Origin of the sequence: Kitasatospora sp. NPDC096147 (genome assembly GCF_044763225.1) — a bacterium.
Lineage (GTDB): Bacteria > Actinomycetota > Actinomycetes > Streptomycetales > Streptomycetaceae > Kitasatospora.
Genome location: NZ_JBIWFX010000005.1, coordinates 269,584 through 326,991, shown reverse-complemented (window position 1 = coordinate 326,991; position 57,408 = coordinate 269,584). Strand labels below are relative to the sequence as shown.

The following is a 57,408-nucleotide window of genomic DNA, read 5'->3' as shown; positions in this document are numbered from 1 at the left end:
GCGGGAGGATGGGCGCATGACCGACGATCTGCCGGGTTTCCTCGGCGCCCGCTTCGCCGAGGACCGAAGGGCCGCCACGGCGGCTGCGCCGCAGGCCGCCCAGGGCTGGTGGAGTCCCGACGCCGGGACGCCGGCCGAGCGCTACCTGGCACACTGGAAGCCGGCCCGGGTGCTGGCCGAACTCGCCGCCAAGCAGCACCTGTTGGACGTCTCCAACGCCCACTGCCCGTCCGCCTGCCGGATCGAGCACGCCTTCGCCGACGGGTGCACGCTGCGCTGGATGGGCCCGCTGCACGAGGCGGACGGCACCCGCTGGCTGCTCGACGACACCGGTGCCCGCTTCGCCCCGCCCCCGGCCACCACCGACTGGACCCTGCGGCTGCTCGCCCTGCCCTACGCCACCCACCCGGACTACCGCCCGGAGTGGGCCCCCGGCCGCTGACGGCCGTGGGCGGTCCGCCTCCGGCAGAGCCTGCGGGGCAGTGATAACGTCTTGGCAACTCCCGTGCCCGGCAAGCATGTTGTGCGCAAGTATCTCCGGAACCCGATCCTCCTGGAGAGAACATGCGCACCCTCCCCGTCGCACTTGTCGGCGCCGGCCTGCTGCTTGGCCTCACAGCCTGTGTCCTTCCCGCGTCCACCACCGCAAGGACCCCGAACACCGCCGCTCCCGTCCCGGCCGTGACGGGTGGTCAGCAGCCGGCCGCGTCCGGCCCCGCCGGGTCGTCCCCGGCTGCGGCGCCCGCGCCGGCGAAGGCCGGTGACGGCGACAAGCTGAAGGATGCGGAGATCACCGGCTGCAAGGTGGACAGCGTGCTGGGCTGGCCGTCGGCGGACGTGAAGGTCACCAACCACTCCAGCAAGGCCAGCAACTACATCGTCAACGTCGAGTTCGTCGACGAGTCCAACACCCGGGTCGCCGAGGGCATTGCGGCGACGAACAACCTTGCGCCGAACCAGGCCGCGCAGTTGAAGGCCCAGGGAGCGAGCGAGACGAAGGGCAAGAAGATCAGCTGCAGGGTGTCGGACGTGACTCGGTACGCCTCGCCCTGATCGGTTGGAGAACGGAACCGCTCGTGCCCTCCGGGAGGAGTGCACGAGCGGTTCCGGTGCCCGCAGGTGCGGGGGGCGGCGTCAGGGCCGGGGCTGCTGCTGCGTGATGCAGTGGATGCCGCCGCCGTTCGCGAAGATCTCGCGGGCGTCGACCAGTTCGACCGTCCGGCCGGGGTAGGCCTCGGCCAGCAGGTCGGCGGCGACCTGGTCGCGCGGGTCGTCGAAGGAGCAGAGGATGACGGCGCCGTTGGCGACGTAGTGGTTGATGTAGGAGTAGTCGACCGGCTCGCCGTCCTCGTCCAGCAGGACGGTGGGGGCGGGGAGTTCGATGACCTCCAGCGGGCGGCCCTGGGCGTCGGTGGCGGCGCGCAGGATGGCGACCAGCTCCTGGCAGACCTCGTGGTCGGGGTGGGCCGGGTCGGGCTGGACGTGGGCGACGACCACGCCCGGGCGGACGAAGGAGGCGACGATGTCGATGTGGCCCCGGGTGCCGAACTCGTCGTAGTCGCGGGTGAGCCCGCGCGGCAGCCAGATGGCCTTGGTGGTGCCGAGCTGGGCGTGCAGCTCGGCCTCGACCTGCTCCTTGGTCCAGTCGAAGTTGCGGCCCTCGCCGAGCTGGACGGTCTCGGTCACCAGCACGGTGCCCTCGCCGTCCACGTGGATGCCGCCGCCCTCGTTGATCAGGCGGGAGGCGAAGCGCTGCACCTCGGTGAGCTTGGTGATCTCCTCGGCGATGTGCTGGTCGTGCTCCCAGCGGGCCCAGGACTGCGCCCCCCAGCCGTTGAACACCCAGTCGGTGGCGGCCAGTTCGCCGGAGTCGTCGATCAGGAAGGTGGGACCGATGTCCCGCATCCAGGCGTCGTCCAGCGGGCGCTCGACCAGCTCGACCCCGGCCGCGACGTAGCGGCGGGCATCGTCCAGTTCGCCGGTGTTGACGATCATCGTGACCGGCTCGTAGCGGACGATGGTGTTGGCCACCCTGGCCCACGCCTCGCGGGCGGCGTGCAGGTGGTCGGGGGTGTCGAAGGTCGGGTTGTCGGTGGGGAAGGCCATCCAGGTGCGGTCGTGCGGGTGCCATTCGGCGGGCATCCGGAAGCCGAGCGAGGCGGGGGTGGCGGTCATCGGTGTGAAGTCCTCAGCGGGTGACGGGGGTTGGACGGGGCAAGGTGCGGTGGAGCGGTCAGAGGAAGTAGAGGCGGCTGAGCGGGACGGCCTCGGCCGGGGCCGGGGTCGGCGAGGTGTGGTCCGGCTGGGCGTGGTCGGGCGGGGTGTGGTCCAGCAGGGTGCCGTCCAGTGAGACGGCTCCGGTGGTGGGCGCGACCCGGACGGTGCCGGTGCGGGTATTGCGCACCAGGTCGGCCGGGCCGATGCCCCGGGTGCCGTGGACGGCGACCCGGCGGCGGCGGGTGCGCGGGGCGTCTCCGCCCTCCACCGCCGCCCGGGCCGTGAAGGCGACCGAGAGCTCGGCGGCGGCGATCGGGTCGCCCGTCACGCCGTGGGCGGGGAAGCCGGCCTTGAGCACCAGCTCCGGTACGGCACCGAAGTGGTCCGGGCGCCAGAGCACCAGGTCGGCGAGCTTGCCGACCTCGATCGAGCCGACCTCGTGGGCCAGGCCGTGGGCGATGGCCGGGTTGACGGTGAGCTTGGCGAGGTAGCGGAGCACCCGGAGGTTGTCGTCGCCGCTCTCCGTCGTACCGAATCCACCCTCCAGCGGCCCGAGTTGGCGCTTCATCAGGCCGGCCAGCGCGAAGGTGCGGCGCACTGTCTCGCCGGCCCGGCCGGTGCTCTGGGCGCCGGAGGCGGTGATCCCGATGACGCCCAGGTCGTGCAGCACGCCCTCGGCGCCGAGGACGCCCGCCCGGACCCGTTCACGCACCGTCGCGGCGCCACCGGTCGACTCGGCCCGGGCACCGTGGCCGGCGGCGACCGTTCCGAGGTGCTCGGCGAGGGAGTCCCGGCCGTGGGAGAGGGCGGAGGAGCCGATCACGTTGGGTGCCCCGGCCAGCTCCAGGGCGCCCGGCAGATGGCCGCTGCCGCAGCCCTCGCCGTGCGAGGCGAACACGGTCCGGCCGTCCAGGACCCGCAGGGTGTCCTCGGTCGCGAGGCACTCGTGCAGCCCGTCGGGGTGCAGTGCGACCTGGACGTCGTACTCCTCGGCCGCCCGCAGGGCGGTGTCCAGCACCCGGGGGTGCGTGCCGGTCCGCCCGTGCACGCTGAGGCCGCAGGCGCCGCCCTCGGTCAACGCCTCGGAAGACGCCTGAGCAGAGGACGAACTCCGGGCCAGGAAGCCGATGTTGACCGGCCAGGCATCGAAGGCGCCGTAGGCGTTCCGCAGGGCCCGGGGCGGGGTGGGGCCGGTGCCCCCGACCGGGCCGGGGTCCTGGCCGATGACGGTGGTGACGCCCGAGGCCAGTGCGGCCTCCAGGACCCGGGGCGCGAGCAGGTGGACGTGGGTGTCCACCGCTCCGGCGGTGGCGATCAGGCCCTCGCCGGGGACGATCGTGGTGCCGGTGCCGACCACCACCTCGACGCCGTCCAGCGTGTCCGGGTTGCCCGCCCGGCCGATGCTCGCGATCCGGCCGCCGGTCACGCCGATCGAGGCCTTCCGGACGCCCTGGACGGCGTCGATCACCAGCACGTTGGAGATGACCAGGTCGCAGGTGTCACGGACGGGGGCGGGCCGCAGGTGCTGGCCGTCGCGGGCGGTCCGGCCGGGGCCGGCCAGGAACTCGTCACCGGGGGCCTGGGCGTCGGACTCCACCCGGACGATCAGCCCGGTGTCGCCGAGCCTGATCCGGTCACCGGCCCGGGGGCCGTGCGCCGAGACGTAGTCGCGCGCTGTCATCACGCTCATCAGGCCTCCTCGGTACGGGAGTCGACGCCGCTCACGAGTCCGGCTCCGCACCGTCGAAGCCGGTCAGGTAGCCGGTGGCGCGGGCCTTGGCGAGTGCGGCCTCGCGGGCGCCGGGGGCGTCCAGCGGGCCGTCCACCAGACCGGCGAAGCCGATCGCCACCCGGGCCCCGCCGATCGGCACCAGGCCGACCTCCACGGTCGCACCGGGGTCGAAGCGGACCGAGGTGCCGGCCGGGACGGCCAGCCGGGTGCCGTAGGCGGCGGAGCGGTCGAAGGCCAGGCGCGGGTTGGCCTCGAAGAAGTGGAAGTGCGAGGTGACCGTGATCGGGACCGCCGCGGTGTTGTGCACCGGCAGCAGCAGGGTCTCCTCGACCGGGTCGTACCCCGCGCCGGTACCCGGCAGCACGGCGCCGGGGGCCTCGTCGCCGAGCGAGCCGCCGCCCCGGAACGGGTCGTCGACCACCGCGAGCCGGGTGCCGTCCTCGAAGACCGCCTCCACCCGCACCACCGTCACCAGGTCGGCCACCCCGGGCAGCAGGTCCTCGGCGGTCAGCACCGAGCGGCCGGCCTCGACCGCCTCGGCGAGCCGCCGGCCGTCCCGGGCCGCCTCGCAGACGGCGTCCGCGATCAGCGCGGTGGCCTCGGGCACGTTGAGCTTCACGCCCCGGGCCCGGCGGGCCCGGGCGAGTTCGGCGGCGGTGAAGAGCAGCAGCCGGTCGCGGTCGGTCGGTGTCAGTCGCACGGTGCCTCGCTCTCGGTCCGGGGCGGCGGGTCGATCAACTTAGAACGACGTTCAAACTCTGCGTCCGGCCATTGAACCCGGACGCCGCCGCCATGTCCAGCCTTGTCCGTTCCGGGGTGTTCTGCGCGCCGGGAGTCGCACCCGTGTATTCGGTAGCGACGAGATAGCAGGATCCTGATATACATACGGCAGCGACTACGAGAAGAGGAGCGCAACCGTGCGCGCAGTCCGTTACACCCGCACCGGCGGCCCCGAGGTGCTGGAGACCGTCGAGATCGACGCCCCCGAGCCCGGGCCGGGCGAGCTGGCGATCGCCGTCAGCCACGCCGGGGTGCACTTCGCCGACGTGATGTTCCGACGCGGGCAGTTCCCGATCGGGCTGCCCGCCGTGCCCGGCATCGAGGTGGCCGGCACGGTGGCCGCGCTCGGGGAGGGGGTGACGGGGTACCGGATCGGCGAGCCGGTGGCCGCCGTCGCCACCGCCTTCGGAGGCTGCGCCGAGCGCGTCGTGGTCCCGGCCGGCACCACCCTTCCGCTGGACGGCCTCGATCCCGAGCTGGCCGCCGCCACCGCCTGCAACGCGGCCACCGCCGTCGGCACCCTGCGCGCCGCAGCCCGGATCACCGGGGGCGACCGGGTCCTGGTGCTCGGCGCGGCCGGCGGCCTCGGCACCCTGCTCGGCCGGCTCGCCCGCCACTACGGCGCGGCCCTGGTGGTCGGCGCCGCCGCCACCCCCGAGCGCGCCGCCCGGGCGCGGCGGGACGGCGGCTTCGACGCCGCGCTGCCCTACGGCGAACTCGCCGGACAGCGGGACGCCCTGACGGAGGGTCACGGCTTCGACGTGGTGGTGGACTCGGTCGGCGGCGACCCGCGCGCGCAGGTGCGGGGGCTGCTCGCGCTGTTCGGCCGGCACGTGGTGATCGGCGACGCGGCCGACAGCGACCTGGCCCTGATGGCGGACGAGGTCTGGTTCGAGAGCTTCACGCTGGCCGGCTACAACCTCGGCGGGGTGCTCTCCCGCGCCCCGGAGGTCTTCCGCGAGCACCTGGCCGAGGGCCTGCGGCTGGTCGCGGAGGGCGTGCTCACCACCGAGGTCGAGCCGATCGGCTGGGACGGCGTCGTGGCGGCCCACGCCGCGCTGGAGAACCGGACCGCCCCCGCGAAGTACGTGCTGCGCACGGCGTAGCGGCGCCGCCGGCCGGTGGACGGGGCACACCCGCCCCCGCGGTCGGGGGACGACGGGACAGGCCGGGTGCCACTGGTCGATACTGGGGCCGTCCGTGCACCGCCGAGTGCGATCCGGACACCGCTCAGTGACGTCCGTGCACCGCCCGCGAATGGAGCCCCGGCTGATGAGTGCCGCCACCGACCCCGCCGTCCTGCTGGCCGGCCCGCAGGGGGCGCAGCTGCGTCTCGGCCTGGCGATCAAGCAGGCCGAGCAGGCCATGATGGCGGCCAAGGTCGAGGCGCTGCGCGGGCTCGACCTGACGGTGCCGCAGTACGCCGTGCTGCTCCAGCTCGCCGAGAAGGCGGACCGCTCCGGTGCGCAGCTGGCCCGGGGCGCGGCCGTCACCCCGCAGACCATGGCCGGGGTGCTGGCCAACCTGGAGGCCAAGGGCCTGATCGGGCGTCAGCAGTCCGAGGTGCACGGCAAGGTGATGCTGGCCCGGCTGACCACTGCCGGGGAGCGCCTGGTGGCGGAGGCCGACGGCCGGGCGGTCGGGGTGGAGGCCGCGCTCTGGTCGGCCTTCGAGCCGGAGGAGCGGGAGCAGCTGCGCACCCTGCTGCACCGCGCGGCGGCGGCCCTCCAGCGCTGAGCCCGCCCGCAGGTGCGGCGGCCGCCTTGCGGCGCTGAGCCCGTCCGCACGGCGCGCCGGAGCCGGTCCAAACCTCCCGACCGCCCCGGAGAGGATCACTTCGAGCCCCCTGAGCCCCGTTTCACCCCAGGTGACCATCCGCACACTGTTGCGTATCCCCACCAATGGGCATGAGGATGGTCGTCAGCAACGGGACGGTCCGCCGGTGGGGGACACGGCGCGGCACCGTCCGGGAGAAGGGCTGTGGGGGGCGTCAGGTGATGGAAGGCCAGGCCAGGTTCCCGCGTCAGCGGACGGCTTCGAGCGGTACGACATCCGGCGGTGACACGGTCCGGGCCCAGGGGTACGACCCCCGCACGCACGAGGAGCGGACCCGCCCGCCCCAGGAGCCGGGCTGCGCCCTGCACCGCAGGCTGCACGCCGCCCTCGGCCCGGCCGACCTGACCGGGGTCGGCGCCGTCCGGCGCCGGCTGCGGGCCGCGCTCGACCTCTGGGGTGTGCCCGAACTCGCGGACACCGCAGAGCTGTTGACCTCCGAGCTGGTGACGAACGCGCTGCTGCACACCGAGCGCGGCGCCGTGCTGGACGCGGTGCTCAGCCCCGAGCAGCGGCTGCGGATCGAGGTTCAGGACGGTGCCACCCGGCTGCCGGGCCGCCGGGTCGCGAGCGAGACGGCCACCTCGGGGCGCGGCCTCCAGTTGGTCGAGGCACTGGCCGACGACTGGGGGGTCCAGCTGCGCGGTGACGGCAAGGTGACCTGGTTCGAGCTCGCCGCCGCCTGAGCCGCGCCGGCCGCACCACCTGAGCCGCACCACCTGAGCCGCACCACCTGAGCCGCACCGCTTGGGCCGCACCGGCCGAGCCGCGTCGCCGAGGCTGCTGCGGAACGCCCGGGGTGCATATGCCGCGTCACCACCGGGTCACGAAATGCGCCCCGCTCATTGCCCGCGCCGCCGGTGTGTGCTCCTCTGGTGCTGGTCTTTCGGGTACGTTCCGCGCCGCAGTCCCGGTACGTCACCCGAAAGCCCGCTGGTGAGGCGGTACTAGTAATCTTTCGGCAGGATAGTGAGAATGTGTGCCCGGGAAGGCAGCGGGGAGAACCGATCCTCGACTGACCGCCCTCGACCCGAGCACCGCCCACCCACTCGGCACACGGCCGTCACGGATCCACCCGGCGGCACGGCAGCGGCAGGAGAAGCATGGCGACTGAGCCCGAGTCGACGGGGCCCGCGCGCCGCACCCCGCCCGCCCAGTCGTCCCGCGGCACCGCCGCCCACGGCCGGGCGGCGGTGAACGCGCTGCGCCCGCCCGCCACCGGTCCGGGCCCCGCCGCCGCCGGTCTGGCGGCCGGCCGGATCTCCCCGGTGGTCCCGCGCGGCCTGCCGACCAGGACGGGGGACTCCACCCCCGACTGGCTGGAGCCCGCGATGGCCGCCAACGGGATCGGCTCCTTCGACTGGGACATCCGCCGTGACGTGCTGGAGGGCGATCCGCGCGCCTGCGCGATCCTCGGCCTCGACCCCGGCCGCTTCGACCGCAGCTCCGCCGCCTTCCTGGCGATGCTGCACCCCGAGGACGCCCCGGTGGTCCGCCGCCGGGTCGAGCGGGCGGTCGCCGAGCTGGGCCAGTGCGGCGCCTACTACCGCACCGTCTTCCCCGGCGGGCAGCTGCACGCCGCCCGCTTCCGGGGCCGGGTGCTGGCGGACGCCTTCGGCCGGCCGTCCCGGATGGTCGGCTTCGTCTGGGACGCCACCGTCGAGCTGCACAAGCGCGAGCGGGCCGGGGCGATGGCCGCGCTGCGCGAGGACCGCTCGCGGTTCATCAAGGAGGCCGCCCGGGCGCTCTCCGAGGCCGTCACGGTCCGCGACGTGGCCCGGGTCTTCACCGAGCTGCCGCTGCCCGGCCTGCCGCCGGACGGCCTGATCCTGGCCTCGCTGGAGGCCGGCCGGTTCCAGGTGCTCGGCGCCAGTGGCTACCTCGACGGCGACCTGCGGCAGTACGACCGCACGCCCGTGCCGGCCGGCCACCCGGCCGCCGAGGCGATCCGCAACCGCGCCCCGGTCTTCATCTCCAGCCGCGACGAGTACCGCGAGCGCTACCCGGACGCCTACCCGCAGATGGCCGAGACCGGCCCGCGCAGCGCCTGGGGCTTCCTCCCGCTGGTGGCCAGCGGCCGGGTGACGGGCATCTGCGTGGTCGGCTTCGACGACGACCGCGAGCTGGACGCCGACGAGCGCACCCTGCTCTCCACCCTGGGCGGCCTGGTCGCCCAGTCGCTGGCCCGGGCCCGGCTGCACGACGCCGAGCACGAGCTGGCGGCCGGTCTCCAGCGGGTGATGCTGCCGCGCACCGTGCCCTCGGTGCCGGGCGTGACCACCGCCGTCCGCTACCTGGCGGCCGGCTCCGGCCTGCAGATCGGCGGCGACTGGTACGACGTGGTGCCGCTGCCCGGCGGGCACGTCGGCCTGGTGATCGGCGACGTCCAGGGCCACGACGTGCACGCGGCCGGGATCATGGGCCAGCTCCGGATCGCCCTGCGCGCCTACGCGGCCGAGGGCCACCCGCCGGCCGCCGTGATGGCCCGGGCCTCCCGCTTCCTGGCCGACCTGGACACCGACCACTTCGCCACCTGCACCTACGCCGAGGTGAACGTGGACTACGGCGTGGTCTACGCGGTCCGGGCCGGCCACCTGGACCCGGTGGTCCGGCGGGCCGACGGCACCGCCACCGCCGTCCCGGTGGCCGGCGGGCTGCCGCTGGGCGTCGCCCCGGACGAGGAGTACCGGGTCACCCGGTTCTCGCTGGACCCGGGGGAGACGGTGGTGCTCTGCACCGACGGCCTGGTCGAGGCCCGGGACATGGACCTGGACACCGGGTACGAGCGGCTCTGCTCCACGGTGGCCCGGGAGCTGCCCGGCCGGGGCGAGGGGCCGCGCGATCCGCTGGACGAGCTCGCCGACCGGATCGCCTCGTTGGCCGCCGACTCGAGCGAGCGCGAGGACGACATAGCGCTGCTGCTGCTCCGCTGGGACGGCCCGGCCGGTGGGCTGGCGGCGCAGCAGCTGCGCCGCCGGATCGGGCAGGCCGACCTGGCCCGGATCTCCGAGCTGCGCGGTGAGCTGCGGGACGCGCTGCGCCGCTGGGGCGTGGCGGATCTGGTCGACTCGGCCGAGCTGCTCGCCTCCGAGCTGGTCACCAACGCGATCCGGCACACCGACCGGGACGCGATGTTCACCGCCCGGCTCTACCGGGAGGGCGCCGGGGACGGCCGGGCCAGGCTGCGGGTCGAGGTGGAGGACGAGTCCGACCTCTGGCCGACCCGCCGCACCCCGGGCGAGCAGGCGTCCTCCGGGCGCGGGCTGATGCTGGTGGAGGCGCTGGCCGATGCCTGGGGCGTCGAGCCGCGGGGCAGCGGCAAGCGGATGTGGTTCGAGCTCTCGGCGGACTGATCCCGGCGGCGGTCGGCGGCGTCCGGCGGCGCGGGAGGCCGCCCGGCCGCCGCCGGCTGACCGAAAACTGTCGGACCGTCAGGCGGCGCTCCGGGGCACCGGTTCGCCGCCTGACCGTTCCTGTCCGGGGTGCGCCGGGGGCGCGGGACGCCCGAGGCGCGCTGGGGGCTCAGGGGCCGGCACCCGCGTGGAGGGTTGGCCCTGGCGCCTGGCGCCTGGCGCGGGCCGTCACGCAGGCTGCCCGGAGGCGGCACCCGCCGGGATGGCCCCCCCGGGCGCCCGGCCAGGGCGAGCACGGCCGTGGCGCCCCGGCTATCCCAGCGGGGTCGGCTCGGGGTCCGGCGCGGGCAGCGCCGTCAGCCGAACTGCTGCTCCAGGTCCTTGAGTTTCTGCTCCAGGGAGTCCAAGCGGGGCAGCGGCATGGTCTCCTCCTCCGGCGTCAGGTCGATGCTGCGGCGCACCGGCAGCGCGCCCTCGGTGGCCGGAGCGGCGGGGGCTGTCGCCCCGGAGTTCGGCGACGGTTCTATGACGGGCTCCGAACTTCCCGGCGTCAGCTGCCGGTTGGCACCCCGGGCCCGCCAGGTGCTGCCGGGCTGCCGGCCGATGGCGCGGATCTCGGCCCGCTCCCGACGGCTGGCCATCCGCTGGCGCTCGCGGTCCAGTGCGGCCTGCCGCTTGTCGTCCCGGACCTCCTCGACCGCCTCGTCCAGGCTGCGCACACCCTCCAGCAGCATCAACGACCAGGCGGCGTAAGTCTCCAGAGGGGCCCTCAGCCACCGCACCACCCGGATCTGCGGCAGCGGGCGGGGCACCAGACCCTGCTCGCGCAGCGCGGACACCCGGGTCTGCTTGAGCGCCCGGTCGAACAGGATCGCGGCCGAGATGGACATCCCGGCGAAGAACTGCGGGGCGCCGATGTGGCCCAACCCCCGCGGCGCGTGCACCCAGTTGAACCAGGCCGAGGCGCCGGCGAACAGCCAGACCAGCAGGCGGGAGCCGAGCGCGGCGTCACCGTGGCTGGCCTCGCGGACCGCGAGCACCGAGCAGAACATCGCGGCGCCGTCCAGGCCGAACGGCACCAGGTACTCCCAGCCGCCGGAGAGCCCGAGGTTCTGCACCCCGAAGCCGACCAGGCCGTGGAAGGACAGGGCCGCCGCGACGCCCGCGCAGCAGAACAGCAGGGCGTACGCGGAGAACCCGTACATCGACTCCTTGCGGCGACGGCGCTCCTCACTGCGCTCCCAGGAGTCGGTCGCACCGGTGGCTGCCGCGGCGGCTGCCGACCTGGTGCGCAGGAAGGTCACCAGGACGGCGACCGCCACCAGACCGGCCACGCCGGTGATGGCCCAGCCCAGTGGAATGTCGGACAGTTTCATGGCCGGAACCAGCCTCGCTTTCCCGCCTCGTGATGGCGAGTCACCACTATGGCCGATGACCGGGGTCCTTTCGGCCGATTCCGGGCCAATGCACCAGGGAGAGGGAATTCCGAAGACGGTGAATCTGTATGGTCATATGAAAGGACCGTGTCGATTCGGACCCGGAATGCACTATTCCGGACAGCTCCGCGGACAGGTGAGACAGGTTTCTTCCGGACGCACCGTGTAGAACAGGCAGCAGCTCACCCGGGTCCTGGTCCGGGCGGTCGGGCCTTCCGTCAACAGCCTGAAGTCCGCCCCGCCGACGAACGGGCGCTCGGACGGACCGGGCAGCAGTTCGGCCGCCTCGGCGGCGGCCCGCTCCTCCTCGCCGAGCAGGCCGCCGAGGAACCACAGGCCCTCGATCACGTCGTCGGTGGCCATGCCCCACTGGGTGCGCGGCCCGCGCCGCATCGCCGGGCGGAAGGCGGCCAGCACGGGGGTGAGCAACTCGGCCAGCGCCGAACGGAGTTCGGCACGCAGGGCGGCCTCGTCGGGCACCACCCGGACGCCGGGCAGGCCGGCCGCCGGATCGTCCGGCAGGCAGGCGAAGCCGTCCGGGTCGACCGCCAGCTCGCCGGCCACCCGGTCGATCGCCACCCGGTCGGCGGGCAGCCGGGGCACCCGGCGCTCCAGGAACCACGGCAGGGTGAAGGCCAGGGCGACCGGCCACACGTACCGGTGCAGGCAGAAGCCGGCCGCCACGTCCGGCCGGAGCAGCTGCCCGTAGTCGGCCAGCGCCAGCGACTGGTCGTGGGCGATCAGCTCCTGGCGGGCCGCCTCGTCATCGACCAGCGCGGTGCTGAGCACCCAGCGCGGATCGGCGGGCAGTGGGCCGGCGGTGATCCGCAGGCTCGGGAAGACCTCGTGCTGGCGGGCGTAACTGCCCAGCAGCGGTGGCACCTCGGTGAGGAGACCGGGCGGGCCGGGGCGGCCGGGGCCGGTGGGGCGGGCCTCGGTGCTGCTGACGGTCATGCGGGCCCCCGGGGGTGGGCCCGGCGCTCGGGGAGCCCGGGACGGCGGTACGGACCGACCGCGCGCGGGCGGGCCGGAACCTGCCCGGAGTGGGTCCCCCCGGGCAGGTTAGGCTCACCTTAGCTGATGGCCCTCCCGACGTCCCGTCAGCTACCGCCGTCCGGGGGAGCGGCCTGCGCGGGCACGCTCCCCAGCCGCCGCGCGAGCCAGACCGGCACCCCGCCGAGCGCCTGCACCAGCCGGGCCGCCTCCGCCCGCAGCCGGGCAGCCTCGGCCGGTTCGGAGACCTCGGCCAGTGCGGCCAGGGCCGGCGCCACCCCCACGGTGAAGCCGAGCTCCTCACGGATCGTCAGCGAGGCCCGGAATCCCTCCAGGGCCCGCTCGGTGTCACCGGCGGCCAGCGCCAGCGAGGCCAGGTGGCGCCAGGTGTAGGAGCGCAGCAGCTCGTCCCCCCGCTCGGCCGCTCCGTCGTGCGCGCGCCGGTACGCGATCCAGGCCGCCTGCCGGTCGTGCAGCAGGTTCTCCGCCACCAGGCCGCGCCGGAAGTCCAGCAGCGGGCGCCCCGGTGCGTCCGGCGGGAGCAGGGCGGAGGTCCGCCCGAGGGCCGCCTGCGCCTCGTCCAGCCGGTCACGCGGGCCCAGCACGCTGGCCACGTAGGCCAGGAAGCCGCGCGCGCAGGCGGCGGCGGCGCGTTGGTCGGACGAGGCGGCCAGGGCCTCGGCCGAGCGTAGTGCCTCCTCGCCCTGCTCCCAGTGCGCGGCGGTGAACATGCACTGTTCGATGAGGAGTTCGGCCCGCGCGAGGGCCGCCGAGGGGTCGTCCCGGGCCGCCGGTTGGAGCAGTTCGGCGGCCTCCTGCCAACAACCCCGGGACCGTAGCCGCCAGACCGCGTCCGTCTTGCTGCCCCCCAGGGCCGTTCCGTGCTCCGACAACGCCACCTCCTTGTGTGCGGTGTCCAGCGAGCGGACATGGCCGCCGTGGCGGCAATTCAACACGGGGGTGAGCTTGTGCACCAGATCACGAGCGCGAGATGATCCGGAATCCACCGCTCCTGATCGTCTGGTCCAGACCGGTGCGGCAGGGCGGCGGGGCGGGGCGAAGAGGGCCGGTCAGGAGGTCCAGCCCGTCTCCAGCAGGGCCTCGGCGGCCCCGTTGGCCGGCTGCGGGATGCCGGACTGGTCCAGCCGGAAGAGGGCCACCAGCAGTTGCTCGCCCCGGACCAGGGCCTGCTGGGAGAAGCCGGAGCGGCTGAACAGTGCCGCCGCGATCTCCTCCGCGTGCAGTGTGCGCAGCCAGAGGCACTCCACCGTGCGCAGGTCGGCCGGCGCCCCGGTGCCGTCCACCTGGGCCACCATCCGGCCTCCCAACAGGGTCACCACGGAGGCGTCCTGATCCTCCGTCAGCTCCAGGTCGTCGAAGCCCAGCCAGCGCAGGTAGCGGGCGGCCGTGAGCACCGCGTCGTCCTCGGAGCGCACCGGGTGCGGCCGGAACGGCGCGCGGTACTCCCAGGCCGCCGCCCCGCCCTGCGCCGGGACGGTCGGACGCCCCTCGGCGGGCAGGCCGTCCGACTGCGAGCGGTCCGAGTGCGGGCCGGTGCCCTCGGTGAGGCCGTGGCGGTCGAACGCGCGTGGCGCGGCGGGCCGTTGCTGCCGGGGGCCGGCGTGCTGCGGGCCGGTGCTCTGCAGGCGCGGGGCACGGTCGACCGGCAGGCGGACGGTGGCGCCGCAGTTGCAGGTGAACTCGGGCTGCGGCCACTGGTCGTTCCGGCCGCAGTGCGGGCAGCGCATGCTGAGCCAGGAGTCCTCCCAGGAGCGGAACCGGATCTGCACCGGTATGCCGCCGCGCAGCAGCGGGACCCGCAGCTGGGCCCCGCACGGGCACGGCAGGCTGGGCGGCTCGTACAGGTGCTCGCGCCGGCAGGCAGGGCAGCGGATCGGGCTCGCGCCGTGCGGCCGGTCCGCCGCCGGCTCGTCGAAGTCGTCGGGCAGCGGTGCTCCGGGCATCGTGCACACCGTCCGTTCTGATCGCCTGGCCAGGTCGGTCCCATCGTCCCCGATCCGACCGGCCGACGGTCCTGATATCGGCAATCCTCAGGGACGGACCAGGGGGCACATCAGGGGCGCACGGTCCCACGGGAGGAGGCACTCGGGGAGGAAGGCGTCCGGAGACGGGCGGTCCGTGGTGCCGGAGGCTCAGCCGGCCTGCCAGCGGGTCAGGTCGGCGGGGGTGTCGAGGTCGTCCGGGACGGCCACGTCGCCGCACTCGACCAACTCGACGGGGTGGGCCGTCAGCAGGGCCCGGGCCCCGGCGTCGCCGACCGCCCCGGCCGCCGCCTCGGCGAAGTGCCGGGCGCCGATCAGCACCGGGTGGCCGCGCCGGCCGTGGTAGCCGGCGGCGGCCAGCTCGGCCCCGGCCGCGTGCGCCGCCAGCAGCCGGGCCACGGCGGCCGGGGTGACGCCCGGGGTGTCGACCAGCATCACCAGCACGGCACCGGCCCCCGGGGGGAGGGCGGCCAGCCCGGCCCGCAGGGAGGAGCCCATGCCGCTCTCCCAGTCCGGGTTGTCCACCAGGACGCTCGGGCCGGTGTCGACGGTGGCCCGGACCTGGTCGGCCGCCGCGCCGAGGACCACGACGGCGCCGGTGCAGCCACCGGCCCGGACCACCTCCAGGGCATGGGCGAGCAGCGGGCGCCCCTGACGGGTGATCAGCGCCTTGGGGCGCCCGCCGAGGCGGCGGCCACCGCCCGCCGCGAGGACCAGGGCCGGGACGTTCACGCTGCTCATACCGCTCCGCTCGTCGTACCGCCGGGCCACCGTACCGCCGGTGCCGGGTGTCCCCGGCCTGCCGTGCCGCCCGGTCGGGGGGTTCCGTCGAGGACGCTGCTGCGATCCCTCCCGGGCCTTCGGGCCCGCCCGTGCCACCCCGGCCCGCCGTCCGGCCTCGCCGGTGCCGTCAGTCTGGGGCCGGTGGGAGGGGAGAGGCAGTTGTGCGATCGCACAGGGTGCCGTCGCAGGTCAGCGGGGTGGGCCGGTGCTTCCACCGCTGGTGCTTCGCGGGGCCGGGCCCTGTACTGGGCGGATGGACACCGCACCAAGCCCGCTGGTGGACCGCTTCGGCCGGGTCCACACCGATCTGCGGGTCTCGCTGACCGACCGCTGCAACCTGCGCTGCACCTACTGCATGCCGGCCGAGGGCCTGAACTGGCTGCCCCGGGCCGAGGTGCTGACCGACGACGAGGTGGTCCGGCTGGCCCGGATCGCCGTCACCCGGCTCGGCATCACCGCCCTGCGCCTGACGGGTGGTGAGCCGCTGCTGCGGCGCGGCCTGCCCGGCCTGGTCGGACGGCTCAGTCCGCTCGGCGCCGAGGTCTCGGTGACCACCAACGGGATCGGGCTGGCCCGGATCGCGGGCGAGTTGAAGGCCGCCGGACTGCACCGGGTGAACGTCAGCCTGGACACCCTGCGGCCCGAGCGCTACGCGGAGATCACCCGGCGGGACCGGATCGCCGACGTGTTCGCCGGGCTGGCCGCCGCCCAGGCGGCCGGGCTGGCGCCGGTGAAGGTGAACGCGGTGCCGGTGCGGGGGGTGAACGACGACGAGATCGTGGAGCTGGTCGAGTTCGCGGCGGAGCACGGGTACCGGATGCGGTTCATCGAGTCGATGCCGCTGGACGCCCAGGGCGCCTGGGAACGGGACCGGATGATCACCGCCGACGAACTGCTCGCGGTCCTGACGGAGCGTTGGGAGCTGGTGCCGGTGGGGCGGCACGGCAACGCCCCGGCGGAGGAGTGGCGGATCGCCGGGACGGAGACGGTGGTCGGGGTGATCGCCTCGGTCACCCGGCCGTTCTGCGGCGGCTGCGACCGGGTCCGGCTGACGGCCGACGGGCAGCTGCGGAACTGCCTGTTCGCGACCGAGGAGTCGGACCTGCGGGCGCTGCTGCGCGACGGCGCGGACGACGCGGCGGTCGAACGGGCCTGGCGCAACACCATCGCTCGCAAGGGGCCGGGCCACGACATCAGCTCGGCGGACTTCGTGCAGCCGGCCCGGCCGATGTCGGCGATCGGCGGCTGACGGACCGGCAGCGCGAGCAGGGCGCCGGGGGACGGGGCGCGGCAGCGGGGGAATCGGCTCGCCTGCCCCGGTCCGACCCCGGCGGCCTCCCGCATCGCGTGGTTCCGCGCACCCACACCCCCGACCCGGCCGTCTGCCCCGCCGGGTGCCGCGCTGCCCTGGTGGGGTGGGCGGCACCCGGCGGCGTGGGTGTCACTCCTTGCAGCGGGTGCCCGGGGGCGGCAGGGTGCCGGTGGTGAGGAAGGTGTTCACGGCGGCGGCGGTGCACTTGCTCCGGCCGTAGCCGGTGTGGCCCTCGCCCTCGAAGGTGAGCAGGGTGGCGTTGCCGAGCTGGGCGGTGAGCTGCTCGGCCCAGGCGTAGGGGGTGGCGGGGTCGCCGGTGGTGCCGACGACCAGGACCGGGGGAGCGCCGGCGGCCTTCGCGGGGCCGGGCTGCTCGGTGGTCCGGTACGGCCAGGTGCGGCAGTCCGGGTCGAACAGGTCCTCGTCGGCGTAGTGGGCCGAGATCAGCGGGGCCTCGTCGTGCAACTTCTGCTTGGCCGCCGCGAACTGGGCCTCGGTGGGGACGTCGGCGCCCGGGTCCGCGCAGTGGATGGCGGTGTAGGCGTCGAGCATGTTGTCGTGCTTGCCGTCCTCGTCGCGGGAGTAGTAGTCGTCGGCCATCGCCAGCAGGTAGTCTCCCTTGCCGCGGACCATCGCCCAGGCGACCGAGTTGCGCAGGTACTCCCAGCTGGTGGCGTTCCCGTAGAGCATGCTCAGGGTGCCGGTCCAGGCGTAGCCGGAGGTGAGCTTGCGGCCGTCGGAGGTGGTGAGCGGATTCTTCTTCAGACCGTCCAGGAAGGCGGCCAGCTTCCCGGCGGCCTGCTCCGGGTCCTTGCCGAGGCTGCACCCCTTCTGCTTCACGCAGTCGGCGGCGAAGGCGCGCAGGGCCTTCTCGAAGCTGACGTTCTGCTGGACGGCGTGGTCGAGCTGACTGAGCGTCGAGTCCACCGCGCCGTCCAGGACCACCCGGCCGGCCTTGTCGGGGAACTGCTCCAGGTAGCGGGAGCCGAGGTAGGTGCCGTAGGAGAAGCCGAGGTAGTTCAGCTTGGGCTCGCCGAGCGCACCGCGCAGCACGTCCAGGTCGCGGGCGGCGTCCCGGGTGCCGACGTGCGGGAGGAGCTTGCCGGAGTTGGCGGCGCACGCGTCGGCGAGCCGCTTGCCCCGGGTGCCGTCGCGGACGTCGGAGTTGTCGAACTCGTCCCGGGCCCGGTCGTCCATGCAGTGCACGGCGGTGCTGGCACCGACGCCGCGGGGGTCGAAGCCGACCAGGTCGTAGCTCTCCCGCAGGCCGTCCTTGCCGAACTCCGTCCCGTGCGTGACCATGCCGACGCCGGAGCCGCCCGGGCCGCCCGGGTTGAGCAGCAGGGAGCCGATCCGCTTGCCCTGCTGGGCGGTCTGACGCCGCGCCAGGGCGAGTTCGATGGTCTCGCCGGCGGGGGCCGCGTAGTCGAGCGGGACGCGGAGCCTGGCGCACTGCGCGGTGGACTCGTCGAGCTTCTCGGTCTTCGGGTCGTCCGCGCAGGCGGCCCAGGCGATCTGCTGGCCGTAGAACTGCCTGAGCTCCGGATCGGCCTCGCCGGTCGGCTTCGGGGTCGGGGTGGGGCTGGGGCTCGGCTCCGGTGTGGGGCTCGCGCTCGGGGTGGCGCTGGGGGAGGGGGCGGCGGCCTCGGTGGAGGTGCCGGAGGTGCACCCTGCGAGCAGGGTGGCCGCCAGGACGGCGGGCAGGAGTCGACCGGTGAGCCGGACGGTGTTCGCGATCACCGCATATGGCTATCACCCGACGGTCACATTGATCATCTCGTTATCGGTGTCCCACGGTGGTGGCCGACCCTGCTGCCACGCGTCAGCCCAGGGCGGGCCGGAGCCGGTGGAGCTGGTCGAGACTCTCCAGGCCCTGCTGGACGTAGCTGGGAAGGCGCAGTTCGTGGGCGACGTCGACGACGGCCTGGAGGATGTCGGCGGAATCGTTCCAGTCGCCGAAGTGGAGGTGGATCTGGCCCCTGACCAGCAGGCAGTCTGTGGTGCCGATCGGGTCACCGATCTGCTCGTAGGTCCGCCGGGCCTCGTCGATGGTGGTCAGCGCCTCGTCCCGGCGGTTCAGTCCCCGGAGGGAGTCGGCGAGGTTGGTCAGGGCCACGGCCGTGTTGTACAGGGAACCGCGCCGGCGCCAGGTCTCGACCGACCGACGGAGTTCGACTTCGGCGGATGCGTAGTCGCCGAGCTGTAGGTGGGCTGAGGCCCGCAAGGTCCGCAGGTGGTCGTCGTCCTCCGGCACGCCGTGCTCGACGACACGCTGGGCGTAGGCCAGCCCGGTGGCGCAGTCGTTCATGCCCATGTGGAGGGTGGCCAGGTTGCGCAGGACGGTCACCGTGATGTCGTTCTGCCCGGAGCGCTCGGCCCGGGCGAGGGCGTCCGTCAGTGCCTCGGACGCCTCCGGGTAGCGGTCGGCCATCCCGTGGAGGAGGCCGATCCGTTGGAGCATCAGTGCTTGGCCGTACAGGTCGTCGTGGCGCTCGGCGGTGCGCAGCGCCAGCTGGCGGCACTCGTCGGCGGCGTCGGTCCACCATCCGACGGTCATGTAACCGCTCAGGTTGCAGGCGATCCGCCACGCGAGGTCCGGACGGGAGGAGGTGGTGGCCTCGCGGACCACGGTGGTGATGTTGCCCAACTCCTGGGTGCACCACGTCCTGACCTGTGGTCCGTCGGTGAAATCGGGCGGTGTCGAAGCAGGTTGGTCCACCAGCGTCGGGAGGTTCCGCATGCTGTGGAAGACGGTGTTGCGGGCCTGCTCCAGTGCGGCGCAGTACCAAACCATCAGCCGCACCCGGGCGGCCTCGCGGTCCGCCAGGCTCTCCTCCGCGCCGGCGATCTCGGCTGCGTACTCGCCGAGCAGGTCGTGGAAGCGGTACCGGAGCGGCTCGGGGCTCTGCAGCAGCTGGAAGTCGACCAGGGTCTCCAGGAGTTCGGCGGCGACGCGCTCGGGGCATGCGGCGAGTGCCGCAGCGTGCTTGATCCCGAAATCCAGACCGGGCCAGAGACCGAGCAAGCGGAAGAGCCGGGCCGCGTCGCGCTCCACCGGGTCGTCGCCGTCGCGCAGGGCGAGGTAGCTGGAGGCCAGGGTGGTGCGGACGGAGAGGTGACCGGCGGTCAGGGAGCGCAGCCGGGTGCCGTCGTGGGTGAGCAGGTCGGCCAGGACGCCGAGTGGCCAGGTGGGCCGCGCGGCGAGGCGGGCGGAGGTGACTCGCAGGGCCAGGGGGAGTCCGCCACAGGCGGCGAGCAGGCGGAGGGCGTCGTCGGGTTCGGCGGCGACTCGTGCGGGGCCGCAGACCCGGGCCAGCAGGTCGCGTTGCTCGTCGACGTCCAGTGGCTCCAGGTGGATCTGGACGGCGCCCGGGAGGTCGGCCAGTGGGATGCGGCTGGTGACGAGCACGGCGCAGCGGCCGTCACCGGGGAGCAGGGGGAGCACCTGTGCGGCATCGCGGGCGTTGTCCAGGAGCAGGAGGACGCGGCGGCCGGTGAGGGCGCTGCGCAGATGTGCGGAGCGGTCGGCGGTGTGGTCGGGCAGTGGTGTGCCCGACTGTTCGGGGTCGAGGCCGCCCACCAGTCGTGCCACCACCTCGCGCGGGGCGCGGGGTTCGGCGTGGCCGAAGCCGTGCAGGTCGACGTAGAGCTGACCGTCCGGAAAGAGGTTCCGTACCCGGTGCGCGGAGTGAACGGCGAGTGCGGTCTTGCCCACGCCGCCCATTCCGGAGAGGGCGAGCACGCGGGTGCCGTTGCCGGATGAGGCTGCCTCCAGTCGGGTGGTCAGCGTGGTCAGAGCTTCGGAGCGGCCGGTGAAGTCGACTGCGTCCGCCGGAAGTTGAGCAGGCGGCGGCGGCGGTGCAGGTGCGGCCGCGGGGGCGGTGGGCGCGGAGGCCGGAGTCGGGGGCGGTGGTGTGCGGAGGTCCGGGTCCGCCCGCAGTACCTGTTGGTGGACGGTGCGCAGGGCCGGGCCGGGGTCGATGCCGAGTTCTTCGGCGAGGTGGGTCCGGACGGTGTCGAAGGTGGTGAGTGCCTCCGCCTGCCGGCCGCTGCGGTAGAGCGCGGTGATCAGGTGGACGTGGAGCGCCTCGTGCAGCGGGTGCTGGGCGGCCCAGCGGGTGAGTTCGACGAGTGCGGGCTCGTGGCGGCCGAGCTGCAGCTCGGCCTCGAAGTACCACTCGGCGGCCTGGAGTCGGGCCTCCTCGAAGGACCGGACGGCCGGGAGTTCCTGGTCGGCCAGCTGGGGGAGGTCGGCGAGCGGTGTGCCCCGCCACAGGTCGAGTGCGGTCCGGGCGGCGCTGCTGACGTTCCGCCAGTCCTCCGCGCGGCGGGCCTCGGTGGCGTCGGCCATCGCCCGGGCCAGCTCGTCGGTGTCCAGCTCGGCCGGGCCGATCCGCAGCTGGTAGCCGGCCGGGACGGTGCGGAGCCGGTCGGTGCCGTCCGGGCCGAGCAGTCGGCGCAGCCGGGTGACGTGGTTGATGAGCGAGGCGGCGGCGCTGGGCGGCGGATGGGCACCCCAGAGGGCATCGGTCAGCCGTTCGCGGGAGACCGGGCGGTTCGGGGTGAGCAGCAGGGTGGCCAGCAGGGCCCGGCCGTGCGGGGAGTGGAGCGGGAGCACCGCGCCGGCGTCGTCCTCGACCAGCAGGTCACCCAACAGACCGAACCGCACGCAACGCCCTCTCGTCCGCCTCGACCGGTGCTCACCAGCGCGCCCGTGGACGCGCCGGCGACCGGTCCGGCCCGATTATCGCTCCGCCGCCGGGCGGTTGTCGCGCGAGTAACGGATCGTGGACAGGCGACGGCCGGACGCCGGGTCCTGAGTCGCCGTCAGCCGCCGCAGAGGCCCAGCATGGTCTTCTTGTCGGCCGGGACGACCGGGAGTTGGTACTTGAGGGAGACCTGGGCGAAGCGCACCGCGTAGGAGCAGCGGACGGCCTCGTTGGCCGGCAGCCAGGCGGAGGGGCCGGAGTCGCCCTTGGAGGCGTTCTGCGAGCCGTCGGCGGGGATCAGGTTGAGCGGGTCGTTGGCGATCTGCACACGCTTGGCCTTGGGCCAGGCGGCGGCGCCCTGCTTCCAGTCGTAGGAGAGCGGCATCACGTGGTCGATCTGGATCTTCGTGGCCTGCTGCTTGGTCCACTGCACGGTCTGCCCGGTGTACGGGTCGTAGATGGTCATGCCGGAGACCACGCAGGCGGAGCCGTCCTTGCGGACCACCGCCCGGCCGTCCCGGGCCAGCAGGTCGTCCCGGGTGCCGCAGTCGTTGTGGCCGAACGCGACGCCGTCCACGTTGTCCGTCCACGGCGGGCCGAACTGGTCGCGGTCGTAGCCGGCCTGGGAGCCGGGCTCGGCGGTGGTGACCTTGGCGATCAGCTCGCGGGCGGCCTTCCGGTCCGCGTCGGAGGTGATCGGGGCCAGGCCGGGCTTGGTGCCGTCCGGGTTCTGCAGCGGGCTGGTGCCGAGGTCGGCGGCGTCGGAGGAGCCCGCCCGGTCCTGCGAGGTGCCGGTGGTGCCGCAGGCGCCGAGGGCCGGGGTGAGCAGCAGGAGCAGGGCGGTGGCGGTCAGAGTGGTCCTGCGGGCGCGCACGGTTTCCCCCGGTCGGTGGTGCGGTCGGTGACGGTGCACCAGCAGAGCAGCCGCCCGGCGGACGGTCAAGGCGGCGCGACGGCGCGCGGCCGGGGAGTGGGGAAGCGCACACGTGCCCCCGGCGGAGGAGCCGCCGGGGGCACGCGGTCTGGTGGGGCGTCAGCCCTTGGGCTGGGCCGTCAGGTCGTACAGGGTGGTACCGCCGACGGTCTTGGCGGTGTAGGTCTCGGCCACCCAGGAGGCGATCTCGGAGGACCAGTTGGAGCCGCCCATGCCACCGCCGCCCATCCCGCCGCCACCGATGAACCAGTGCACCTTCCCGTCGGCCACGTACTGCTTGAACTGCTCCAGCGAGAGCGAGGGGTCCGAGCCGTTGAAGCCGCCGAGGGCCATCACCGGTGCACCGGAGGCGAGTTGGTAGCTGGCCTGGTTCTGCGAGCCGACCGCGGCGGCCGTCCAGGTGTACCGGTCGGCGTCCTGCTTCAGCAGCGCGGCCACCTCGTCGCCGACCCGGGCGCCGTTGATCAGCCCGCCCATGCCGCCGAAGCCGCCACGGCCCTCGCCGCCGTCGGTGCCGCCAGGGAGCTGGCCACCCTGCGGGAACTGGCCGGTCCCACCCGGGAACTGACCGCCGTTCGGAGCCTGGCCACCACTGCCTTGGGGGGCCTGGCCACCGCCCTGCGGGAACTGCCCGCCACCCGGGAACCGGGCGTTGCCCCCCGGGGCCTGGCCGCCGTTCTGGCCGAAGGTGCGCCCGCCGCCGGGCGGCATGCCGCCACCGTCGCCCATCCGCATGCCGCGCCCGCCACCGCCCCCGGGGCCGAAGCCGGCCCCGGTCACCTGCGGGCCGGCCGTCACGATGGAGCCGGTGTGCGGGGTGGCCACGGTGTCGACCGCGTACGCGGCCGGTCCGCCGAGCGCAGCCGCCAGGGCGGCGAAGCCGGTCAGCGCGCCGATCCGGGCGGCGGTGCGGCCGGGCAGCTTCACCACGGGCAGCACGGCCAGCACGAGCGCCGCCAGCAGGCCGCCGACCAGCACCGTCCAGCGCAGCCAGGGCAGGAAGGTGGCGCTGCGGCCGAGCAGCACGTACGCCCACACCGCCGTGACGCCGGTCACCACGGCCAGCAGGGTGGCGTACGGCACCCTGGCCCGGGCCCGCCACAGGCCGTCCACGCCCATGCCGACCAGGGCGGCGACCGCCGGGGCGAGGGCCACGGTGTAGTACTGGTGGAAGATCCCCGACATGTAACTGAACGTCAGGCCGGTGCAGAGCAGCCAGCCGCCCCAGACCAGGAAGCCGACCCGGGCGCCGTCGGTGCGCGGGGCCCGGCGGGTGGCCCAGAGGCCGAGCAGCAGCAGGATCAGGGCGGCGGGCAGCAGCCAGGCGATCTGGCCGCCGATGTCGCCGTCGAACAGCCGGGTGAGGCCGGTGCTGCCCCACATGCCGCCGCCGTTGCCGCCGCGCGGGGCGCCGCCGCCGACGCTGCCGGTCTCGTCGCCGGTGAGCCGGCCGAAGCCGTTGTAGCCGAAGGTGACGGAGAGGAAGTCGTTGTCCTGCGAGCCGCCGATGTACGGGCGGGCAGAGGCCGGGACGAGCTCCACGATCGCCACCCACCAGCCGGCCGAGACCAGCATCGCCAGGGCGCCGTACAGGAGTTGGAGCAGTCGGCGGCCGAGGCCGGTGGGGGCGGCCAGCAGGTACACCAGGGCGAAGGCCGGCAGCACCAGGAAGGCCTGCAGGGTCTTGGTGAGGAAGCCGAAGCCGAGCATCACGCCGACGAACAGCAGCCAGCGGGTGCTCGCGGTCTCGGTGGCCCGGACGGTGCCGTAGGCGGCCAGGGCGAGCAGCAGCACCAGTAGCGCGTCCGGGTTGTTGAAGCGGAACATCAGCGCGGCCACCGGGGTGAGCGCCAGCACCGCCCCGGCCACCAGGCCGCCGAGCGGCGAGGACCGGCGGCGCACCGTCGCGTACACGGTCGCCACGGTGGCCACGCCCATCAGCACCTGGGGCATCAGCAGGCTGAAGGAGCCGAGGCCGAACACCCGGGCGGCGAGCGCCATCGGCCAGAGCGACATCGGCGCCTTGTCGACGGTGATGAAGTTCGCCGCGTCCGAGGAGCCGTAGAAGAACGCCTTCCAGCTCTGCGAACCCGCCTGCACGGCGGCCGAGTAGAAGGAGTTGGCCCAGCCGGAGGCGGTGAGGTTCCAGAAGTAGAGGACCGCCGTCAGGACCAGCAGACCGAGCAGCGCCGGACGGGCCCAGGCCGGGTCCTCCGGGCGTCCCCGCCAGCTGCGGGCCGGCAGGGTGGAGAGCCGGGCGGCCCAGGTGGCCGGGCCCTTGGGGCCGGCGGCCGGCAGCGGGGCGGAGGGGAACAGCGGGGGGACCTCGGCCCGGGCCGGCGACGTCGGTGCGGGCGGCTCCGGCGGCGGGTAGTTCGCAGCCTCGGGCCACGGTTCGCTGGTCGGAGGAGGGGAACTGGTCGTGGTCATGGGGCTACGCTCGGGCGCCCCGCTGAGAAACTCGTGAAGCCCGGCTGTGAGCCGGTTCAATCTCTCCCCGACCGGCTCCCGCTCCCCCTCCGGGCCCAGATCAGGCGGGCCGGACCTGCTGGAGCTGCTTGCCGAGCCACTCCAGGGCCGGCGGGATCTCCCGGGTCCAGGTGTGGAAGTTGTGGCCGCCGCTGTCCAGGGTGATGGTGGACAGCTTGGTCGGTGACCTGAATGCCCCCACCATCTCCTGGGTGGCCTGGTAGTTGTACTCGTTGTAGCTGGTGGCCAGGAGCAGCGAGACCGGCTGGGCGGGCCGGTTCTTCAGCAGCCAGAGCAGGTCGTTCTCCTTCTTCAGCTGCTCGTCGCCCTCGAACAGGTCGCCCGTGGTGACGTCGATCGCGGTGGTGTAGTAGCCGGAGAGCGAGATCGCCGTGCGGTACGAATCCGGCTTGCGCAGCGCGAACTTGAGGGCGCAGTAGCCGCCGGTCGAGTTGCCGATCGCGGCCCGCTGCTCGGGCTGGTCGGAGACCCGGTAGGCGGCGGACACCGCGGCCGGCACGTCCTCGGTGAAGAAGGTCTCCACCTGCGGGCCCCTGGGGACGTCCACGCACTCGGTGTCGCGGTTGCCGGTCACGGCCGGACGCATCATCACCAGGACGGTGGGCGGGAGCTTGCCCTCGTCGATCGCCTCCAGGGTGGAGGAGGGGTAGTTGAGCAGGGTGACGAGCTTCTCGATCGAGCCGGGGTAGCCGGAGAGCACCAGCAGCATCGGGAACTTCTGGTGCTGGTAGGCGGGCTGGAAGTACTGCGGCGGCAGGTAGACGGTGGCGTCGCTGAAGATGCCCGACTTGGCGCCGGTCAGGCTGACCTGCTGGAGCACCCCGGACCGCTCCCGGGCCGAGCCCTGGGAGGAGAACACCTTCTCCTCCCAGCGGAGCGAGAGCGAGCCCTTGCCCGGCTGCTGGTCGACCACCTTGCCCGGCGAGTCGTTGGTCCCGAGCAGGTCGGTCCAGCTGGTGTAGAAGCCGAAGTAGGAGTTGGCGACCAGGCCCATCGCGGCCAGCATCGCCACCTGGGCCACCAGGAAGGCACCGATCCGTCCGGTCCACGCCTTCCAGTTCTTCCCGGCCAGTCTCGGCCAGAGCCACATGGTGAGCGCGAAGGCCGTCGCCGCGAGGACGACGGCGACGATCTGGATCGGAGTTCCGGTCAAGCTGGGCACTTGCTGATCGTAGATGAGAGATTCCTGGACGCGGTGCTCCGGGGTGCGGCTCCGCCCCGCTCCGGACCGGATCTGCCCTCCCGAACCCGCCGGAGCTGCCCTCGCAGTCGTGCTATAAACGGCCGCATGAGCGAAGCCCTGGCGCGGCGGCCCGCGACGCTGGAGGACGTGGCCCGGGCGGCGGGGGTGTCCCGGTCGACCGTCTCACGGGTCATCAACAACATCCGGAACGTGGACCCGGAGATCCAGCAGGTGGTGCGCGACGCGGTCGCCGCCACCGGCTACGTGCCGAACGCGGCGGCCCGGGCCCTGGTGACCAGGCGGGCCGGGTCGGTCGCGCTGGTGGTCTCGGGCACGCCCGGTCAGGGCGGGATCTTCACCGACCCGTTCTTCGGACGGGTGGTCAGCGGCGTGATCGGCGCGCTGCGCCCGCTCGGCGTGCACCCCGTGCTGATGCTGGCGGACGACGCGGCGGCCCGCGAGGAGGTGCTCTCCTACCTCCGGCAGGGGAACGCCGACGGCGCGATGCTGGTCTCCACCCGGGCCGGGGACCCGCTGCCCGGACGGCTGGTGGAGGCCGGGCTGCCCGTGGTGCTGTTCGGCGGCCCGCCGGAGGGCCTCGCCGACCGGCTGAGCTGGGTGGACCTGGCCAACGTGGAAGGCGGCCGGCTGGCCGCCGGGCACCTGCGCGGGCGCGGGAGCCGACGGGTGGTCAGCATCGCCGGGCCGGCCGCGCTCTCCGCCGGGCGGGACCGGCAGGCGGGGGTGCGCGAGGTGCTCGGTGACCTGCCGACGGCCGAGGGCGACTTCGGCCAGGCCAGTGGTGCGGTCGCGATGGCGGAGCTGCTGGCCGCCCACCCGGACCTGGACGGGGTGGTGGCCGCCAACGACCTGATGGCCCGTGGGGCGGTCGCGGTGCTGGCCGAGCACGGCCGCCGGGTGCCGGAGGACGTGGCGGTGGTCGGCTTCGACGACAGCAGCGCGGCCACCGGGGGGCTCCCGCTGCTCACGACGGTGCGTCAGCCGGTGGAGCGGATGGCCGCCGAGATGGCCCGGATCCTGCTGGAGCGGATCGACGATCCGCTGCTGGGGCCGGCCTCGGTGGTCTTCGAACCGGAGCTGGTGGTCCGCGAGTCCGCTTGAGCGCCGTCGGCGGGCCGACGGCACGGACGGAGCTGACGGGGTGTGAAGCGGTGCGGGGCAGTGCGGGCAGGTGAGCGCCCGGTCTCCGGCCCGGCCGCCTGCGGCTCCCCGCGCCGCTGATCGTCTCCGATGACCGGGCCGTAGGGTGGTGGCATGGACCTGGGGGACGAGTACGGGCTGGTCGAGGTGCCGGCAGGCACGGTGACGCTGTCGGACCGTAGGACGCAGCGGAGTTGGGACGTCGGGGTGGCGTCGTTCGCGCTGTCGGCGGTGCCGGTCACCCAGGAGTCCTACGCCCGGGTGACCGGGCTGCGACCGGCCGCGGGAGTGGGGGAGCGGCTGCCGGTCGAGGGGGTCTCCTGGTTCGACGCGGTCGGCTTCTGCAACGCGCTGTCCGAGCGGGCCGGGCTGGAGCCGGTGTACCGGATCGACGGCGAGGCGGTGGCCTGGGAGGCCGGGGCCGACGGCTACCGGCTGCCGACCGAGGCGGAGTGGGAGCACGCCTGCCGGGCCGGTGGCACCGGGCCGCGCTACGGCGAGCTGGACGAGATCGCCTGGTACGCGGGGAACTCCGAGGGCCGGGTCCGGCCGGTCGGTGGCCGGCGGCCGAACGCCTGGGGCCTGTACGACATGCTCGGCAACGTCTGGGACTGGTGCTGGGACCTCTACGACGCCGAGGTGTACGGGAGTTACCGGGTGCTGCGCGGCGGCGGCTGGTCGGACGAGCAGTGGAGCTGCCGGGCCTCGGTGCGCCGCCGCAGCCACCCGACCTACCGGATCGACGACGTGGGCTTCCGGATCGCCCGGTCGGGCCCGCAGGGGCAGGTGACGCAGAAGTAGTACGGGGAGGCGCCGGGCTCGCGGCCGTCCCGGGGCCCGACGTAGAGGTCCGGGCCGGGCCGGCCGCTCTCCTGAGTACGCCGCCCGTGGCCGGCGCCGTGCGGATTCCCGTGCGATTCCCGTTCGGACGGGTGTGAGCATCAATGCCTTCCTCCCCGTTGACGGCCACCACGGCGGGCCGGCGGAAGCATAGGAGAATTCCCCTGGGGTAGCCGGGAATTACCGCGCGGAATGGCGCGGTCCGGAGCGCGACTTCCGGCATTCCGGACGAGATGCGAGACTCTGGGCATATCCGCACGGGCGTCGCCGCCCCGACGAGAGGAATCACGATGGGATTCAAGCGACTGCTGGCCGGTCTCGGCGCCGGGGGAGCTTCGGTGGAGACGGTGCTCACCGACCCGAACGTGCTGCCCGGCGGCACGCTGCACGGTGAGGTGCGGATCCAAGGCGGCAAGGTGGACCAGCGGATCGAGGGGCTGACCCTCAGCCTGCAGGCCCGGGTCGAGGTGGAGAGCGGGGAGGGCGAGCACCACCAGGACATCCGCTTCCAACCGACCCGGCTGGGCGGGGAGTTCGAGCTGAAGGAGGGCGCGCTGCACGCGGTGCCGTTCGCCGTCCCGGTGCCGTGGGAGACGCCGGTGACGGCGGTCGGCGGGCAGCAGCTGCGCGGCATGGTGCTCGGCGTGCACACCGAGCTGGCGATCGACCGGGCGGTGGACGCGGGTGATCTGGACCCGATCGTGGTCCACCCGCTGCCGGTGCAGCAGGCGATCCTGGACGCCTTCGGCCGGCTCGGCTTCGGCTTCCGGAGCGCCGATCTGGAGCGCGGCCACATCCGCAACACCCGGCAGCGGCTGCCGTTCTACCAGGAGATCGAGTTCTTCGCGCCGCAGCAGCAGTACCCGGGCCTGAACCAGGTCGAGCTCAGCTTCGTGGCGGACGAGCACGCGGTGGACGTGGTGCTGGAGATGGACAAGAAGGGCGGCCTCTTCACCGAGGGCTCCGACACCTTCCGCTCCTTCACCGTGGCGCACGGGGACGTGAACGCCACCGACTGGGCGGCCTACCTGCACCAGTGGCTCCACTCGGTGGGCGGTCAGCGCGGCTGGCTCTGAGCCGGCCCGCCCCGCGCCGCGCGTCCTGCGCCCACGGTGACGGGGCCGCCGCCGGCTCCGCGACCACCCGGTCCGGAGCCGGCGGCGGCCGGTCGGAGGTTCGTACGCCTCTCGAATGGTGTAGACCACCTGGCTCACCCGCTAGGGTGCCGGTCAACCACCGGGAGGGCCAGCCATGACCAGTACCACGACCACCACCGAACGCGTCCGCACCGTACGGGCCGGGACGGCCACCGGCGCGGTGATCCGCTGCGGGGTCTCCGACGCGATGCTGGCCGAACTGGCCGTCTCGGTCGTCTTCTTCTACGACCACCCGCTGGACGAGGAGCGGCTGGCGGCCGGTCTGGCGGTGGCGCTCGACCGGATCCCGATGTTCGGCGGACGGCTGCGCGGTGGCGCTGACGGGCTGGAGATCGTCTGCTCGGACGCGGGCGTGCCGCTGGTCTCGGCCGATGCCCCGGAGACCCTCGGCGAGGCGCTCGGCCGGATGACCCTGGCGGCCTCGGGGTACGTCGACCACGTCGCCGCCCAGGCCGTGCACGAGGGCGAACTTCCGCTGTTCACCGTGCGGTTGAGCCGCCTGGCGGACGGTGGGACGGCGCTCGGCTGCTCCTGGCACCACGTGCTCGGGGACGTGCAGACCTTCATGACCCTGATGTGGGCCTGGTCGGCGGCGGTGGCGGGGGAGGAGCTGCCGGAGGTGCTGGAGATCGTGGACCGGGAGGCGTACCTGGAGTCGGTGCTGCCCGCGCGGGACTCCGGGAGGCTGGGCTTCCGGATCCCGGAGCCGGCCGAGGCGGAGCTGCTGGCGAAGGAGTTCGCCGTCGCCTCCCGGGCCAACCGGACCGTGCAGGTCTACTTCACCGATGCCGAAGTCGCCGGGCTGCGGGCCGAGTTCGAGGAGGCGGCGGGCCGCCGGCTGTCGGTCAACGACGTGCTCTGCGCCCATGTGGTGAGTGCCGTGCGCCGGCTGGACGAGGACCACGAGGGCCGGACCCTGGTGCTGCCGGTGAACGTGCGCCGCCATCTCGGCCTGCCGGACGGCGGCCTGGGGAACGTGCTGGGCGAGATCGTGCTGAGCTGCCCGGCCGACGCCGAGCCGGCCGCGCTGGCCGCGCTGATCCGGGCCGGAGTGGAGGGCTTCCTGACCGAACACCTCAGCCTGCGCACCAACCGCGACTTCCTGGCCGGCCTGGGCCGGGACCGGCTGCGCGAGTGCGTCCCGCTGGGCTTCGACCCGGCGGCCAAGACCTTCACCCTCTCCACCTGGTCCCGGGCCGGGGTCTACGAGCTGGCCTTCGACGGGCACCGGCCGATCGCGTTCAGTCCGGCCGCCAGCGTCCAACTGCCGTGGGTGTCCTGGTTGGTGGAGGGCTTCGAGGGGCGTGGGCACCTGCTCACGATCTCGCTCCCGGTCCGGCTGGCCGGCCGGCTGCGCGGTGAGGCCGGCCAGGCGCTGCTGCACCCGCACCGTGCGGTGGACGAGCAACTCCCGGAGATCGCGCGGCAGATGAAGAAGCTGGCCTGAGCGCGGCCGGTCGGCCCCACCTCCGCCGAGGTGGGGCCGACCGGGCTCAGTGCCGCGCCGGGCTCAGTGCCGCGCCGGGCTCAGTGCGGCGCCGGGCTCAGTGCCGACCGGGGTCACGGGAAGGAGACCACGGTGGACGGGACGGTGCTGGTGCCCGAGGTGGCACCACCGGTGGAGTTGATCACGTGGTTGTACTGGCCGTTGCCGCCCAGCGAGACCACCGAGAGGTCGTGGAACTTCACGCCCGCCCGGACCGGAGCCTCGAAGCCGTGCTCCTGGCGGATGCTCGGGTCCACGTTGTAGTAGCAGTAGCTGCCCAGGCCCCAGGCCTCGTGGGTCTGGACGTCCGGGCCGACCCGGTAGGCGGCGTAGCCCTGGGTCGAACCGTTCTGCACCGCGGCCTGGTTGGGCGCGTCGTAGGCCTTCTCGTTCTGGAAGAACACGGTCTTGCCGCGCTCGCCGAACCACTGCACGTCGTACTTGTTGAAGTGCTCGACGAACAGACCGGTGGTCAGCACGTCATCGCCGTTCACGATCAGGCCGTAGTCGGAGCGGTTGGTCTCCCAGCCGACGCCGTCGCCGTGGTCGGCCCGCCAGAGCCAGGTGTGGTCGACGATCACGTCGTCGCTGTTCACCACGACGGCCGCGGTGGCCTTGCCGGCGCCCGCGCCGCCGACCCGGACGAAGACGTCCTGGACGGTGGTGGGGTTGGCGGCGTGGTCGGCGGAGGCGTTGGCCGGGCCAACCTCCAGCAGGGAGGGGGAGTTGACCGGGCCGGCGTCGATCAGGAAGCCGGCCAGCTTGACGCCGTCCACGTCGGCGACCTTCATGGCCGTCACGCCGTTGTCCGGGATCACGGTGGCCAGGCCGAGGCCGAGCACCACGGTGTCCGGGCGGGTCACGTTGATGGTCTGGTCGACGTGGTAGACCCCGGGCGTGAAGAGCAGGTTGAGGCCCTGGGCGAGCGCCGCGTTGATGGTGGCGGCGGTGGCGCCGGCCTTCACCACGTAGAACTGGGAGAGCGGGATCGAGCTGCCCTGCGGTGCGCCGTTGCCCCAGCTGGTGCCGCGCGCGTCGGTGCGCTTGGCCGGGACGAAGACCTTGTAGTCGTTGCCGTCCAGGTAGAGGAAGGGCTTCTCCCGGGAGACCGGGGTGGTGTCCAGGGTGGTGTACGGCGGGTTCGGGAAGCCCTGCGGGGGCGCGCCCTGGACGCCGGAGAAGACCTGGTTCCAGACCCCGTTGGAGAAGCCGCCGATCGAGCTGTCCCGGGTGTACCACTGCTGCTGCGAGTAGTTGCCGATCTGGCCGTCGATCTTGCTGTCGGCGATGTAGCCGCCGCTGGCCCAACCGTAGCCGTTGGGCGCCAGGTTGAGGCTGCCCTTGATGTGCATCCGGCGGAACGGCGCGGCCTGCGAGACCGCCCAGCGGTCGGTGCCGCTGACCGGGCTGACCGCCAGGTTCTCGGTGGAGCGCCAGAAGTTCTGGGTGGCGTTGCCGTTGAACCAGCCGGCGTCCACGGTGATGTCGCCGTTGATCTGGGTGTCGTCGGGGGACAGGCCGAGGCCGTTCACCGAGGTGTAGAAGCCGACCTGGGCGTTGAGGTTGTTGTACGTCCCGGGCTTGAACAGGAACTGGTAACGCCCGGTGCCGAACTGGGCCGACTCCTGCTGCTGGAAGACCTGGTCCAGCTTGGCCTGGATGTTCGGGGTGGACGGATCGAAGACGATCACGTTGGGCCCGAGGTCGCCACCGCCCTGGATCGGGGGCAGGCCGGTGCCGGTGTTGACCTTGAAGTCCCACAGAGAGTAGCCCCAACCGGTGCCCCGGGTCAGGCCGTTGACCCGGACGTAGCGGCCGGAGCCGGCCACGTCCAGGCTCTCGGTGCCACCGGTGCCGTTGGTGGTGGTCTTGACCGTGGTCCAGCTCGCACCGTCGGCGGAGGTCTGGATCTGGTACGACTTCCCGTACGCCGCCTCCCAGTTGAGCACGACCCGGCAGAGCTGCTGGACCGAGCCCAGGTCCACCTGGATCCACTGCGGGTCACTGGCGGCCGAGGCCCAGCGGGTGCCGGAGTTGCCGTCGGTGGCGGCGGAGGCCGGGGTGCCCGCGTTCTCGGTGGAGGAGGCGGTGGTCGGGCGGCCCTGGGCGGCGTCGGCGGTGGAGCAGCTGGAGCCGCCGCTCACCGACCCGAAGACCTGGAACTCCCAGAGCGAGTAGCCGTACCCGGTGCCCCGGGTCAGGCCGTTCATCCGGACGTAGCGGCCGGTGCCGGTGACGTTCAGGGTCTCCTGGCCGCCGGTGCCGTTGGTGGTGGTGTGGATGGTGGTCCAGCTCGCACCGTCGGCGGAGGTCTGGATCTGGTACGACTTCCCGTACGCAGCCTCCCAGTTGAGCACCACCTTGCTGATGGTGGCGGTGGCGCCGAGGTCGACCTGGAGCCACTGCTGGTCGCTCGCGGCCGAGGACCAGCGGGTGGCGGTGTTGCCGTCCACGGCGAGGCCGGCGGCGGTGCCGCCGTTCTCGGCCGAGGAGGCGGTGACCGTCTTGCCCTGGGAGATCAGGGTGTCGGCGGCCTGGGCGGTGGTACCGGGCAGGGCGAACAGTGCTCCGGAGAGCACTGCCAGCGTGGTGGCGGTCGCGGCCGTGCCGCGTGCCGAGGTGAGCCTCACGGGCTTCTCCTGCGGTGGGTGGGGGGTGGGGGTGGGAGGCGCGGGCGGTGGACACGGACACACCGGCGGATCTTTGGAGAGCGCTCCCCGGTGGGAGTCTGGAGGGCCCAACTCGTGGCTGTCAAGCACTTGGTGACGACCTGATGGATTCCCGGTGATCCAGACGTGTACGGCCAAGTGTGCGGTCCGAAAGGGGAGTTCGCGCAGGTGGGGGACCCTGCGCGGCACCCCTGCGGGGAGCTTCGGGAGGTGCTGCGGCCGGTGGGGGGTGTCCGGCCGGGTCGTCTCCTGGGGGTGGGCCCGCCGGCGGTCGCCGGGATCGGGGTCTAGCCGGGTCCGACGGATCGGGCCCTCGGGCGGCACCCTGTGGGGTGGTGGGATGCCCGCCGTCGGAGTCCCCGGCCGGGCCCGCGCGGGGCGCGCTCCGACGGTGAAGGCCCGGCTCCGGAGTCGGATCGCGCGGTGCGGCCCTGGTGGGAGCCACTGGAGCGGCGGCGGCCTGACGGAGCGTCCGCCTGCCCGGTGTGCCCCGCTGTCGCCGGGCGGCAGCCGCCGTCGGTGCCGGCGGGAGACCCGGCCGACCGGCGGCCGATCCCGGCCCGCAGCGTGCCGCAGGCCCGCCCCGGTGCCCCGGCGGGAGCCGCTACGCCGGGGCGAGCCGGCGCAGCTCGCCGCCCGAGGTGAGGAAGTGGGTCAGCGGCAGGGTCGCCGCGCCCACCGTGACGGCGTCCGGCCCGAGCCGGCCGAGGGTGATGGTGGTCTGCGCCCGAGGGAAGCGCAGGGCGTACTCGGTGGCGGCGGCCTCGATGCCGGGCAGCAGGCGCGGGCCGAGCAGCAGGCCGGCCCAGCCGCCGATCACGATCCGTTCGGGGTTGAAGAGGTTGACCAGGTCGGCGATGGCCGCGCCCAGGTACTCGGCGGCCTCCACGAGCAGCGCCGAGGCGTCCGGATCACCGTCCTCGGCGGCGGTCAGCAGGGCGGCCAGGCCCTCCTTCTCCGAGCTGCCGGGCGGCGCCGCGCCCCAGCGCTCGACCAGCGCCTCGGCCCCGACGTACGCCTCCAGGCAGCCCTTGGAGCCGCACCGGCAGCGCCGTCCGCCGACGTGCACCTTGGTGTGCCCCCACTCGCCCGCGCTGCTGGTGGCCCCCCGGAAGCGGGAGCCGTCGGCGATCACGCAGGCGCCCACCCCGGAGCCGAACAGCGCCACCACCGCGTGCCGCGCGCCCTGCCCGGCGCCGAACCACATCTCGGCCTGGCCCAGCGTCTTGGCGCCGTTGTCCACGTAGAGCGGCAGGTCGGTGCCGGCCCGCAGCAGGCGGCCCAGCGGTACGGCGTCCCAGCCGACGGTCTGGCTGTGCACCACCACGCCGTACCCGTCCGAGCCGGGCTCGCCCTGCTCGACGATGCCGGGCACGCCGATGCCGACGCCGAGCACGGTGGCCCGGTCCACGCCGGTCCGGTCCAGCACGTCGGTGATGCCGGTGAGCATCAACTCGACCACGTGGTCGACGTCGTGGCCGTGGTCGGAGAGCGGGTGGTCGCTGGCGGCCAGCTCGGTCAGGGCCAGGTCGAAGAGCGCCACCCGCACCTGGGTCTCGCCCACGTCCACCCCGATCAGGTGGGCCCGGTCCGGGGTGACCTGGAGCAGGATCCGGGGTCGGCCGCCGTCGGAGTCGACCGAGCCGCACTCCTCGACCAGCCCGTCGGCGATCAGTTCGCCCACCACGTTGCTGACCGAGCCGGCGCTCAGGCCGCTGATCCGCCCCAACTCCTGTCTGCTCAGCGGACCTTCGAAGTACAGCCGGTGCAACAGGGTGGAACGGCTGCCCCGTCGCAGGTCACGGACGGTCTGCTTGCCTCGCTCTGCCATCTGATCTCCCTCCTGGACTGAATCTATCGCTGCGCGGACTCTTGACGCCAGCTTTTCTCACACGTTAAATCACGGTCCGAAGTAAGCATCTGAGCTCGCGGTTCCACGGCGGGCTCACACTTCCCCCGAATCCCATCACCCACTCGTCCGAGAGGGACACGGTCATGCGCTTCCACCGTCTCGCCGCAGCCACCGCCCTGGTCTCCGTCCTCACCCTGACCGCCTCCGCCTGCGGCGGCGGATCCTCCTCCGAGGGCGGCGACAACAGCGCCCCGAAGGAGCTCGTCTACTGGGCCAGCAACCAGGGCACCAGCCTGGAGAACGACAAGGAGGTCCTGGAGCCCGAGCTGAGAAAGTTCGAGCAGCAGACCGGGATCAAGGTCAAGCTCGAGGTGGTCCCCTGGTCCGACCTGCTGAACCGGATCCTGGCCGCCACTGCGTCCGGCCAGGGTCCTGACGTGCTGAACATCGGCAACACCTGGTCTGCCTCGCTCCAGGCCACCGGCGCCCTGCTGCCGTTCGACGAGGCCGCCTTCGGCAAGATCGGCGGCAAGGACCGGTTCACGCCGTCCACCATCGCCTCGGCCGGCGCGGCGGGCAAGGATCCGGCGGCCGTGCCGCTGTACTCCATGGCCTACGGCCTGTACTACAACAAGAAGCTCTTCCAGCAGGCCGGCATCACCCAGCCGCCCGCCACCTGGGACGAGCTGGTGGCGAACGCCCAGAAGCTCACCAAGGACGGCAAGTTCGGCCTCGCCATCGAGGGCGGCAACGTCTCGGAGAACGTCCACCACGCCTTCGCCTTCGGCAAGCAGCACGGCGCCGACTGGTTCGACGCCTCGGGCAAGCCCGCCTTCGACACCCCGGAGGCGGTCGCGGCGGTCAAGCAGTACGTCGACTTCATCGCCAAGGACAAGATCGCCGCGCCGGGCAACGCCGAGTACGCCGCCAACCAGTCGGTGACCGACTTCGCCTCCGGCAAGGCCGCGATGCTGATGTGGCAGGCGGCGGGCGCCTCGCTGAAGTCGCACGGCATGGCCCCCGAGGACTACGCGGTGGCGCCGATCCCGATCCCGGCGGGCGCGACCGGTGCCAAGGCCACCAGCTCGATGGTGGCCGGCATCAACCTGGCGGTCTTCAAGAACACCAAGAACACCGACGGTGCACTCCAGTTCGTGAAGTTCATGACCGGCAAGGAGGAGCAGGTCCAGCTCAACAAGACCTACGGCTCGATCCCGCCGGTCAAGGACGCCCAGGCCGATCCCGCCTTCTCCACCCCGGAGTTGAAGACCCTGGCCACGGTGCTCCAGACCAGCGCCGCCCCGCTGCCGCAGGTGGCGAACGAGAGTCAGTTCGAGACCCTGGTCGGCACGGCGGTGAAGAACCTGCTGGCCGCCGCCGCCTCCGGCAAGCCGGTCACGGACGAGTCGGTGAAGGCCGAGCTCACCAAGGCCCAGCAGCAGATGCCGGCGAACTGACCTGATGCGACAGCGATTCGGCCGACGTGCCCTGCCCTACCTGCTCCTGCTCCCGGCACTCGCCCTGGAGCTGCTGATCCACCTGGTCCCGATGGTGGTCGGCATCGTGATGAGCTTCAAGCAGCTCACCCAGTTCTTCATCCGGGACTGGTCGGCCGCGCCGTGGTCCGGCCTCGCCAACTACCGCGTGGCGGTGGACTTCGACGCACCGATCGGCCGGTCGCTGCTGCACTCGTTCTGGGTCACCTGCACCTTCACCCTGCTGGCGGTCGGGCTGTCCTGGCTGCTCGGGACGGCGGCGGCGATCTTCCTCCAGGAGGAGTTCCGCGGCCGGGCCGTGCTGCGCACGCTCTTCCTGGTGCCCTACGCACTGCCGGTCTACGCGGCGGTGATCACCTGGTCCTTCATGTTCCAGCGGGACACCGGGCTGGTGAACCACATCCTGGTGGACCAGCTCCACCTGCTGGACGAGAAGCCGTTCTGGCTGATCGGCGAGAACAGCTTCTGGGCCCTGGTGGTGGTCGCGGTCTGGAAGACCTGGCCGTTCGCCTTCCTCACCCTGATGGCCGGCCTGCAGAACATCCCGCGCGAGCTCTACGAGGCGTCCGCGATCGACGGGGCGAGCGTCTGGCAGCAGATCCGCCGGATCACGCTGCCGTCGCTGCGGCCGGTGAACCAGGTGCTGGTGCTGGTGCTCTTCCTCTGGACCTTCAACGACTTCAACACGCCCTACGTGCTGTTCGGCAAGTCCGCCCCCGAGCAGGCCGACCTGATCTCCATCCACATCTACCAATCCTCCTTCGTCACCTGGAACTTCGGCTCCGGCTCGGCCATGTCGGTCCTGCTGCTGCTGTTCCTGCTGCTGGTGACGGCGGTCTACCTGTTCGTCGGCTCGCGTCGGAAGGACGCCGATGCTTAAGCCTCCTGCCTCCTTCCGCTGGGCCCGGGTGGTGTTCCTGACCCTGCTCACCGCCTTCGTGCTCGGGCCGGTGCTGGTGATGCTCAGCTCCTCGCTCAAGCCGCTGCGCGACGTGCAGGGCCCGTTCCGCTGGATCCCCAGCGAGCTGACGCTCCGTCCGTACGTGGACATCTGGACCACCGTCCCGCTGGCCGACTACTTCGTGAACTCGCTGATCGTCTCGGTCAGCGCCACGGTCTGCTCGGTGGCCATCGCGGTCTTCGCGGCCTACGGGGTGAGCCGGTACCGGTTCCGGGGGCGCAAGCTCTTCACCGTCACCGTGCTCTCCACCCAGATGTTCCCCGGCATCCTCTTCCTGCTGCCGTTGTTCCTGATCTTCGTCAACCTCGGCAACGCCACCGGCGTCGCGCTCTACGGCAGCCGGGGCGGCCTGATCCTCACCTACCTCACCTTCTCGCTCCCGTTCTCGATCTGGATGCTGGTCGGCTACTTCGACTCCATCCCGAAGGACCTGGACGAGGCGGCTGCGGTGGACGGCTGCGGTCCGCTGCGCACCCTGCTGCGGATCGTCATCCCCGCCGCCACCCCCGGCATCATCGCGGTCTCGGTCTACGCCTTCATGACCGCCTGGGGCGAGGTGCTGTTCGCCTCGGTGATGACCAACCGGACCACCCGCACGCTCTCCGTCGGCCTCCAGGGCTACGCCACCCAGACCGACGTGTACTGGAACCAGGTGATGGCCGCCTCGCTGGTGGTCAGCGTCCCGGTGGTGGCCGGCTTCCTCCTGCTGCAGCGTTACCTGGTCGCCGGCCTCACCGCCGGGGCCGTCAAGTGACCCTCTCCGAAAGGCTTTCTGACATGGAACTCCGTTCTCTCCCCGACGACTTCGTCTGGGGCGCGGCCACCGCCGCGTACCAGATCGAGGGCGCCGTCGCCGAGGACGGCCGGGCCCCGTCGATCTGGGACACCTTCTCCCACACCCCGGGGAAGGTCGACAACGGCGACACCGGTGACGTGGCGTGCGACCACTACCACCGCTGGCCGGAGGACCTCGGCCTGGCCACCGGCCTCGGCCTGGACGCCTACCGCTTCTCGATCGCCTGGCCCCGGGTGGTGCCGCAGGCCGACGGCGTGGTCAACCCGGCCGGGCTGGACTTCTACGACCGGCTGGTGGACGCCCAGTTGGCGGCCGGCCTGACGCCCTTCCCGACCCTCTACCACTGGGACCTCCCGCAGGCCCAGCAGGACCGGGGCGGCTGGGCCGAGCGGGCCACCGCCGAGCGGTTCGGCGAGTACGCGGCCGTGGTCGCCGAGCGCCTCGGCGACCGGGTGAAGAACTGGGCAACCCTGAACGAGCCGCTCTGCTCGGCCTGGATCGGCCACCTGGACGGGAACATGGCGCCGGGCATCCGCGACCTGACCACCGCCGTCCGGGCCTCCTACCACCTGCACCTGGGCCACGGCCTGGCCGTGCAGGCGCTGCGGGCCGCCGTCCCGGGCGCGCGGATCGGCATCGTCAACAACCTCAGCCCGATCCTGCCCGCCTCCTCCTCGGAGGCCGACCTGGCGGCGGCCGTCCGGGCCGACGGTCACATCAACCGGTGGTGGCTGGACCCGGTCTTCGGACGCGGCTACCCCGAGGACATGGTCAAGCTCTACGGCGTCGAACTCCCGGTCCGGGAGGGCGATCTGGAGCAGATCGGGGCGCCGCTGGACTGGATCGGCCTGAACTACTACTTCCGTCAGATCGTGGCCGACGACCCCTCCGGCCCGGCCCCCGGCTTCCGCCAGGTGCCCGGCCCGAACGCCGAACACACCGCGATGGACTGGGAGGTGCACGCCCCCGGTCTGGAGGAGCTGATTCTCCGGCTGCACCGGGAGTACGGCGCGGAGCGGATCTACGTCACCGAGAACGGCTCGGCCTACGCCGACACCGTCGAGGCGGACGGCGCCGTCCACGACCCGGGCCGCACCGCCTACCTGGAGCAGCACCTGGCCGCCTGCGACCGCGCGGTGGCCCAAGGCGCCCCGCTGGCCGGGTACTTCGCCTGGTCGCTGCTGGACAACTTCGAGTGGGCGTACGGCTACGACAAGCGCTTCGGCCTCGTGCACGTCGACTACGAGACCCAGCGGCGGACGGTCAAGAGCAGCGGCCGGCGCTACGCTGAGATCATCGCGGCCCACCGCAGCCGCTGACGGTCACCACCAGTACGCCGGCAGGGCGTCGTACAGCTCGCGCAGCCAGGGACGGCGGACGGCGGGCAGCCGGGCCAGGGTCTGCCGCAGGGTGACCGGGTCGGCCCGGAACGGGTACCTCGGCGGTCGCCGGGGCGGTTCGTCCCGGAGCAGGCCGGGCGGCAGATGGCCGCTCGGCCGGACCTCCAACTCGGTTGCCGGATGAGCCAGATGGGCCCACAGAGATGCGTCGAGCGGGACGGTCGGGGCACCGTTCGGAGGTGCCCACGGTTCGGCGGTGACGGGGTGCCGGGGCACCAGGGCGATGTCCGGATCGGGGCTGTGCAGCCCGGGGCCGGCCAGGGTGAGCACCCTGGCCGGCCGTTCGGCGTGCGCCGCGGGCAGCAGGCGGGCGAGTCCGTCGGAGAACACGGTGGTGGCGCCGCCGGGCGGCAGCCGGACCGGGGCGCCGTCGCAGGCGGCCAGCAGGTGGGCCAGTGCCGCCCCGGCGGCGAACTGCCACTCGGGCTGCCAGTGGCCCTCCCGGTCGGTCGGCGGGGTGGCCGGACCGGTGGCGATGCTCTCCCACCCCTGGTCCGGCCGGTCGTCGCCGATGCTCCGGCGGAGCACGGCGGCGGGTTCCAGCCAGACCCCCTGCCAGCGGTCGCAGTCGTCCACCCGGCAGGCCACCAGCTCGCCGCAGCCGGTGCAGGCCAGGTTCGGCCCGCTCCGGCGGTCCGTCCCGCAGCACCCGCCGTCGCAGCGGTCCGGCCGCAGCTCCATGCCCCGCCCGTCGCCCGGCGCGATCACCACCGCCCCGGCTGCCCCGTAGGAGAGCGCCGCCAGCGGCGCGTACACCCCGCGCGCCTCGGCCGCCGCCTCCCCGACCTCCTCCCAGCGCCGCCAGGGCGGTCCGCTCGGCTCGGGGTCCACGGCGTAGCTCCCCGGCTCCAGCAGCACGGGCAGCCCGGCGAAGGCGTTCCCCCAGGTGCGGTGCGCGTGGACGGGCAGGGCCACCCGGTCGAGCGGGGCGGTCAGCACGGTCTCGCACCGTGCGCAGACGAACGTGTCCGGCAATCGAACTCCTCGGTCCTAACATCCGGATTCTGCGGGCTCGTTAGGGGGTTGCCAAACGGTTTTCGGGACGTCAAGACTCGACCCAGGGCGGAGCGGAGGAGGGGCTGTGGAGGCTTGGATCTCGGTGCAGGGCGGCGACCCGGCACACGAACTGCGGCGGCTCGACACGTGGTTGAACGGCGAACCGGCCCTGCGCGGCCGGATCCGGCCCAGGCCGGCCCGCCACCGCGACCACGGCTGCCTGGGGTCGCCCTACGACGTGCTGGTGACCGCCGTCGGCGGCGACGAGGCGATCGAGGCACTGGCCGGCTCGCTGCACGCCTTCCTGACCAGGCCGCGGGTGCCCGGTGTCCGGATCTCGGTCTCCTGCCCGGAGGGCCGCAGCGTCGACCTGGAGCCCCAGCGGGCCGAGGACGTCGAGGCGCTGGTGCACGGCGTGTTCAACCCGCCGGAGGAGGAAGAGGTCGGGGCAGCCGCCTGACCAGCCGTCAGCCGTCGGCCGTCAGCCGTCCGTCCGGGTGCGTAGGATCGGGCGGACCGGCAGTCGGGGGAGTGGGGCGTGGTGACCGAGCAGCGTGTGGTGATCGTGACCGGGGGCGGGACGGGCATCGGGGCGGCCACCGCCCGGGTGCTGCGGGCCGGTGGACACCAGGTGGTGGTGTCCGGGCGCCGGGCCGGACCGCTGGCGGCGGTGGCGGCGGAGACCGGGGCGGTCGCGCAGGTGGCGGACACCACCGACGAGACGCAGGTCGCCGGGTTGGTCGCGGCAGCGGTGGAGCGGTTCGGGCGGCTCGACGGACTGGTGCTGAACGCCGGGACCGGGCGGCCCGGGGCGGTCGGGGAGGTCACCGTCGAGGACTGGGAGGCGGTGCTGCGGACCAATGTCACGGGGCCGTTCCTGACGCTGCGGGCGGCGCTGCCGCACCTGCTGGCGACCGGCGGCGGCGCCGTGGTCGGTGTGGCCTCGGTCTCCGCGCTGCGCAACGGCCACGGCAACGCGGCCTACGCCACCTCCAAGGCCGCGCTGCTCCAGCTCTGCCGCTCGCTCGCCGTCGACTACGGCCGGCAGGGCCTGCGGTCCAACGTGGTCTGCCCGAGCTGGGTGCGGACCGAGATGGCCGACCGCCCGATGGGCCGGCTGGCGGCCCTCGGCGGCCACGACGAACTGGGCGCGGCGTACGGGGAGGCGACCCGGCTCAACCCGCAGGCGCGGGCCGGGGAGGCGGCCGAAGTCGCCGAGGCGGTGGCCTGGTTGCTCTCCCCGGCGGCGAGCCTGGTGAACGGTGCGGTGCTCACCGTGGACGGCGGCATCAGCGCGGTGGACCCGGGCACGGTGCCGTTCGGCTTCCGGGTGGAGCGCCGGGAGGACTGAAAGGCCGTCAGGAGGCGGCGCGATCTGCTTGCATGAGGATCATGGACGCCATACTCACCAGCCTGATCGCCGTGCTGGGCACCCTGTTGGGCTCCCTGCTCACTCACGTGTTCCAAGTGCGCTCCAACCGGCGGGCCGAGTGGAGCGCCCGGGCCGAGCAGCACCGGCAGGAGCGGATCGAGGCCTTCGGGGCCTACGCCGGGGTCCTGGTGGAGTTCCGGCAGGCGGCGCTGCACCACTGGCACTGCATCCACCAGGGCACCGACGCCGCCGAGGAGCCCGTCCTGCGCGGCCGGTCGTACGAGGCGCGCTCGCGTGCCCAACATGCTTTGTTCCGAGTTCAGTTGACCGCTCGGACGCCCGAGATCGGCGAGCTGGCGGCCGGGGCCTTCGAGGAGATCGGTCGGATCGACCAGGCCGCCGACCTGGCCGGGTTGATCGACCGCCGGGACGCCACCCGGGTGCGGATCGACGAGTTCGTGACGGCGGCCCGGGAGCAGCTGTGATCCCCTGACGGATCTTCAGGGGATAATCACAACCGTGACAGAGCACCGCGAAACGACCACCGACGCCACCGCACTCGCCTGGCTGACGGCCTCGCTCGGCCGGCCGCAGCCGGGGCCCGGGCACCTGGTGTCCGAGCTGCTGCCGGCCGGGTACCAGGCGTACGTCCGGATCTTCCACCGCTTCGAGAGCTGGGACCGCGCCACCGCCGGCCCGAGCTGGCGGGAGTGGGCGGAGCGCTCGGGCGTGCCGTACGTCGGGGAGCTGTCGCACCGCTGGCTCAAGGACGGCCTGGAGACGGTGGACGAGGACGGGGTCGAGCTCACCACCGTGCGCTGGGTGGCGGAGGACGGGGCGCTGGACGCGGCGAGCCGCCGCGCGCTGGTGGCGCTGCTCGGCCCGGTGACGCGCGATCAGCCGGTGCACTACGCCTACCGCCACGCCGCCGCCGTCAACGGCCTGCCCGGCCCCCTGCTGCGTACCGCCCCGCTGGCCGCCCTGGAGGCCCTGCGGGAGGAACTCACCGCCGCCGTCGGCGAATCCGGCCCGGAGCACTGGTGGCCCGAGGACCGCAGCTGGGTGGTCGCCACCGACTACGACCTGCTCTCCAGTTACGTCGCCTGCACCGCCGCCACCGCCGCCCTGCTGCTGGCCGACCCCACCCTGGAGGCCATCGAGGTCACCCCGCACACCCGGATCGACTGGGACACCGAGGTCCCGGCCGCTCAGGCCCCGTAGCCGTCGTCGGGCGTGCCCGGCGGGATCGGCGGGCACGCGTGCGCGGGGGCGGCACTGCCGGCCTTGGCCAGGACCGGGCCGTCCGGCGGCGCCACGTTCTGGTCGGTGACGAAGACGAACCAGGCGGCGGCCGTGGTGACGTCGATCTGACCGGACACCCGCCCGTCCCGCTGCCAGGCCACCCCGGCGGTGTCGAACGAGCGGAGCAGCGCGTCCAGGGGCACCGCCGAGTCGAAGGCGCCGACGGCCGGGTACTCGACCGGGGCCGGGAGCCGGGCGGGGACGGTCAGCCGGGTGACCAGGCGGCAGCGGCACACCACCAGGTGGAGGTCGCCGAAGCCGAACCAGTGCGGCCACCGGTGCCGGGCCGAGACCCGGTTGCCGGTCCACGGCGGCCCGAGGACGGCGGTCGGCTCCGGCAGCGAGGCCCCGCAGTCACCGGGCCGAGGTGCAGTGCACCGGGCCGAGGTGGCCGGTGCGGGCGAAGGCGGTGAGCAGGTCCAGGACGTCGGGGGTGTTCGGTGAGTCGGTCGTCGCCGTCCAGGTTCGCAGGGCGGCGCAGGCCGGTTTCAGCTCGCCGTCCGGGGGATGCGGCGCTCCCAGTCGCGTTCGAACAGGACCTCGGTGCCCTCCAGCGCCGTGACGTGGTTGTGGACGGTGAAGTACCGGGCGTCGCAGGTGATCTCGGAGCGGGTGCGGACGGTGGTGTCCCAGCCGATGTCCGGGCGTTGCAGGCGGACGGTCCAGTCGGAGCGGGTGGTGGCGGAGAGCGGGGAGTCGGCCAGGATGCGGTAGGACTCCACGGCCTGCTCGTCGAAGACCAGGCCGTCGGGGTAGATCCGGGTGCCGCCGTAGGCCGGATCCACCTCCAGGCGGTGCTCGCCGGTGGCCACGTCGCGCACCACCAGGCGTTCGGGCCGGGCGGTGAGCGGTTCGGGGTAGCTGACGTCCAGGCCCTCGGACTGCTCGGGCGGTTCGAAGGTGACGGGCGGTGAGCCCGCGTCGGCGGCGAGGTGGCGGACGGGGAGGGTGAGGGTGCTGTGGCCCGGGTCCAGTTCGAAGCCGCCCGGGTCCGGCTGGGGCCAGATCCACGGCCAGTAGGCGGACGAGAGGGCGAGCCGCAGGCGGTGGCCGGCCGGGAAGGCGTGGGCGATCGAGACCAGCTCGAAGGTGACGTCCTCGGTCTCGCCGGGAGTCCACTCCACCACCCGGTCCCGGCCCTGACGGGAGCTCAGGTTGAGCACGCCCCGGGTGACCAGGGTGGAGGAGCCGTCGGGGGCGACGTCGCAGAGCCGGGCGATCACCTGGCCGCGCCGGGCCCGGCTGCGCACCCGCAGCCGGACCGTGGCCCGCCCCAGGATCTCCACCGGCTCGGGCAGCGGCTGCGAGTCGAAGCAGACCGAGCGCCCGTCCTCCTCGCGCTGGTCCGGCGGCAGGTCGGCCGCGTTGCCGAACGGGAAGAACCGCCCGGCGTCGATCCCGGTGTGCTGCGGGGAGCGCACCTGCACGTGGCGGTCGGTCGAGGTGCCGGCGGTGCGCAGCGCGTCGTCCAGGCCGTGCACCACCTCGCGCACGTCCGGCGAGGGCCAGGTGTCGGAGGCGACCCAGCGGCCCGGCCGGTTGGCGTACACCGTCGCGGGCGGCACCGACTCGTTCATCCAACTGCGCAGCGCGGGCTCGGACATGACGCCGTTGTCGGCGTCCTTGAGCCAGTGGTCCCACCAGCGCAGGGTCTCCTGGAGGAAGCCGACCGCCGGGCCGGGCGGCAGGCCGCGATCGGGGTACTGGTGCGACCAGGGGCCGATGATGCCGCGCACCGGGGCGTCCAGGTGCTCCAGCAGCCGCAGCACGGTGTCCCGGTACGGGTCGGCCCAGCCGCCGACCGCGAGCACCGCCGCCCGGATCGCGCCGTAGTCCTCGCAGACGCTGCCGTGCCGCCAGTAGTCGTCCCGCACCTGGTGGGTGAGCCAGGGGTGGACGAAGGGCTCCAGCGCCTCCAGCCGCTCCCGCCACATCCGGCGCCAGTCGTCGCCGGCGTACTTCGGGTCCGGCGGGCGGGCGGTGAACGCCAGCATGGTGGCGGACCAGGCGTGCATGTCCACCGCGAGCAGCGAACCGCCCATGTAGTGCACGTCGTTGTCGTAGCGGTCGTCGGTGGAGCAGACGGTCACCACGGCCTTCAGCGGCTCGGGGGCCAGCGCGGCGATCTGCAGGCTGTTGAAGCCGCCCCAGGAGATGCCGAACATGCCGACCCTCCCGCTGCACCACGGCCGGGCCGCCAGCCACTCCACCACCTCGACGCCGTCGGCCAGCTCCTGCGCGGAGTACTCGTCGCCGGGCAGGCCGCCGGAGTTGCCGTGCCCGCGGACGTCCACCCGGACCGAGGCGTAGCCGTGGCCGGCGTACCAGGGGTGGCGCTGGGCGTCGCGCGGGGCGGTCCAGTCGGTCAGCCGGTAGGGGAGGTACTCCAGCAGGGCGGGCACCGGCTCCCCGGTGACGGGACGCCAGATCCGGGCGTACAGCTCGGTGCCGTCGGAGAGCGGGATGCGCAGGTCCTCGCGGGTGATCCCGTACGGGTAGCGCTCGGGGTGCTGCATCGGGACTCCTCCGGGAGGGATCAGCGGACGGGGTGCATGGTGCGGCGCATCCAGGGCAGGGCCAGGTACAGCGCGATGCCGGCCGCCACCGCGAGGGCGCCCAGCCAGCCGTAGTAGGCGGCGTCGGAGACCTCGCCGTAGAGCTTGGTCAGCTGGGCCGCGATGCCCTGGGAGAGGGCCAGCGAGAGGAACCAGACGGCCATGGTCTGGCTGGCGAAGTGACGGGGCGCCAGCTTGCTGGTGGCGGACATCCCGGTGGTCTCCAGCAGGACGTCGCCGAGGCCCATGAAGAGGTAGCAGCCGAGCAGCCAGAGCCCGGCGATCTGGTAGCCGCCGCTCTTCCCCGCCGTGGCCGGGACGAGCACCAGGAAGGCGGCGCCGGCCGCGAACAGCGAGTAGGCGATCTTGCGGGAGGCGTGCGGCTGGCGGTGGTCGAGCCGGGCCCAGACGGCGGCCACCACTGGGGCCAGCAGCACCTCGATGGCGCCCAGGATCGAGGTCCACCAGCTGGACGGGAAGTGCCAGCCGAAGATCGAGTTGTCCACGTGGTCCACCGCCAGCAGGGCCAGCGTGGTGTAGGACGAGAACAGCACCAGGTTGAAGACCACCGAGGCCAGGAAGAGCACCACGTACGGGCGCAGCCGCCCGCGCTCGGCCGGGCTGACCTCGGGGGAGCGGAACATGACGGCGAAGTAGGCGATCGGGGCCAGCACCGAGACCAGGGTGACCAGGTCCACCGTGCGGTCCATGGTGAGCCAGCCGACCGCCCAGGCCGCCAGGCCGAGGGCGGCGAGCACCGCGACCGCGAGCAGGGCCAGCCGCCCCCAGCGGGTGCGTTCGGCGGCCGAGAGCGGGTGCACCGGGCCCCGGTCGCGGTGCAGGGTGGTGCGGCCCAGCACGTACTGGACCACGCCGAAGGTCATGCCGACGGCGGCGGCCGAGAAGCCCCAGTGCCAGCCGACGTTCTGCCCGAGCCAGCCGGAGACCAGCGGTCCGGCGAAGGCGCCGATGTTGATGGCCATGTAGTAGAGCGCGAAGCCGGCGTCCCGGCGGTCGTCGTCGGTGGCGTAGAGGCCGCCGACCAGGGTGGCCGCGTTCGGCTTGAGGAAGCCGGTGCCGATCACGATCAGGCCCAGGCCCGCCCAGGTCATCGCGGCGGAGGGCACCGCCATCGTGTAGTGGCCGCAGCCGATCAGCACCCCGCCGTAGAGCACGGACCGGTAGGAGCCGAGCATCCGGTCGGCCACCCAGCCGCCGACCACCGAGGTCAGGTAGACCAGCGTGCCGTAGGCCGACACCACCGAGGCGGCGGTGCCCTGCGCCATCCCGAGGCCGCCGTCGGCCACCGCGTCGGCGAAGTAGAGCACCAGGATGGCCTGCATGCCCAGGAAGGAGAACCGCTCCCAGACCTCCAGCCCGGAGAGGGTGAGCAGGCCCCGGGGGTGGCCGAAGAAGGAGTGGTCCTGCCGGGAAGTGTCCTCGGTCTCGGTCTCGGTGGTCACGAAAGACGACAATAGGTGAGATTACGGGTGATTTCCTGAGCGGACGTCAGCTGGTGGGCCGTCAGGGCGAGCCGAATGCTCCCGTGCGCCGGGGTGGCGCAGTTGCGCATGGGTTGCACCTGCGGCCGGGCAGGGGGAAGGATGGCCCGGCTCAGCGCTCTGGGCATCTCGTACGACTTACCTGCGACCTACCTGGAGGACCGCCGAATGGCTGCGCCTGCGAGACTGCGCGAACGGCTCACCCGTGAGGAGTGGATCCGGCTGGCCGGGATGGGCGGCTTCGTGCTCGCCCTGCACGTCGTCGGCTGGTTCACCCTGATCGCCCTGGTCGCCCCGGAGAAGTACGACGTCGGCGGCCAGGTGTTCGGCGTCGGCATGGGCCTCACCGCCTACACCCTCGGCATGCGGCACGCCTTCGACGCCGACCACATCGCGGCCATCGACAACACCACCCGCAAGCTGATGGGCCAGGGCCAGCGCCCGCTCTCGGTCGGCTTCTGGTTCTCGCTCGGCCACTCCTCGATCGTCTTCGGGCTGTGCGCCCTGCTCGCCTTCGGCATCCAGTCGCTGGCCGGCCAGGTCGAGTCGGACGACTCCACCCTGCACGACGTCACCGGGCTGATCGGGGTGAGCGTCTCCGGTGTCTTCCTGGTGCTGATCGGCCTGATCAACCTGGGGGCCTTCAACGGCATCCTCAAGGTCTTCCGCCGGATGAAGCAGGGCGAGTACGACGAGGCCGAGCTGGAGCGCCAGCTCGACAAGCGCGGCTTCCTCAACCGGATCCTCGGCAAGGTCACCAAGGCCGTCACCAAGCCCTGGCACATGTACCCCGTCGGCCTGCTCTTCGGCCTGGGCTTCGACACCGCCACCGAGGTCTCGCTGCTGGTGCTGGCCGGCGGCGCCGCCGCCTTCCAACTGCCTTGGTACGCCCTGCTGGTGCTGCCGGTGCTGTTCGCCGCCGGGATGTGCCTGCTGGACACCATCGACGGCTCGTTCATGAACTTCGCCTACGAGTGGGCGCTCTCCAAGCCGGTCCGCAAGATCTACTACAACCTCACCGTCACCGGCCTCTCGGTGCTGGTCGCGCTGGTGATCGGCGGCATCGAGCTGATCGGGCTGCTCGGCGAGAAGCTGGAGATCGGCTCCGGCCCGGTGGCCTGGATCGGGGAGATCGACCTGGACCTGGTCGGCTACGCCATCGTCGGCCTGTTCGTGCTGACCTGGGCCGCCGCCTACGGCTACTGGAAGCTGGCCAGGGTCGAGGAGCGCTGGACCGAGGCGATGGCCAAGGGCGCCGCCGCCCGGGACTGACCCGGCGTCACACCACGCTCAGGAGGGGCCCGGCAGCCGCCGGGCCCCTCCTCGTGTCCGGGGCGAGGCCGGACCGGCCGCGACTCTCCGTCGTCCGGGCCGTTTCCGATTGTTAACTGACGGAGTCTTGTCGTGTCATTTTCTACGCGCGTATCTTGGGGCCGCCGGTCCTGGCCGGTAGTCGATCTACACGGGTAGCGGCCCTGCCGCCGCGACCTGACCCACCCTCAGCTCCCGGCGACCCCACGACCGCCGGAGCATCCGACCGAGGAGTCCTGCCCGGTGACCAAGCCCACCGCCCCCCGTTCGCGTCGCGCCCTGCTGCGCGCCACCCTGTTGCCCGCGGGTGTCGCGGTCTCGCTCGTGCTCGTCCCGCTGCCCGGCGCGTTCGCCGCGCCCTCGGCCGACGCGGTCATCTCGGAGGTGTACGGCGGCGGCGGCAACTCCGGTGCCACGCTGAAGAACGACTTCGTCGAGCTGGCCAACAAGGGCGCCGCCGCGCTGGACCTGGCCGGCTACAGCGTGCAGTACCTGCCCGGCACCCCGAGCGCCGGCTCGCAGTGGGGCGTCACCCCGCTGACCGGCTCGATCCCCAAGGGCGGTCGCTACCTGATCGCCGAGGCGGCCGGCACCGGCGGCACCGTCGCGCTGCCCACCCCGGACGCCACCGGCACCCTGGCGCTCTCCGGCACCAGCGGCACCGTCGCGCTGGTCCAGGGCACCGCCCCGCTGACCTGCAAGACCGCCGCCGACTGCGCGGCCGAGCCGCGGATCAAGGACCTGGTGGGCTTCGGCACCGCCGTGGTCCGCGAGGGCTCCGGCCCGGTCACCGGCGCGAGCAACACCGCCTCGGTCTCCCGCAAGGCCGGCCTACCGGACACCGACGACAACGCGGCCGACCTGGTGGCCGGCCCGACCAGCCCGGTGAACAGCAAGGGCGAGGTGCCGGACGGCGACACCCCGCCGGAGCCGACCGAGCCCGGCACCGTGCGCATCCACGACATCCAGGGCACCACCCGACTCTCCCCGCTGACCGGCAAGAACGTCGCGGGCGTCCCCGGTGTGGTCACCGCCGTGCGCACCTACGGCTCCAAGGGCTTCTGGTTCCAGGACCCGAACCCGGACGCCGACCCGGCCACCAGCGAGGGCCTGTTCGTCTACACCGGCAGCGCCGACCCGACCGTCAAGGTGGGCGACTCGGTGCTGGTGACCGGCAAGGTCGCCGAGTACTACCCGGCCTTCAGCGCCGGTGGCCAGTCGCTCACCCAGCTCTCCGGCCCCTCGATCGCCGTGGTCTCCTCGAACAACCCGGTGCCCGCGCCGTTCGTGCTGAACGACCGCTCGATCCCGGCGGCCTACACCCCGGACGCGGCCGGCGGCTCGATCGAGGCGCTGCCGCTCAAGCCGGCCGACTTCGCGCTCGACCGCTACGAGTCGCTGGAGGGCATGAACGTCCAGATCAAGGACGTCCGGGTGGTCCAGGCGACCGACGAGTACCACGAGCTCTGGGTGGAGGCCCGCCGCAAGGACGAGAAGTCCAAGCGCGGCGGGGTGATCTACCTCGGCTACGACAACCCCAACTCCGGCCGCCTGATGGTGCAGTCGGCGCTCCCGGAGGCTACCCGGCCGTTCCCGGTGGCCAACGTCGGGGACCGCCTGGAGGGCGTCTCGGCCGGCCCGCTGGACTACAACCGCTTCGGCGGCTACACCCTGGTGGCCAACACCATCGGCGCCCGGGTGGACAACGGCCTGGAGCGCGAGGTCACCAAGGACGCCGCGCCGGGCGAGCTCACCGTGGCCACCTACAACGTGGAGAACCTCGACCCGTCCGACCCGGCCGAGAAGTTCGCCCAGCTCGCCCAGGGCATCGTCACCAACCTCCGGGCCCCCGACGTGGTCACCCTGGAGGAGGTGCAGGACGACAACGGCGCCACCAACGACGGCACCGTGGACTCCGGCGCGACCCTGAAGAAGTTCACCGACGCGATCAAGGCGGCGGGCGGCCCGGCCTACGACTGGCGCACCGTCAACCCGGAGAACAACAAGGACGGCGGCGAGCCCGGCGGCAACATCCGCCAGGTCTTCCTGTTCAACCCGGCCCGGGTCTCCTTCACCGACATCGCGGGCGGCACCGCCACCACCGCGGTGGACGTCAAGGGCACCGGCAAGACCACCTCGCTGACCGCCTCGCCCGGCCGGATCGACCCGGCCAACGAGGCGTGGGCCAGCAGCCGCAAGCCGCTGGTCGGCCAGTTCGTCTTCAAGGGCAAGACGGTCTTCGTGATCGCCAACCACTTCAACAGCAAGGGCGGCGACCAGGGCCTGGACAGCCGCTTCCAGCAGCCCACCCGCTCCTCCGAGGTGCAGCGGATCAAGCAGGCCCAGGTCGAGCAGGCCTTCGTGGCCAAGCTGATCGCCGCCGACCCGCAGGCCAAGGTGGTCTCGCTCGGCGACTTCAACGACTACCAGTTCTCCCCGGCGCTGACCGCGCTGACCAAGGACGGCGTGCTCCGCGACCTGGTCAACGAGCTCCCGGAGAAGCAGCGCTACTCCTACGTCTTCCAGGGCAACTCGCAGGTGCTGGACCACATCCTGGTCAGCCCGGCACTGAAGCACGCCAAGTACGACATCGTGCACATCAACGCCGAGTTCGCCCAGCAGGCCAGCGACCACGACCCGCAGATCGTCCGGGTCAAGCCGTAGTCTCCGGCGACACGCGGGGCGCGGACCGGTCCTCCGGTCCGCGCCCCGCGCGCTTTCCCGGGGGTGCTACCGGCCCAGGGCCTTCAGCACCGCACCGGCCATCGCCCGCTCGCCGGCCGCGTTCGGGTGGAACGGCACCGCCGGGGAGCCCGGCAGCGCGCCCTCCACCCAGCGGTCGGCGGAGCAGGCGTCGTGGCCCCTGGTGGGGGTCAGGGTGTCCACGTAGGTGGCGCCGTTCGCGGCGGCGGTCCGGGCCAGCATGGCGTTCAACTCGCCCAGCACGCCCCGGAGGTAGTCCACGTCGCCCGGGGTGACGGGCTGGCGGCCGAGGCAGCTGCGGCCGTCCTCGGGCAGCACGGACGGGTAACCGACCAGCAGCACCTTGGCGTTGGGCGACTTGGCGTGGATCTTCCGCAGCATGTCGGCGAGTTGCGGCGCGGCCCCGGCGATCCGGGCGCGGAGCGAGTCCTCGCCGTAGACCCACTGGAAGGACCAGTCGCGCCACTCCCAGTGCCCGTCGGCGTAGACGTCCTTGCACGGGGTGCCGAACGGGTTGACCACCGCCCCGGCGATGCAGACGCCGATCACGTCCCCGACGCCGAGGTCGGTGACCCCGAGGTCGTTGCCGCCGATGCCGAGGGTGACCAGGCCGGTGTCCGGGCGGAGTGCGTCCAGTTGGGGGTCGTTGACCCGGAGGAAGGCGTCGTACTGGGCCGTGGTGAGGTGCTTGACCTTGGCGGCGGCGCAGGTGACGTCGGTGTAGCGGGGGCTGCCCAGCGCGGCGGCGACCAGGTGGCCGTAGTTGCGGTCCGAGCGCAGGCAGAGGCCGGCGGACTGGCTGGGCACGCCGGCGCCGGCGGCGTAGGAGTCGCCGAGCGCGACGTAGGGGCCGAAGCCGCTCTGGGCCTGGGCGCCGGTGGTGGGGGCGGCGAACGCGACCAGCGCGGCGGCGGCGACCAAGAATTTCCGGGCATGGCGGAGCACGGTTCCTCCTGAGGGGTGGAGAGAAACGCATGGTGGGGGAATTCGCTTTACCGGCAAGTAAGTTACTGGCAGGTTAATGGCGCTGTCCAGGGGTGTTGCGGAAATCCGTCGCCTCGTCAACTCCATTGGCCTTTACGATCCTTGGCGGATCGTTTATCGACGGAATTCCGCTACCGGGCGGATCGGAATTCCCCGGCGGGGTGGTTGACCGGGCGCCGCCAGGACCGGAGAATCCGGACACCACCCCCGCACAGCCCCGCACCCCTGGAGGACCCTCGTGGCACTGGACGCCGACGTCATCGTGATCGGAGCGGGGCTGGCCGGCCTGGTCGCCACCGCCGAACTCGCCGACGCCGGACGGAAGGTGATCCTCCTCGACCAGGAGCCGGCCGCCTCGCTGGGCGGTCAGGCGCACTGGTCCTTCGGCGGCCTCTTCCTGGTCGACTCGCCCGAGCAGCGCCGGATGCGGATCAAGGACTCGCACGAACTCGCCTGGCAGGACTGGCTCGGCACGGCCGGCTTCGACCGCCCCGAGGACGCCTGGCCGCGCCGCTGGGCCGAGGCCTACGTCGCCTTCGCGGCGGGCGAGAAGCGCTCCTGGCTGCACCGGCAGGGCGTCCGGTTCTTCCCGGTGGTCGGCTGGGCCGAGCGCGGCGGCCTGACCGCCACCGGGCCGGGCAACTCGGTGCCGCGCTTCCACATCACCTGGGGCACCGGCCCCGGCCTGGTCGCGCCGTTCGCCGCCCGGGTCCGGGCCGCCGCCGCGCGCGGGCAGGTGGAGCTGCGCTTCCGGCACCGGGTGACCGGCCTGGGTGCCACGGCCGGGGCGGTGGACACCGTCACCGGCGAGGTGCTGGTGCCCAGTCAGGTGGCCCGGGGCGAGGGCAGCTCGCGCGAGGTGGCCGGCTCCTTCGAGCTGCGCGCCCAGGCGGTGATCGTCACCTCCGGCGGCATCGGCGGCAACCACGAGCTGGTCCGCAAGGCCTGGCCGGCCCGGCTCGGCACCCCGCCGCAGAAGCTGCTCAGCGGCGTGCCCGCGCACGTGGACGGGCTGATGCTGGACATCGCGGGCGCGGCCGGCGGCCACCTGATCAACGGCGACCGGATGTGGCACTACACCGAGGGCATCGAGAACTGGGACCCGATCTGGGCCCGGCACGGCATCCGGATCCTGCCCGGCCCGTCCTCGCTCTGGCTGGACGCGCGCGGGCGGCGGCTGCCGGTGCCGCTCTTCCCGGGCTTCGACACCCTGGGCACGCTGGAGCACATCATGACGACCGGTCACGAGTACACCTGGTTCGTGCTCACCCAGAAGATCATCGAGAAGGAGTTCGCGCTCTCCGGCTCGGAGCAGAATCCGGACCTCACCGGGAAGTCGGTGCGCGGGGTGCTCGGCCGGGCGCTGCCCGGGGCGACCGGGCCGGTGGAGGCGTTCAAGCGGCACGGCGCGGACTTCGTGGTGGCCGACTCGCTGGCGGAGCTGGTGCGCGGCATGAACGCGAAGACGGGGGAGGCGCTGATCGACGAGGTCGAGCTGCGCCGGGAGATCGAGGCCCGGGACCGCGAGCTGGCCAACCCGTTCTCCAAGGACCTCCAGGTGACGGCGATCCACGGCGCCCGTCGCTACCTGGGCGACAAGCTGATCCGCACCGCCACCCCGCACCGGCTGCTCGACCCGAAGGCGGGCCCGCTGATCGCGGTCCGGCTGAACATCCTCACCCGCAAGTCGCTCGGCGGCCTGGAGACCGACCTGGACTCCCGGGTGCTGCGGGCCGACGGCGAACCGCTGCCGGGCGTCTACGCGGCCGGCGAGGCGGCCGGCTTCGGCGGCGGCGGGGTGCACGGCTACCGCTCGTTGGAGGGGACCTTCCTCGGCGGCTGCCTCTTCTCCGGCCGGGCGGCGGGGCGGGCGGCGGCGCGGGCCACCGCCTGAGGCCCGCGCGGGGGTCGTCGGCGACGGTCCGTCAGCCGGGCGGCCGGGGCCGGGACGGGCGGCGGTCCGATCCCGGTGGCGGTCGGGGCCGGTGGCGGTCGGAGCCTTCGAGGGGTGGCCGGGGCCTGGGCGGGCAGCAGTCCGACTCCGGTGGCGGTCGGGTCCGGGGGTGGGCGGAGCCTTCGGCGGGGTGGCCGGGATCACCATCGGGCGCGCCGGGCCACCGGCTTCGGGGTGCGGGGCGTGGGGCAGAATTCAGGTGATCACGGGGGTGGCGATGGTCCTCCCCGGTGCCCGCAGCCCGGTCCCGGCGGACGCCGCCGGACCTCCGTCGGAAGGAAACTGATGGCTCGTCGCCCCCGCAAGGAGGCTGCTCCGGCGGCCTCGGCCAAGGCTCCCGTCACCGTCACGGTCTGCCGGGGCTGCTGCTGCGGGACCGAGCGGCGGCACCCCGAGGTCGACCACGCCGCCCAGCTGGTCCGGCTCCGGGAGGGCATCGGCGAGGCCGGCCGGGTCCGCGCGGTCCCCTGCCTGGACGCCTGCGACCACTCCAACGTGGTGGTGGTCAGCCCGTCCGCCGAGGGCCGGGCGGCCGGCGGGCGCCCGGTCTGGCTGGGGTGGGTGCTGGCCGACGACATGCTGGACGAGATCACCGACTGGGTGAAGGCGGGCGGCCCCGGTGTCGCCGACTCGCCGGGCACCCTGGACCTCCAGGAGTTCGCCGTCTCCCGCCGGGTCCGCGAGGGCCTGCCGGGCTGAACCCGGCAGGGGGCCGGTGTTTGCGGCCGTTCCGGCAGGGTGTCGCCGACCGGGGCCGGGTGTTTGCCGGTCAGGGGCGGGTGTCGTCGACCGGGGTCGGGTCAGGTGTCCGGCGGCGGGGGTCCGGAGCCGTGGGCTCGGTCGTCGCTGCCGGAGCCGGGCCGAGGCTGATCCCGCGTCAGTGAGCGTGGCTGCGTGCCCGTCCCGGAGGCGGGCGTGCCCCCCGGCCGGAGCCGCGTCGGCTGTGCCCCGGCGGGGCCGGGCTGGCATGCTGCCGGGCATGAGTGCGACCGAACTGAACGGCAGGCCGGTACGGCCCGAGGAGCTCCAGGCCCTGGCCCTCACCAACTACGGCCACTTCACCACGCTGCGGGTCTCCGACGGCCGGGTGCGCGGTCTCGCCCTGCACCTGGAGCGGCTGCGCCGGGACTGCCGGGAGCTGTTCGGCGCCGAGCCGGACCCGGACCGGGTGCGGCAGTACGCCCGGCGGGCGGTCCCGGCGACCGGGGACGTGATGGTCCGGATCACCCTCTTCGACCCGTCCCTCGACCTCACCGGTCTGGCCGGGAAGGCCGACCCGGCCGTGCTGGTGACGACCCGTCCGGCCGGGCCCGCCGGGCCGTTGCCGCCGCTACGAGTCCGGACGGTGACCTATGCGCGGGACCTGCCGGAGGTGAAGTCGGTCGGTCTGTTCGGTGCCCTGCGCCACCGCCGGGAGGCCCAACTGGCCGGGTACGACGACGCGTTGTTCGTCACGCCGGACGGCGTGGTGGCAGAGGGCGGCACCTGGAACCTCGGGCTGGTGCGCGACGGCGAGGTGGTCTGGCCGGAGGCCCCGTACCTGCCCGGCGTCACCCAGGAGCTGCTGGCCGGGCTGCACCCGGCCCGCCGCGAGCGGGTCACGCCGGCCGGGCTGCCCGGCTTCGAGGCGGCCTTCGCCGTCAACGCGGCCATGCCGCTCGGCCTGCGGCCGGTCGGCGCGGTCGACGCGGTGGCGTACCCGGAGGCCCACCCGGTCCTGACCGCGCTCGCCGCCGCGTACGCCGCCCTGGAGGGTGAGCGGATCTGACCGTCAGGGCCCGTGCGTCAGGGTCCGGCACCCGGGCGGGGGCCGGACCCTGACGGTGGCTCAGTAGCCCCGGGCGCCCCGGCCCGGGTCAGCCTGCTGGACCTTGGAGGCCAGGTCGTGGCCGTCCTTGGAGACGTGGTACCGGTCCATCACGTAGTTCATCGCGGCGGCGCAGCTGGCGATCGGATCGTAGATGTTGGTGGAGGTCCCCGGCTGGTGGTGGGCGGCGAAGGTGCTCGGGATGGTCTGCCACGGGCCGCGCGAGCAGTTCTGCGGGTAGCCGTCGCCGACCCGGGGGCCGTGCGCGTTGCTGTCCCAGTCGTTGACCAGCGGCATCGCGTTGTACGAGGACTCGCGGCCGGTCATGGTGAGCAGGCCGCGCATCCAGTTGGCCCGGGCCTGCGGGTCGGTGATGCCCATCAGGTCGAGGGTCTTGTTGATGTAGTCCTCGCAGGCGGCCCGGCCGCTCTTCCAGGACCCCCGGCCGCCGTACTCGACCTCGGAGACCTTGATGGCCGAGGCGGTGGACGGCGTGGCGGAGGCGTCGCCGCCGCCGTCGCCCGAGCCACCGTCGTTGCCGCCGTCACCGGAGCCGTGCCCGCTGCCGCTGCCGTGCCCGGAGCCGCTGCCGGTCCCGTGGCCGCTGCCCCGGCCGGTCCCGTGGCCACTGCCGTCGCCGACCTGCTTGGGCCGGTCCGGCGTCTCGCGGTCCTTCTCCTGCTTCCGGTGCTCCTCGGCGACCCGCCGCTCCGCCTCCTGGTACTCCTGGATCACGGACTGGAGCTTCAGCGCGTCGGAGGCCATCGCCTCGGTGAGCTTCTCCTTCGTCGCCATCAGGTGCCGGGCGCGAGCCTCCACGTCCTTGGCGTCGTTCAGCACGTCGTAGGCGATGGCGAAGCCGGCGATCCCGGCCAGCGGGCTGACGGCCAGGTCGACCGCGACCGCCTTGGCCAGGGTGGACTGGATCCTGCCGAGCTTGGCCTGTAGCTCCGCCATCCGCTGACTGGTCTGCTCCCAGTCCCGCTGGAGCTTGCCCAGCTCCGCCGTCGAGACGCCGAACCCGTTCCCGCCGCTCATACCGCTGCCCCCTGCCTACTCGCTCCGCTGCCGCGCGGGCCGTCGCGAACGGCTGCCCGCTCTCCGTCTGGTGACGGCCCCTCACACCTGGTGGTTCCCCGGCATCCTGCCACGACCGGGCGACGGGTACCGCAGGCGGCGGGTGCGGAAGGCGCCCTCGGGGGGCGTGCGGACGGGAGCGGGGCCCCCCGGGGGGGGGCCCCCCCCCCGGGGGGCGGGGCGGCCCCGCCCCCCCCCCCCCCCGCCCCGGCCCCCCCGGCCGCCGCCCCGGCTCCGGTCGAGGCCGCGCCCGCCGCTGCCGCTCCGGC

At 73.4% G+C, this 57,408-nt stretch carries 45 protein-coding genes; 24 read left to right on the top strand and 21 right to left on the bottom strand.

Annotated elements, in window-relative coordinates:
* Positions 1-16 precede the first annotated feature (16 nt).
* Together ACIRBX_RS19115 and ACIRBX_RS19110 are read left to right on the top strand one after the other, a co-directional pair.
* Complete coding sequence (locus ACIRBX_RS19115) at positions 17-442, top strand: DUF6221 family protein (RefSeq protein WP_402298095.1); 426 nt, start codon at positions 17-19, stop codon at positions 440-442.
* A 122-nt stretch (positions 443-564) separates the two neighbouring features.
* Complete coding sequence (locus ACIRBX_RS19110) at positions 565-1,053, top strand: FxLYD domain-containing protein (protein WP_402298094.1); 489 nt, start codon at positions 565-567, stop codon at positions 1,051-1,053.
* An 81-nt stretch (positions 1,054-1,134) separates the two neighbouring features.
* On the opposite strand, the gene ACIRBX_RS19105 is transcribed toward ACIRBX_RS19110, so the two are convergent.
* The 3 genes from ACIRBX_RS19105 to ureA are packed head-to-tail and all read right to left on the bottom strand — an operon-like array spanning position 1,135 to position 4,649.
* On the bottom strand, positions 1,135-2,175 hold the full coding sequence (locus ACIRBX_RS19105; protein ID WP_402298093.1) for an agmatine/peptidylarginine deiminase: 1,041 nt from the start codon (positions 2,173-2,175) through the stop codon (positions 1,135-1,137).
* A 58-nt stretch (positions 2,176-2,233) separates the two neighbouring features.
* Positions 2,234-3,907, bottom strand: a complete 1,674-nt coding sequence (locus ACIRBX_RS19100; protein ID WP_402298092.1) for an urease subunit alpha — start codon at positions 3,905-3,907, stop codon at positions 2,234-2,236.
* A gap of 31 nt (positions 3,908-3,938) precedes the next feature.
* Complete coding sequence (gene ureA, locus ACIRBX_RS19095; protein ID WP_402298090.1) at positions 3,939-4,649, bottom strand: urease subunit gamma; 711 nt, start codon at positions 4,647-4,649, stop codon at positions 3,939-3,941.
* A 217-nt stretch (positions 4,650-4,866) separates the two neighbouring features.
* Between ureA and ACIRBX_RS19090 the strand changes: the two genes are divergently transcribed.
* From ACIRBX_RS19090 to ACIRBX_RS19075, 4 genes are all read left to right on the top strand, one after another.
* On the top strand, positions 4,867-5,835 hold the full coding sequence (locus ACIRBX_RS19090) for a zinc-binding alcohol dehydrogenase family protein (RefSeq protein ID WP_402298089.1): 969 nt from the start codon (positions 4,867-4,869) through the stop codon (positions 5,833-5,835).
* Between the two features lie 166 nt (positions 5,836-6,001).
* Positions 6,002-6,466, top strand: coding sequence for a MarR family winged helix-turn-helix transcriptional regulator (locus ACIRBX_RS19085; RefSeq protein ID WP_402298087.1), 465 nt, complete (start codon positions 6,002-6,004; stop codon positions 6,464-6,466).
* Positions 6,467-6,726: 260 nt separating this feature from the next.
* Entirely contained in the window at positions 6,727-7,248 is a 522-nt protein-coding gene (locus ACIRBX_RS19080; protein WP_402298426.1) for an ATP-binding protein, read from the top strand.
* A gap of 417 nt (positions 7,249-7,665) precedes the next feature.
* Entirely contained in the window at positions 7,666-9,915 is a 2,250-nt protein-coding gene (locus tag ACIRBX_RS19075; protein ID WP_402298085.1) for a SpoIIE family protein phosphatase, read from the top strand.
* A gap of 356 nt (positions 9,916-10,271) precedes the next feature.
* Here the strand turns inward: ACIRBX_RS19075 and ACIRBX_RS19070 are convergent, their stop codons facing one another.
* The 5 genes from ACIRBX_RS19070 to ACIRBX_RS19050 form a co-directional block, all read right to left on the bottom strand.
* Positions 10,272-11,291, bottom strand: coding sequence for a DUF2637 domain-containing protein (locus ACIRBX_RS19070; protein WP_402298083.1), 1,020 nt, complete (start codon positions 11,289-11,291; stop codon positions 10,272-10,274).
* A 171-nt stretch (positions 11,292-11,462) separates the two neighbouring features.
* Complete coding sequence (locus ACIRBX_RS19065; protein ID WP_402298082.1) at positions 11,463-12,305, bottom strand: (2Fe-2S)-binding protein; 843 nt, start codon at positions 12,303-12,305, stop codon at positions 11,463-11,465.
* 146 nt (positions 12,306-12,451) lie between these two features.
* Positions 12,452-13,237 carry a hypothetical protein gene (locus tag ACIRBX_RS19060; protein ID WP_402298080.1) on the bottom strand — a complete coding sequence of 262 codons (786 nt, stop codon included), beginning with the start codon at positions 13,235-13,237 and terminating at the stop codon, positions 12,452-12,454.
* Positions 13,238-13,414: 177 nt separating this feature from the next.
* Complete coding sequence (locus ACIRBX_RS19055) at positions 13,415-14,308, bottom strand: hypothetical protein (RefSeq protein ID WP_402298078.1); 894 nt, start codon at positions 14,306-14,308, stop codon at positions 13,415-13,417.
* 189 nt (positions 14,309-14,497) lie between these two features.
* Complete coding sequence (locus ACIRBX_RS19050; protein ID WP_402298077.1) at positions 14,498-15,088, bottom strand: NTP transferase domain-containing protein; 591 nt, start codon at positions 15,086-15,088, stop codon at positions 14,498-14,500.
* A 295-nt stretch (positions 15,089-15,383) separates the two neighbouring features.
* Here ACIRBX_RS19050 and moaA point away from each other — a divergent pair, with 295 nt between their 5' ends.
* Positions 15,384-16,379, top strand: coding sequence for a GTP 3',8-cyclase MoaA (gene moaA / locus ACIRBX_RS19045; RefSeq protein ID WP_402298075.1), 996 nt, complete (start codon positions 15,384-15,386; stop codon positions 16,377-16,379).
* A gap of 192 nt (positions 16,380-16,571) precedes the next feature.
* On the opposite strand, the gene ACIRBX_RS19040 is transcribed toward moaA, so the two are convergent.
* The 5 genes from ACIRBX_RS19040 to ACIRBX_RS19020 all read right to left on the bottom strand — a co-directional run bounded on the left by ACIRBX_RS19040 (position 16,572) and on the right by ACIRBX_RS19020 (position 25,737).
* Positions 16,572-18,182, bottom strand: coding sequence for an alpha/beta hydrolase (locus ACIRBX_RS19040; protein ID WP_402298074.1), 1,611 nt, complete (start codon positions 18,180-18,182; stop codon positions 16,572-16,574).
* An 82-nt stretch (positions 18,183-18,264) separates the two neighbouring features.
* Positions 18,265-21,111 carry an AfsR/SARP family transcriptional regulator gene (locus ACIRBX_RS19035; protein WP_402298072.1) on the bottom strand — a complete coding sequence of 949 codons (2,847 nt, stop codon included), beginning with the start codon at positions 21,109-21,111 and terminating at the stop codon, positions 18,265-18,267.
* Between the two features lie 158 nt (positions 21,112-21,269).
* On the bottom strand, positions 21,270-22,025 hold the full coding sequence (locus tag ACIRBX_RS19030) for an HNH endonuclease family protein (protein WP_402298070.1): 756 nt from the start codon (positions 22,023-22,025) through the stop codon (positions 21,270-21,272).
* 159 nt (positions 22,026-22,184) lie between these two features.
* Complete coding sequence (locus tag ACIRBX_RS19025; RefSeq protein ID WP_402298068.1) at positions 22,185-24,515, bottom strand: ArnT family glycosyltransferase; 2,331 nt, start codon at positions 24,513-24,515, stop codon at positions 22,185-22,187.
* Between the two features lie 100 nt (positions 24,516-24,615).
* Positions 24,616-25,737: an alpha/beta hydrolase gene (locus tag ACIRBX_RS19020; RefSeq protein ID WP_402298066.1), complete on the bottom strand. Its 1,122-nt coding sequence runs from the start codon at positions 25,735-25,737 to the stop codon at positions 24,616-24,618.
* A gap of 126 nt (positions 25,738-25,863) precedes the next feature.
* On the opposite strand from ACIRBX_RS19020, the gene ACIRBX_RS19015 reads away from it, so the two are divergent.
* The 4 genes from ACIRBX_RS19015 to ACIRBX_RS19000 all read left to right on the top strand — a co-directional run bounded on the left by ACIRBX_RS19015 (position 25,864) and on the right by ACIRBX_RS19000 (position 30,363).
* On the top strand, positions 25,864-26,880 hold the full coding sequence (locus tag ACIRBX_RS19015) for a LacI family DNA-binding transcriptional regulator (protein ID WP_402298065.1): 1,017 nt from the start codon (positions 25,864-25,866) through the stop codon (positions 26,878-26,880).
* 153 nt (positions 26,881-27,033) lie between these two features.
* On the top strand, positions 27,034-27,720 hold the full coding sequence (locus ACIRBX_RS19010; RefSeq protein WP_402298063.1) for a formylglycine-generating enzyme family protein: 687 nt from the start codon (positions 27,034-27,036) through the stop codon (positions 27,718-27,720).
* 329 nt (positions 27,721-28,049) lie between these two features.
* A complete protein-coding gene (locus tag ACIRBX_RS19005) occupies positions 28,050-28,835 on the top strand; it encodes a sporulation protein (protein ID WP_402298061.1) in 786 nt (261 codons plus the stop codon).
* A 175-nt stretch (positions 28,836-29,010) separates the two neighbouring features.
* Positions 29,011-30,363: an acyltransferase gene (locus ACIRBX_RS19000; protein WP_402298059.1), complete on the top strand. Its 1,353-nt coding sequence runs from the start codon at positions 29,011-29,013 to the stop codon at positions 30,361-30,363.
* A gap of 113 nt (positions 30,364-30,476) precedes the next feature.
* Here ACIRBX_RS19000 and ACIRBX_RS18995 read toward each other — a convergent pair whose 3' ends face one another.
* Both ACIRBX_RS18995 and ACIRBX_RS18990 read right to left on the bottom strand, forming a co-directional pair.
* On the bottom strand, positions 30,477-33,032 hold the full coding sequence (locus ACIRBX_RS18995; protein WP_402298057.1) for a discoidin domain-containing protein: 2,556 nt from the start codon (positions 33,030-33,032) through the stop codon (positions 30,477-30,479).
* Between the two features lie 643 nt (positions 33,033-33,675).
* Complete coding sequence (locus ACIRBX_RS18990; RefSeq protein ID WP_402298055.1) at positions 33,676-34,902, bottom strand: ROK family protein; 1,227 nt, start codon at positions 34,900-34,902, stop codon at positions 33,676-33,678.
* 164 nt (positions 34,903-35,066) lie between these two features.
* On the opposite strand from ACIRBX_RS18990, the gene ACIRBX_RS18985 reads away from it, so the two are divergent.
* The 4 genes from ACIRBX_RS18985 to ACIRBX_RS18970 are packed head-to-tail and all read left to right on the top strand — an operon-like array spanning position 35,067 to position 39,495.
* Positions 35,067-36,380 (top strand): ABC transporter substrate-binding protein, encoded by a 1,314-nt coding sequence (locus ACIRBX_RS18985; protein WP_402298054.1) that lies wholly within the window; start codon positions 35,067-35,069, stop codon positions 36,378-36,380.
* Between the two features lie 4 nt (positions 36,381-36,384).
* Entirely contained in the window at positions 36,385-37,299 is a 915-nt protein-coding gene (locus tag ACIRBX_RS18980; protein ID WP_402298052.1) for a carbohydrate ABC transporter permease, read from the top strand.
* On the top strand, positions 37,292-38,134 hold the full coding sequence (locus ACIRBX_RS18975) for a carbohydrate ABC transporter permease (RefSeq protein WP_402298050.1): 843 nt from the start codon (positions 37,292-37,294) through the stop codon (positions 38,132-38,134). The genes ACIRBX_RS18980 and ACIRBX_RS18975 overlap by 8 nt, the downstream gene beginning before the upstream one ends.
* 23 nt (positions 38,135-38,157) lie before the next feature.
* Complete coding sequence (locus ACIRBX_RS18970; RefSeq protein WP_402298048.1) at positions 38,158-39,495, top strand: GH1 family beta-glucosidase; 1,338 nt, start codon at positions 38,158-38,160, stop codon at positions 39,493-39,495.
* Between the two features lie 3 nt (positions 39,496-39,498).
* Here ACIRBX_RS18970 and ACIRBX_RS18965 read toward each other — a convergent pair whose 3' ends face one another.
* On the bottom strand, positions 39,499-40,551 hold the full coding sequence (locus tag ACIRBX_RS18965) for a hypothetical protein (RefSeq protein ID WP_402298046.1): 1,053 nt from the start codon (positions 40,549-40,551) through the stop codon (positions 39,499-39,501).
* A gap of 106 nt (positions 40,552-40,657) precedes the next feature.
* On the opposite strand from ACIRBX_RS18965, the gene ACIRBX_RS18960 reads away from it, so the two are divergent.
* From ACIRBX_RS18960 to ACIRBX_RS18945, 4 genes are all read left to right on the top strand, one after another.
* Positions 40,658-41,032: a hypothetical protein gene (locus ACIRBX_RS18960; RefSeq protein ID WP_402298045.1), complete on the top strand. Its 375-nt coding sequence runs from the start codon at positions 40,658-40,660 to the stop codon at positions 41,030-41,032.
* An 81-nt stretch (positions 41,033-41,113) separates the two neighbouring features.
* Positions 41,114-41,923 carry an SDR family NAD(P)-dependent oxidoreductase gene (locus tag ACIRBX_RS18955; RefSeq protein WP_402298043.1) on the top strand — a complete coding sequence of 270 codons (810 nt, stop codon included), beginning with the start codon at positions 41,114-41,116 and terminating at the stop codon, positions 41,921-41,923.
* A 41-nt stretch (positions 41,924-41,964) separates the two neighbouring features.
* Positions 41,965-42,429 carry a hypothetical protein gene (locus tag ACIRBX_RS18950; protein WP_402298041.1) on the top strand — a complete coding sequence of 155 codons (465 nt, stop codon included), beginning with the start codon at positions 41,965-41,967 and terminating at the stop codon, positions 42,427-42,429.
* Between the two features lie 34 nt (positions 42,430-42,463).
* The gene (locus ACIRBX_RS18945; protein WP_402298039.1) at positions 42,464-43,165 is read left to right on the top strand and encodes a hypothetical protein; all 702 of its coding nucleotides are present in this window, start codon (positions 42,464-42,466) and stop codon (positions 43,163-43,165) included.
* Here ACIRBX_RS18945 and ACIRBX_RS18940 read toward each other — a convergent pair.
* From ACIRBX_RS18940 to ACIRBX_RS18930, 3 genes are all read right to left on the bottom strand, one after another.
* Positions 43,153-43,485 (bottom strand): hypothetical protein, encoded by a 333-nt coding sequence (locus ACIRBX_RS18940; protein WP_402298038.1) that lies wholly within the window; start codon positions 43,483-43,485, stop codon positions 43,153-43,155. The two genes, ACIRBX_RS18945 and ACIRBX_RS18940, sit on opposite strands and share 13 nt — an antisense overlap.
* A gap of 249 nt (positions 43,486-43,734) precedes the next feature.
* Complete coding sequence (locus ACIRBX_RS18935; RefSeq protein ID WP_402298037.1) at positions 43,735-45,762, bottom strand: CocE/NonD family hydrolase; 2,028 nt, start codon at positions 45,760-45,762, stop codon at positions 43,735-43,737.
* Between the two features lie 20 nt (positions 45,763-45,782).
* Positions 45,783-47,264, bottom strand: coding sequence for a peptide MFS transporter (locus ACIRBX_RS18930; RefSeq protein WP_402298036.1), 1,482 nt, complete (start codon positions 47,262-47,264; stop codon positions 45,783-45,785).
* A 207-nt stretch (positions 47,265-47,471) separates the two neighbouring features.
* Between ACIRBX_RS18930 and ACIRBX_RS18925 the strand changes: the two genes are divergently transcribed.
* Together ACIRBX_RS18925 and ACIRBX_RS18920 are read left to right on the top strand one after the other, a co-directional pair.
* Positions 47,472-48,575: a HoxN/HupN/NixA family nickel/cobalt transporter gene (locus tag ACIRBX_RS18925; RefSeq protein WP_402298034.1), complete on the top strand. Its 1,104-nt coding sequence runs from the start codon at positions 47,472-47,474 to the stop codon at positions 48,573-48,575.
* A 282-nt stretch (positions 48,576-48,857) separates the two neighbouring features.
* Positions 48,858-51,278 carry an endonuclease/exonuclease/phosphatase family protein gene (locus tag ACIRBX_RS18920; protein WP_402298032.1) on the top strand — a complete coding sequence of 807 codons (2,421 nt, stop codon included), beginning with the start codon at positions 48,858-48,860 and terminating at the stop codon, positions 51,276-51,278.
* 66 nt (positions 51,279-51,344) lie between these two features.
* On the opposite strand, the gene ACIRBX_RS18915 is transcribed toward ACIRBX_RS18920, so the two are convergent.
* Positions 51,345-52,262, bottom strand: coding sequence for an SGNH/GDSL hydrolase family protein (locus ACIRBX_RS18915; RefSeq protein ID WP_402298030.1), 918 nt, complete (start codon positions 52,260-52,262; stop codon positions 51,345-51,347).
* A 277-nt stretch (positions 52,263-52,539) separates the two neighbouring features.
* Between ACIRBX_RS18915 and ACIRBX_RS18910 the strand changes: the two genes are divergently transcribed.
* The 3 genes from ACIRBX_RS18910 to ACIRBX_RS18900 all read left to right on the top strand — a co-directional run bounded on the left by ACIRBX_RS18910 (position 52,540) and on the right by ACIRBX_RS18900 (position 56,023).
* Positions 52,540-54,195 (top strand): FAD-binding dehydrogenase, encoded by a 1,656-nt coding sequence (locus ACIRBX_RS18910; protein WP_402298028.1) that lies wholly within the window; start codon positions 52,540-52,542, stop codon positions 54,193-54,195.
* Positions 54,196-54,540: 345 nt separating this feature from the next.
* Positions 54,541-54,954 carry a (2Fe-2S) ferredoxin domain-containing protein gene (locus ACIRBX_RS18905; RefSeq protein ID WP_402298027.1) on the top strand — a complete coding sequence of 138 codons (414 nt, stop codon included), beginning with the start codon at positions 54,541-54,543 and terminating at the stop codon, positions 54,952-54,954.
* 280 nt (positions 54,955-55,234) lie between these two features.
* Positions 55,235-56,023 (top strand): aminotransferase class IV, encoded by a 789-nt coding sequence (locus tag ACIRBX_RS18900; RefSeq protein WP_402298025.1) that lies wholly within the window; start codon positions 55,235-55,237, stop codon positions 56,021-56,023.
* A gap of 60 nt (positions 56,024-56,083) precedes the next feature.
* Here the strand turns inward: ACIRBX_RS18900 and ACIRBX_RS18895 are convergent, their stop codons facing one another.
* Positions 56,084-57,100 (bottom strand): hypothetical protein, encoded by a 1,017-nt coding sequence (locus ACIRBX_RS18895; protein ID WP_402298024.1) that lies wholly within the window; start codon positions 57,098-57,100, stop codon positions 56,084-56,086.
* Between the last annotated feature and the right edge of the window lie 308 nt (positions 57,101-57,408).

Excerpts from the sequence above, each read along its gene's own strand:
- ACIRBX_RS18925 (WP_402298034.1), top strand. The coding sequence starts at position 47,472 with ATGGCTGCGCCTGCGAGACTGCGCGAACGGCTCACCCGTGAGGAGTGG.
- moaA (WP_402298075.1), top strand. The coding sequence starts at position 15,384 with ATGGACACCGCACCAAGCCCGCTGGTGGACCGCTTCGGCCGGGTCCAC.
- ACIRBX_RS19085 (WP_402298087.1), top strand. The coding sequence starts at position 6,002 with ATGAGTGCCGCCACCGACCCCGCCGTCCTGCTGGCCGGCCCGCAGGGG.
- ACIRBX_RS19055 (WP_402298078.1), bottom strand. The coding sequence starts at position 14,308 with ATGCCCGGAGCACCGCTGCCCGACGACTTCGACGAGCCGGCGGCGGAC.
- ACIRBX_RS18980 (WP_402298052.1), top strand. The coding sequence starts at position 36,385 with ATGCGACAGCGATTCGGCCGACGTGCCCTGCCCTACCTGCTCCTGCTC.
- ACIRBX_RS19115 (WP_402298095.1), top strand. The coding sequence starts at position 17 with ATGACCGACGATCTGCCGGGTTTCCTCGGCGCCCGCTTCGCCGAGGAC.
- ACIRBX_RS18950 (WP_402298041.1), top strand. The coding sequence starts at position 41,965 with ATGGACGCCATACTCACCAGCCTGATCGCCGTGCTGGGCACCCTGTTG.
- ACIRBX_RS18935 (WP_402298037.1), bottom strand. The coding sequence starts at position 45,762 with ATGCAGCACCCCGAGCGCTACCCGTACGGGATCACCCGCGAGGACCTG.
- ACIRBX_RS18985 (WP_402298054.1), top strand. The coding sequence starts at position 35,067 with ATGCGCTTCCACCGTCTCGCCGCAGCCACCGCCCTGGTCTCCGTCCTC.
- ACIRBX_RS19100 (WP_402298092.1), bottom strand. The coding sequence starts at position 3,907 with ATGAGCGTGATGACAGCGCGCGACTACGTCTCGGCGCACGGCCCCCGG.
- ACIRBX_RS18895 (WP_402298024.1), bottom strand. The coding sequence starts at position 57,100 with ATGAGCGGCGGGAACGGGTTCGGCGTCTCGACGGCGGAGCTGGGCAAG.
- ACIRBX_RS19080 (WP_402298426.1), top strand. The coding sequence starts at position 6,727 with ATGGAAGGCCAGGCCAGGTTCCCGCGTCAGCGGACGGCTTCGAGCGGT.
- ACIRBX_RS18990 (WP_402298055.1), bottom strand. The coding sequence starts at position 34,902 with ATGGCAGAGCGAGGCAAGCAGACCGTCCGTGACCTGCGACGGGGCAGC.
- ACIRBX_RS18905 (WP_402298027.1), top strand. The coding sequence starts at position 54,541 with ATGGCTCGTCGCCCCCGCAAGGAGGCTGCTCCGGCGGCCTCGGCCAAG.
- ACIRBX_RS19105 (WP_402298093.1), bottom strand. The coding sequence starts at position 2,175 with ATGACCGCCACCCCCGCCTCGCTCGGCTTCCGGATGCCCGCCGAATGG.
- ACIRBX_RS19010 (WP_402298063.1), top strand. The coding sequence starts at position 27,034 with ATGGACCTGGGGGACGAGTACGGGCTGGTCGAGGTGCCGGCAGGCACG.
- ACIRBX_RS18970 (WP_402298048.1), top strand. The coding sequence starts at position 38,158 with ATGGAACTCCGTTCTCTCCCCGACGACTTCGTCTGGGGCGCGGCCACC.
- ACIRBX_RS19075 (WP_402298085.1), top strand. The coding sequence starts at position 7,666 with ATGGCGACTGAGCCCGAGTCGACGGGGCCCGCGCGCCGCACCCCGCCC.
- ACIRBX_RS19050 (WP_402298077.1), bottom strand. The coding sequence starts at position 15,088 with ATGAGCAGCGTGAACGTCCCGGCCCTGGTCCTCGCGGCGGGCGGTGGC.
- ACIRBX_RS19110 (WP_402298094.1), top strand. The coding sequence starts at position 565 with ATGCGCACCCTCCCCGTCGCACTTGTCGGCGCCGGCCTGCTGCTTGGC.
- ACIRBX_RS19005 (WP_402298061.1), top strand. The coding sequence starts at position 28,050 with ATGGGATTCAAGCGACTGCTGGCCGGTCTCGGCGCCGGGGGAGCTTCG.
- ACIRBX_RS18975 (WP_402298050.1), top strand. The coding sequence starts at position 37,292 with ATGCTTAAGCCTCCTGCCTCCTTCCGCTGGGCCCGGGTGGTGTTCCTG.
- ACIRBX_RS19025 (WP_402298068.1), bottom strand. The coding sequence starts at position 24,515 with ATGACCACGACCAGTTCCCCTCCTCCGACCAGCGAACCGTGGCCCGAG.
- ACIRBX_RS19070 (WP_402298083.1), bottom strand. The coding sequence starts at position 11,291 with ATGAAACTGTCCGACATTCCACTGGGCTGGGCCATCACCGGCGTGGCC.
- ACIRBX_RS19015 (WP_402298065.1), top strand. The coding sequence starts at position 25,864 with ATGAGCGAAGCCCTGGCGCGGCGGCCCGCGACGCTGGAGGACGTGGCC.
- ACIRBX_RS19065 (WP_402298082.1), bottom strand. The coding sequence starts at position 12,305 with ATGACCGTCAGCAGCACCGAGGCCCGCCCCACCGGCCCCGGCCGCCCC.
- ACIRBX_RS18900 (WP_402298025.1), top strand. The coding sequence starts at position 55,235 with ATGAGTGCGACCGAACTGAACGGCAGGCCGGTACGGCCCGAGGAGCTC.
- ACIRBX_RS19000 (WP_402298059.1), top strand. The coding sequence starts at position 29,011 with ATGACCAGTACCACGACCACCACCGAACGCGTCCGCACCGTACGGGCC.